This is a genomic window from Enterobacter sp. UPMP2052, from assembly GCF_053709675.1.
The window spans coordinates 1,952,667-2,010,119 of the sequence record NZ_JBSKJR010000001.1 but is presented as its reverse complement, the minus strand read 5'-3'; the positions used below and the strand labels follow the sequence as shown (position 1 = coordinate 2,010,119).

Sequence of the window (57,453 nt, the reverse complement as noted above, 5' to 3'; positions counted from 1 at the left end):
AAATGGCCTGGCCTGTATTACGCCAATTTCAGCGTTGCAGCGTCCTGGTCAGAAAATTGTTATCCGTCCTCTGCCAGGCCTGCCGGTCGTGCGCGATTTGGTGGTAGACATGGGGCAATTCTATGCACAATATGAGAAGATTAAGCCTTACTTGTTGAATAATGGGCAAAATCCTCCTGCTCGTGAGCACTTACAGTCACCCGAGCAGCGTGAAAAACTCGATGGATTGTATGAGTGTATTCTCTGTGCATGTTGCTCAACGTCGTGCCCATCGTTCTGGTGGAACCCGGACAAATTTATCGGCCCGGCCGGTCTGCTGGCTGCCTATCGCTTCCTGATCGATAGCCGCGACACCGAAACCGATAACCGTCTGGAAGGATTAAGTGACGCTTTCAGCGTATTCCGCTGCCATAGCATCATGAACTGCGTCAGTGTGTGTCCTAAGGGGCTGAACCCGACGCGCGCCATCGGCCATATTAAGTCGATGCTGCTGCAGCGCAGTGCGTAAGAAGTAATAAGAGGGGGCGCTGTTCCCCTCACCCTAACCCTCTCCCCAAGGGAGAGGGAATAGATTGCAGGAAATCTTTAAAAACTGCCGACGACATTCCCCCTCTCCTGTGGGAGAGGGTCGGGGTGAGGGGAAACCCTTAAGACAGTTTCTAAAGGTTCCTTCGCGGGCCAGAAAGAGCTCGCAGGTGAACCCCGGCACGTACGTGTTGTACGTGGTAGTTTCTACGGCGAAAGTAAGCATAAAATGCTTAAGGGATCACGATGCAGAACGGCGCAATGAAAGCCTGGCTGGACTCTTCTTACCTCTCTGGTGCAAACCAGAGCTGGATAGAACAGCTCTATGAAGACTTCTTAACCGATCCTGACTCAGTGGACGCAAACTGGCGTTCCATGTTCCAGCAGTTGCCTGGTACAGGGGTCAAACCGGATCAATTCCATTCCAAAACACGTGATTATTTCCGTCGTCTGGCGAAGGATGCCTCACGTTACTCTTCTGCGATTTCCGACCCTGACACCAATGCGAAGCAGGTTAAAGTCCTGCAGCTTATTAACGCTTATCGCTTCCGTGGTCACCAGCATGCGAATCTCGATCCGCTGGGACTGTGGCAGCAAGAACGTGTGGCGGATCTCGATCCGGCCTTCCACGATCTGACCGAGGCCGATTTCCAGGAAACCTTTAACGTAGGTTCGTTTGCCATCGGCAAAGACACGATGAAGCTGGGCGAGTTGATTGACGCGCTCAAGCAGACTTACTGCGGCTCCATCGGCGCGGAATATATGCACATTACCTCCACCGAAGAGAAGCGCTGGATCCAGCAGCGTATCGAATCCGTGGCGGGGCACGCCACCTTCTCTCATGAAGAGAAAAAGCGCTTCCTGGGTGAGTTGACCGCAGCAGAAGGGCTTGAGCGCTATCTGGGCGCGAAATTCCCGGGCGCAAAACGCTTCTCGCTGGAAGGCGGCGATGCGTTAGTCCCGATGCTCAAAGAGCTGATCCGCCATGCGGGCAAGAGCGGCACCCGTGAAGTGGTGCTGGGCATGGCGCACCGTGGTCGTCTGAACGTGCTGGTCAACGTGCTGGGCAAAAAGCCTCAGGACCTGTTCGACGAATTCGCGGGTAAACACAAAGAACATCTCGGCACCGGTGACGTGAAGTACCACATGGGCTTCTCGTCAGATATCGAAACCGAAGGCGGTCAGGTTCACCTGGCGCTGGCGTTTAACCCGTCGCACCTCGAAATCGTAAGCCCGGTCGTCATTGGTTCGGTGCGCGCGCGTCTGGATCGTCTTGACGAGCCGAGCAGCAATAAAGTGCTGCCGATTACCATTCACGGTGATGCGGCGATTACCGGTCAGGGCGTGGTTCAGGAGACCCTGAACATGTCCAAAGCGCGGGGTTACGAAGTGGGCGGTACCGTTCGCATCGTGATCAACAACCAGGTGGGCTTCACTACCTCTAACCCGCTGGACGCGCGTTCTACGCCGTACTGTACCGACATCGGTAAGATGGTGCAGGCGCCAATCTTCCACGTCAACGCGGACGATCCGGAAGCAGTGGCCTTCGTCACCCGTCTGGCGCTGGACTACCGTAATACCTTCAAACGCGACGTGCTGATCGACCTGTTCTGCTACCGCCGTCACGGCCACAACGAAGCTGACGAGCCAAGCGCAACCCAGCCGTTGATGTACCAGAAAATCAAAAAACACCCGACGCCGCGCAAAATCTATGCCGACCGGCTTGAAGCCGAAAAAGTGGCGACGCTGGAAGATGCGACCGAGCTGGTCAATCTTTACCGTGACGCGCTGGATGCAGGTGAATGCGTTGTGAAAGAGCTGCGTCCGATGAACATGCACTCCTTTACCTGGTCGCCGTACCTCAACCACGAGTGGGATGAGAGCTACCCGAACAAGGTCGAGATGAAGCGCCTGCAGGAGCTGGCTAAACGCATTAGCACCGTGCCTGACGCTATCGAGATGCAGTCTCGCGTGGCAAAAATCTATGGCGATCGCCAGTCCATGGCGGCAGGTGAGAAGCTGTTCGATTGGGGCGGGGCGGAAACGCTGGCCTATGCCACGCTGGTTGACGAAGGTATCCCTGTTCGCCTCTCCGGTGAGGATGCGGGTCGCGGTACCTTCTTCCACCGTCATGCGGTTGTGCATAATCAGACCAACGGTTCAACCTATACCCCGCTGCAGCACGTGCATAACGGTCAGGGCCAGTTCCGGGTCTGGGACTCCGTGCTGTCTGAAGAAGCGGTTCTGGCATTCGAGTACGGTTACGCGACCGCAGAACCTCGCACCCTGACCATCTGGGAAGCGCAGTTCGGTGACTTCGCCAACGGTGCGCAGGTGGTTATCGACCAGTTCATCTCTTCTGGCGAACAGAAGTGGGGCCGTATGTGTGGCCTGGTGATGCTGCTGCCACACGGTTACGAAGGGCAGGGACCGGAGCACTCCTCCGCGCGTCTGGAGCGTTATCTGCAGCTCTGCGCCGAGCAGAACATGCAGGTCTGCGTACCATCGACCCCGGCTCAGGTTTACCACATGCTGCGTCGTCAGGCGCTGCGCGGTATGCGCCGTCCACTGGTGGTGATGTCGCCGAAATCGCTGCTGCGTCATCCGCTGGCGGTGTCCAGCCTCGACGAACTGGCGAACGGAACCTTCCTGCCGGCCATCGGTGAAATTGACGAACTGGATCCGAAGGGCGTGAAGCGCGTTGTGATGTGTTCTGGTAAGGTTTATTACGACCTGCTGGAACAGCGCCGCAAGAACGATCAGAAAGATGTCGCCATCGTGCGTATCGAACAGCTTTATCCGTTCCCGCATCAGGCGATGCAGGAAGTGCTGAAACAGTATGCTCACGTCCATGATTTTGTCTGGTGCCAGGAAGAGCCGCTCAACCAGGGCGCATGGTACTGCAGCCAGCATCATTTCCGTGAAGTGATTCCATTTGGGTCTGCCCTGCGTTACGCAGGTCGCCCGGCCTCCGCCTCTCCGGCGGTAGGGTATATGTCCGTTCACCAGAAGCAGCAACAAGATCTGGTCAATGACGCGCTGAACGTCGATTAATTAAAGGATACATAATGAGTAGCGTAGATATTCTTGTTCCCGACCTGCCTGAATCCGTAGCAGATGCGACTGTTGCCACCTGGCATAAAAAACCGGGCGATAGCGTTAAGCGTGATGAAGTGCTGGTAGAAATCGAAACTGACAAAGTGGTACTGGAAGTACCGGCATCGGCGGATGGCATCCTGGACGCAGTGCTGGAAGATGAAGGTACAACCGTCACCTCTCGCCAGATCCTCGGTCGCCTGCGTGAAGGCAACAGCGCGGGCAAAGAGTCGAGCGCCAAAACGGAAGAGAAAGCCTCTACCCCGGCGCAGCGTCAGCAGGCTTCTCTGGAAGAGCAGTCTAACGACGCGCTCAGCCCGGCGATCCGTCGTCTGCTGGCCGAGCACACTCTCGACGCGTCCGCCATCAAAGGCACCGGCGTGGGTGGTCGACTGACCCGTGAAGACGTTGAGAAGCATCTGGCGAAAGCGCCTTCTGAAGCGAAAGCAGAAGCGAAAGCGCCTGCGGCTGCACCAGCAGCACAGCCTGCGCTGGGTGCCCGTAGCGAAAAACGCGTGCCGATGACCCGCCTGCGTAAGCGTGTGGCCGAGCGTCTGCTGGAAGCGAAAAACTCTACCGCGATGCTGACCACCTTCAACGAAGTGAACATGAAGCCCATCATGGACCTGCGTAAGCAGTACGGTGACGCGTTTGAAAAACGTCACGGTATCCGTCTGGGCTTTATGTCCTTCTACGTGAAGGCGGTGGTTGAAGCGCTGAAACGCTACCCGGAAGTGAATGCCTCCATCGATGGCGACGACGTGGTTTACCACAACTACTTCGACGTCAGCATGGCGGTATCGACCCCGCGTGGTCTGGTCACGCCGGTTCTGCGCGACGTAGACACCCTGGGCATGGCAGACATCGAGAAGAAAATCAAAGAGCTGGCCGTGAAAGGCCGTGACGGCAAGCTGACCGTCGACGACCTGACCGGCGGTAACTTCACCATTACCAACGGCGGCGTATTTGGTTCGCTGATGTCCACGCCAATCATTAACCCGCCACAGAGCGCGATCCTCGGCATGCATGCCATCAAAGATCGTCCTATGGCGGTAGACGGTAAAGTTGAGATCCTGCCGATGATGTACCTGGCACTCTCTTACGATCACCGTCTGATCGACGGCCGCGAGTCCGTGGGCTTCCTGGTCGCCATTAAAGAGCTGCTGGAAGACCCAACGCGTCTGCTGCTGGACGTGTAGTAGTTTTGCATCACCTGCCCTGTAGGCCGGATAAGCGTACCGCCATGCGGCGCTCAGAACGCGCCGGTCTACAGGTTAAAAGATAACGATTACCCTGAAGGATGGATAGAACACATGAACTTACATGAATATCAGGCCAAACAGCTGTTTGCCCGGTATGGCTTACCGGCTCCGGTGGGTTATGCCTGTACTACTCCGCGTGAAGCAGAAGAAGCCGCTTCCAAAATTGGCGCTGGCCCGTGGGTAGTTAAATGTCAGGTTCACGCTGGTGGCCGTGGTAAAGCGGGCGGTGTGAAGGTTGTTAAGAGCAAAGAAGAGATCCGCGCGTTCGCTGAACACTGGCTGGGCAAGCGTCTGGTGACGTACCAAACGGATGCCAACGGCCAGCCGGTAAACCAGATCCTGGTTGAAGCTGCGACCGATATCGCAAAAGAGCTGTACCTGGGCGCGGTTGTTGACCGTAGCTCCCGTCGCGTGGTGTTCATGGCGTCTACTGAAGGCGGCGTGGAAATCGAAAAAGTGGCGGAAGAGACCCCGCACCTGATCCACAAAGTGGCTATCGATCCGCTGGCAGGCCCTATGCCTTACCAGGGACGTGAGCTGGCGTTCAAACTGGGTCTGGAAGGCAAGCTGGTCCAGCAGTTCACCAAGATCTTCATGGGTCTGGCGAATATCTTCCTTGAGCGCGACCTGGCGCTGATCGAAATCAACCCGCTGGTGATCACCACGCAGGGCGACCTGATCTGCCTCGACGGCAAGCTGGGTGCAGACGGCAACGCGCTGTTCCGCCAGGCCGATCTGCGCGAAATGCGCGACCAGTCTCAGGAAGATCCGCGTGAAGCGCAGGCTGCACAGTGGGAACTGAACTACGTGGCGCTGGATGGCAACATCGGCTGCATGGTTAACGGTGCGGGCCTGGCAATGGGCACCATGGACATCGTTAAGCTGCACGGTGGCGAACCGGCAAACTTCCTCGACGTGGGCGGTGGCGCAACCAAAGAGCGCGTGACCGAAGCGTTCAAAATCATCCTCTCTGACGACAACGTGAAGGCCGTTCTGGTGAACATCTTCGGCGGTATCGTTCGCTGCGACCTGATTGCCGACGGCATTATCGGTGCGGTGGAAGAAGTGGGTGTTAACGTGCCAGTGGTTGTGCGTCTGGAAGGTAACAACGCTGAACTCGGCGCGAAAAAACTGGCTGACAGCGGCCTGAATATTATTGCAGCGAAAAGTCTGACGGATGCAGCTCAGCAGGTTGTTGCCGCAGTGGAGGGGAAATAATGTCAGTTTTAATTAATAAAGATACCAAGGTTATCTGCCAGGGCTTCACCGGTAGCCAGGGGACTTTCCACTCCGAACAGGCGATTGCCTACGGTACGCAGATGGTTGGCGGCGTGACGCCAGGTAAAGGCGGCACCACGCACCTGGGCCTGCCGGTATTTAATACCGTGCGTGAAGCGGTAGAAGCGACGGGCGCGACAGCGACCGTGATCTACGTTCCGGCACCGTTCTGCAAAGACTCCATCCTGGAAGCGATCGACGCGGGTATCAAGCTGATTATCACCATCACCGAAGGTATCCCGACGCTGGATATGCTGACCGTGAAGGTCAAGCTGGATGAAGCGGGCGTGCGTATGATTGGCCCGAACTGCCCAGGCGTCATCACCCCGGGTGAATGCAAAATCGGCATCATGCCAGGCCACATTCATAAGCCGGGCAAAGTGGGCATCGTTTCCCGCTCTGGTACCCTGACTTATGAAGCCGTTAAGCAGACCACCGACTACGGTTTCGGCCAGTCCACCTGTGTGGGCATCGGCGGTGACCCGATCCCTGGCTCTAACTTCATCGACATCCTGAAGCTGTTCCAGGAAGATCCGCAGACCGAAGCGATCGTGATGATCGGCGAGATCGGCGGAAGCGCGGAAGAAGAAGCGGCTGCTTACATTAAAGAAAACGTGACCAAACCGGTTGTGGGCTATATCGCAGGCGTGACTGCGCCGAAAGGCAAGCGTATGGGTCACGCAGGGGCGATTATCGCCGGCGGTAAAGGGACCGCAGACGAGAAATTCGCAGCACTGGAAGCCGCAGGCGTGAAGACCGTTCGCAGCCTGGCGGATATCGGTGAAGCACTGAAATCCATCATTAAGTAAATCCTCTCTGCTCTCTGAATGGGGAGCTTGATATAACAAAATGTCCGTTTCGACATGGTTGGCCGCTGAAAAGCGGCCTTTTTTTTACATTACAACGCTGACGCCAGCAAAAAACGTCAGCTCGGGCTGATAATCGCCTTTATGCGCCACCGTCCACTGCGGCTCAAGGAACGCGCTCACCACTTTTGATCCCACGCTCCAGGCTCGCCCTCCGCCAAGCCCCACGGGAATGGCGTAGTCATCGGTCTCCATGTTCCAGGTCCAGATCCCCGACGTACGCAGATACCAGCCTTCCGGCATTTTGAGGACCATGATCGGCTGAAACGTACCGGTTTGGACGTCGTCGCGATCGCTGTCGCCCGCCACGCTCGTTTGCCACTGGACAAGCGTGCCCGCCATCCACCCGGGCGTCGATTTGATGGCAATGGCCGAGAGGCCCGCCTGCCACTTGCCGGTGCCGGTTTCGTCGTGCGCAGCGGAGTTGGCGGTTAACAGAGGGCCGATCCCCAGCTTAATGCCGTCCTGCTTGAGCAGAAAAATGTCAAACAGGTTGATATCGCCGAGTCCCGTTGCGTAGCCGCCACCGGGCTGCGGTCGTGTGGCAAGCGGCACCGTCATGCGTAAAATCTGCGGTACCGGCACCAGATCGTTCGCTGCAACGGGCGTGGTCATCCGGAAAAGGGTGTCGTTGGTATGACGGTCGCTGCCGTAAAGCTCAGGCGTGTAGTAGTCCTGTAACGCCACGGAGGTGGAAAGGTGCAGCGGATTAGTGGCCTTTTCTATCGCGTCATCGGTGGCGGCACCGCTTGATAGCGGTATAAGAAGCGCGACGAGGCAAGGAAAGAAATAGCGCATCGTCTTCTCCTTACCAGAGATACTGGAGTCTGAATGTCCAGGTAGCGACATCCGGCGACCCTTCACGCCGATCGACGGTATCGGTATACGCCACCATGCCGCCAAAATGCGGGCTAAGCATAAAGCCCACCGTTCCGCCAAGCAGAACGTTTTCCTGCTCATCGTCCTGAAGCACGCCGTCTACGCGCGTTTCGCCGCCTTTGGCCCAGCTGCCGTCCAGTGAAAGCCAGAAAGCAGGGGAGAGAGAGTAGCTCCAGTGCCCTTCCAGTGCGTACAGCGGACGCTGTTCAAGCCTGCTATTTTGCTGATACTCCTTGTTATCCGTATAAAAATTGATCCAGCTGTTTAGCTCGATCCAGCTGTGACCAACAGGGGTGCCGAACGCCAGTTCGGGCTTAAAGCCCCAGCGGTTAGCGCCAATATTAATTGTATTATTACGGTCATAATCCCCGGTGGGCAGCGTGAGCCAGAACGCCGCACTGAGGAAGGTCTCCGGCTTCCACTGACGGAACTGTTCTTCACTAAGCGCGGGCGCGCCAAACAAGTTATGGGCGAAAATAACCTGCGTATCGCCGATATTTTCATGCTCCAGCGAGCCGGTGAAATAGCGGGAATTATCCAGCGAGGCGCTCACGCTGGCGTAAGGCTGAATGATCTGGACGGCGGAAATGCGCCCGTCAATGTCAAACGTGCGCGCGTAACGGAATATATAAACGTCCGCATCCACGCTAACGCCATCGACCGGCAGGGCACTGCTGATATCGGTGTTGCTTTTAACGTTATTGTAATAGCCGAAAATAAGGTTTTTATCCTTCGGTAAATTTTGCCAGTCGCGCGCATTATCAGCCTTCGCAACCAGCGGCAATAAAATGAGGAGTAAACCACATAATAAAACAATCAGTGCGACAATCAGACTTTTACTGGAGCTTCGCATAACGCCTCCTTATTTATAAAAAAACCTCCCGCGCAGTAAAGGCGGGAGGTGCCAGAGGTTAAGGGGTCACAATATTAAACATGGAAGGGAATACGTCGATCAGGGAAAACAGTTGTTCACAGGCATCCGGGTTGCCCTTTAATTCAACCGATTTATTTCGCATAGCCTCATTTAGCGAAGTGGCTTTTGTGAGCAGATGCGAGAAATTGACGACATCAGAAGTCAGGGTAAAGGCCGGGTCGTTAAATGGCTTATTTTTGTGATAAACAATAACGCTATTATTTAACGCGATCCCATAGGTTGAACCCTCTGAAACCTGCCAGTTAAAGTGCAGGGTTTTATTGTTGGCTTTCGGTCCATTAAGCGCAACGCCCATATAATCCAGCAGCGCTTCAGGTTCAATGCGCGCCGTCAGTTCGCTGTCGAGCGTACTTGAGACCGGAATAGCCGGAACGCCATCACGCAACTCTTTCGCCCCTGAGAGATACTCATTGCGCCAGATAGCGTTTTCACTCTGGTAAGCAAGCTGGGTGAAGACCTCTGCCTGCAGCGCTTTGGCCTGCTTGTTATCCGGCTCGGCGAAAATGAGGTGATTCAGCAGCTGCGCGGCCCAGCGATACTCGCCGCTGGACATCGCCTGTTTGGCACCCTCAAAGACCTTTTTCGCGCCGCCCATCATGTGGATATAGCGAGGGGCGGATTTCACATCGGGTAGGGGCTGAAGTTTTGCCGGATTGCTGTCATACCAACCCATATAGTAAATGTACATGGCTTTGGCATTGTGGCTGAGTGAGCCGTAATAACCGCGGTTCTTCCAGCTTTTTGCCAGCGAATCAGGCAGCGTCATGTTCTCGGCGACTTCCTCCATATTGTAGCCTTTGTTGATGAGGTTGAGCGCCTGGTCATTGATGTATTTATACATATCGCGCTGAGCCGCGATGTACGATTTCACCCGGGCATTGTTCCATACCGGCCACAGATGCTGACTGACGGCGATCTCCGCTCTATCGCCATATTTATCGAGCACATAATTGAGCGCTTTCCACCAGTTAACCGCGCTGCGGGCCTTCGCGCCGCGCAAGGTGTATAAGTTGTGCATCGTGGCGTTGAAGAGTTCTGAACCATTCAGAACTTTCATTTGCGGGAACCAGAGCATCATCTCTGACGGTGCCTCGGTGCCGGGGGCTAAAATAAACTCCACCTCCACGCCGTCGATAGTGACCCGTTTACCCGATTCGTTAACAATATAGGTGGGGGGGATGAGCGAGTTGCGCCCAATGGCGATGCTTTTACCGATGCCGTCGTCAACGTGCCCCTGTGGGCCCTGCTTCACCATCATGCCGTACATAAACAGCGCCCGCCGGCTCATGGCGTTCCCGGCCAGCAGATTCTCGCTGGAAGCCTCCTCCATAAAACCTTCCGGGGCGAATATTTTCACTTTCCCCGCGTTGACGTCGGCTTCCGACACAACCCCTGTCACACCGCCAAAGTGGTCAAGATGGCTATGTGAGTAAATGACCGCGACCACTGGTTTTTTCGGGCGATGCTGATAATAGAGTTCAAGCGCAGCACGCGCTGAATCCGGTACGACAAGTGGATCGATAATAATAAGCCCGCTGTCGCCCTCGATAATGGTCATGTTGGAGATATCCAGCCCGCGGATCTGGTACATCCGGTCGGTAACCTTAAACAGGCCGGCAATGTTCGTGAGCTGGGCGTGCCGCCACAGCGACGGGTTAACGGTGTCCGGGGATTCGCCTTTTAAAAACGACCAGTTGTCGAGATTAATTACGGTTTTGCCCTGGTCGTTTTTAATCATTTGCGGGGACAGCGAGGCGATAAATCCCCGTTTTGCGTCTTCTATATCCTGTTTATCGTTGAAGTCGAGCTGCTGATATACGGCGGCGTTCATCTCTTTCGTGTAGGCCGAAGCGGGTGGGGCGGTGTCTTCGGCATACAGGTAACCGCTCCCAATCAATCCAGCGACTAATAAAGCCATTTTTCCATATTTCATTTCTCTTTTCCTTTTACGTGGAGATAACACCGCCAAGGATAAGAAATGCAAATGTCGCTGAATGGAAATTATATCGCGAGAGTAGAATGGATTGTCTGGCGAAAAAAGAAAAGAGGCTAAGATATCATCGTGTTGAATATATTACCGCAACGCAGGCGGGGCAGTAAATGTTGGCTTGAAATAATCGGCCTGGTGGAAATAAAATGTGATGGGCTTAGCGTAAAATATATTGTCTGGATGAATGTCTAAACTTTGTTGTTTTACAAAAGGCTACACAAAGAAATAATTTAAGCCGAAAAATATTAAAGCGTTGTGTTGTTATTGCTAACTAACGTCAACGCTCAGGGTGCTAATGCAAACGCTTTGCTACCAATGTGAAATGATAGTCATCGCTATTAAAGATATTTCGGCTGTATTCAAACAGACGTCCGTCCTGTAAAAAGCCGCGGGAAATTTTTTCCAGAACCGGTTTATGCGGATCGATTCCCAGAAGCCTGACGGTCTCCGCGTCGGGGACGATCGGCACGATTTCCTGCTCGCTGCGATCGATCACCATCTTTTTGACCTGCTCGATATAGTGATATTTGGAGTTTTCCATCACCTCCCAGGTCAGATCGGCAAACAGCGCCAGCGGCATCCAGGTTTCTTCGAGATTCACCGGTTTATGTTTGATAAAGCGCACGCGTTTGACGTGCCAGACTTTCTCTTCAGGCATCAGATCCAGTTTCTGGGCCAGCAACGCATCGGCTTTTATCACCTCAAAAATTTTGACGTCGCTGTGCGTGGCAATGTTTCTGTCGGCCAGTTTCTCGTAAAAGCCCGTGAGCTGGTAGATATCGTAATTGACGCGCTCCTCTTTCACATACGAGCCGCTGCCCTGAATGCTTTCGATGATGTGCTCTTCGGTGAGGAGCTTCAGGGCCTGCCGGACCGTAACCCGGCTGACGCCAAAGGTCTGCTGGAGAGCTGACTCCGTCGGTAGCGCATCGCCTGGCTTCAGCTCACCGCTGGCGATTTTTTCACGCAGCGCGTCCGCTATCTGCCGGTACATCGGTTTAGTGCCCATTTTGATTGATCCAATCAATACCTTTTCAAGGAATTATGCCTTCCGGCAAAAAATTGTAAATAATACAACTTAAATACAAATTATCAGGGTTAGTGAAAATGATCACATAAATGTATTGTTAGGTCTGCCACAATCGATCCTCAACAATGACAACATGAGTGTGAGGATCTTTATGGACCTGACGACCCTGACCCATCCCGAGGCAATCTGCGTGCAAAAGCGCTTTGCCAGCCGCGATGAAGCCATACACCAGCTCACGGTGCAGCTGGTGGCGCTGGGCAAGATCACCGATGGCGATGCCTTTTTAGCGGAAGTTTTCCACCGTGAATCGCTTGGCCCCACCGCCCTGGGCGAAGGGCTGGCCGTTCCCCACGGTAAATCGTCCGCGGTGAAAGAGGCCGCTTTTGCCGTCGCAACGTTAAGTGAACCGCTGGAGTGGGAAGGGGTGGACGGCCCTGAACAGGTTGAGCTGGTTTTCCTGCTCGCCATCCCGCCTGCGCAGGCAGGATCCACGCATATACAGCTTTTAACCGAGCTAACCTCCCGCCTCGCGGATGATGCCCTTCGGGAACGGGTGATGGCAGCAAAGACGGCGGTCGCGGTGATTGCCGCCCTCGAAGATGCGCCGCAGGACGATGAGCGCGCCGCGCCGGTGAATGCGCCGACCATCGTGTGCGTAACTGCATGCCCGGCAGGCATCGCGCATACCTACATGGCCGCGGAATATCTGGAAAAAGCAGGGCGTAAGCTCGGCATCAATGTGGTGGTCGAGAAGCAGGGGGCGAACGGCATAGAGGGGCGGATTACCGCTCAGCAACTGCGGGAAGCGCAAGCCTGTATTTTTGCGACGGAAGTGGCGGTCAAGGAGAGCGAACGATTCAACGGCATTCCGGCTATTTCCGTGCCGGTGGCAGAACCGCTGCGCCATGCCGAAGCGTTAATCGAGCGCGCGCTGGCCTTGTCATCTTCGTCTTCTGCGCAGGGTGTCCAGGCAGAAAAAAAGAGCGTTAAGACCGAGCTGAAGCAGGCGCTTCTCAGCGGTATCTCGTTTGCTGTACCTCTGATTGTTGCCGGAGGAACGGTGCTGGCCGTTGCGGTACTGCTGGCACAAATGCTTGGCTTGCAGCATCTGTTCGATCAGGAAAACTCATGGCTGTGGATGTATCGCAAGCTCGGCGGCGGCATGCTCGGGATTTTGATGGTCCCAGTGCTTGCCGCATACACCGCCTTTTCGCTGGCCGATAAACCAGCTCTGGCACCGGGGTTTGCTGCCGGTCTTGCCGCCAACATGATCGGCTCCGGCTTTCTGGGGGCCGTCGCGGGCGGTCTGATCGCCGGCTACCTGATGCGCTGGGTGAAACAGCACATTCGCCTTGGTAACCGCTACAACGGTTTTTTAACCTATTACCTCTATCCGGTCATCGGCGTGCTGGGCGCGGGCAGCCTGATGCTGTTTGTGATTGGCGAGCCGGTGGCGTGGATCAACAACTCGCTGACGGCCTGGCTTAATGGCCTGTCCGGGGCAAATGCCCTGTTGCTGGGCACGCTTCTCGGCTTTATGTGTTCCTTTGATTTAGGCGGCCCGGTCAATAAAGCAGCCTATGCGTTCTGTCTCGGGGCGATGGCTAACGGCGTCTATGGGCCTTACGCCATTTTCGCCTCGGTCAAAATGGTCTCGGCTTTCACCGTGACGGCCTCCACGGTGTTGGCTCCCTCACTTTTTAAACCCTTTGAAATTGAAACCGGTAAATCCACCTGGCTGCTCGGGCTGGCGGGGATTACCGAAGGGGCTATCCCGATGGCGATAGAAGATCCGCTGCGGGTGATTGGCTCGTTTGTTCTGGGCTCAATGGCAACGGGGGCCATCGTCGGGGCGATGGGCGTGGGGTTATCTACGCCGGGAGCGGGCATTTTCTCCCTCTTTTTACTGCACCCTGCCGGACTGGGCGGCGTGATGGCTGCGGCAGGCTGGTTTGGCGCAGCGCTGGTGGGCACCGCTATCTCGACCGTTGTGTTGCTGCTCTGGCGACGCCAGGCAGTGAAAAAGGGTCACTACACCGTTGAAGACGTCACGTCATAACCACGCATAAACAGGAAACGAAGATGAAAGCTGTATCTCGTGTTCACATCACGCCGCACATGCACTGGGACCGTGAGTGGTATTTCACCACGGAAGAGTCACGTATTCTTCTGGTCAATAATATGGAGGAGATCCTGACGCGTCTCGAGCAGGACGATGCCTGGAAATATTACGTCCTCGACGGCCAGACCGCGGTACTGGAAGACTACTTCGCGGTGAAGCCGGAAAACCGCCCTCGTGTAAGGGCGCTGGTACAGGCGGGTAAGCTGATTATCGGTCCGTGGTATACCCAAACGGATACCACCCTCGTCTCTGCCGAGTCGATTGTGCGTAACCTGATGTACGGCATTCGCGACTGCATGGCCTTTGGTGAGCCGATGAAAATTGGCTATCTGCCGGATTCGTTTGGGATGTCAGCGCAACTGCCGCACATTTATAACGGATTTGGTATCACCCGGACCCTGTTCTGGCGAGGGTGCTCGGAACGTCACGGCACCGATAAAACCGAATTTCTCTGGCAGAGCACGGACGGCAGCGAAGTCACGGCGCAGGTGCTGCCGCTGGGCTACGCGATTGGTAAGTACTTACCGGAGGACGAAGCCGGACTGCGAAAACGTCTCGACAGCTACTTCGACGTGCTGGAGAAGGCCTCGGTCACCAAAGAGATTTTACTGCCTAACGGCCACGACCAGATGCCGCTCCAGCAGAATATTTTTGCGGTGATGGATAAACTGCGTGAGATCTACCCGCAGCGTGAATTTGTGATGAGCCGGTTTGAGGAAGTTTTCGATCGCATTGATGCCCATCGTGACCAACTGGCAACCCTGAAGGGTGAGTTTATCGACGGGAAATACATGCGCGTACACCGGACTATCGGCTCCACGCGGATGGACATCAAAATCGCCCATGCCCGGATTGAGAATAAGATCGTTAATATTCTTGAGCCGCTGGCGACGCTCGCCTGGAGTCTGGGATTTGAGTATCACCACGGCTTGCTGGAGAAAATGTGGAAGGAGATCCTCAAAAACCATGCTCATGACAGCATCGGGTGCTGCTGTAGCGATAAGGTCCATCGCGAAATTGTCGCCCGGTTCGCGCTGGCCGAAGACATGGCCGACAACCTGACGCGGTTTTATATGCGTAAAATCGTCGATAACATGCCGCAACGCGATCAGGACAAGCTGGTGATGTTCAATCTGATGCCCTGGCCGCGAGAGGAGGTCATTAACACCACTATCCGCTTGCGCGCCCGTCAGTTCCGTATTGTGGATGATAAAGGCAACGACATCCCTTATTTCCTTCGTAGCGCACGCGAAATCGATCCGGGTCTCATCGACCGGCAAATCGTCCATTACGGCAACTACGACCCGTTTATGGAGTTTGACATCCAGCTCAGCCAGATCCTCCCGTCAATGGGGTATCGCACGTTCTTTATTGAACCCCATGTTGCCGGGAGCGTGCGCCCTGCGCAGAACGCCCCCCAGGCGCTGCTGGAAAATGCGTTCTGGCAGATCGATATCAATGACGACGGGACGCTGCGCCTTCGGGATAAAGAATCCGGGCTGGTTTATGACCGCGCGCTGGAGATCGAAGAGAGTTCCGATGACGGGGATGAGTACGATTACTCTCCCTCTCGTGAAGAGTGGCGACTCACATCGGCGCAGGGCAAGCATGACGTTGAGGTGACGCATGAGGGCTGGCAGAGCAGGGCGGTGATCCGGCATCAACTGTCGGTGCCGGCAAACCTGGCCGAACGCTCGGCACGCCAGCGAAGCGGCTCGCTCACGGCTGAAGTTGAGATCACGCTCAGCCACAACAGCAGGCGGATTGATGTGGCGGTTCGCCTGGATAACCAGGCTGACGATCACCGTGTCCGCGTACTGATCCCCACGCCGTTTACCACGCAAGAGGTGCTGGCTGACACGCAGTTTGGCTCGCTGACCCGCCCTGTGCAGGATGCCGCGATGGCCAACTGGCAGGCGGAGGGATGGAAAGAGGCGCCGCTGCCGGTCTGGAATATGCTGCATTACGCCGTCCTTCAGGCACAGCGTAATGGCATGGCGCTCTTTACCGAGGGGCTACGGGAATTCGAAATCGTGGGTGACGATACCAAAGCCTTCGCCCTGACGCTGCTGCGCGGCGTAGGGGTACTCGGCAAGGAGGATTTACTGCTGCGCCCGGGACGGCCTTCTGGGATCAAGATGCCGGTGCCGGACTCACAGCTGCGGGGCAAACTGGACTGCCGCTTTAGCCTCTTCAGTTTTAGCGGCACACCGGAAAGCGCTGGCGTCGCTCAGCAGGCGAAGGCATGGCTTACGCCGGTGCATTGCTACAATAAAATCCCCTGGGATGCGATGAAACTTAACCGCGCGGCGTTCACCACGCCGGAGGGCTACAGCTTGTTGACCCTGTCGCCCACAGGCTGCGTCCTGAGTGCGCTGAAAAAGGCAGAAGACCGCGAGTCACTTATTCTCCGCCTGTTCAATCCCTCAGAAACCACCTCTTGCGACGTGACGTTATCGATGAATCGGACAATAGCGGCATGTAACGAAACGGACCTGAAAGAGTGTCTACGGGAAGGGGAGGGCAATGCAGACGGGATCACAGGCGCTTTCAGACCGGGTCAGTCACGAACGTTTGACCTTAGCTTAGCCTGACATCACATCCTCCAATAACCAAGGCCGCAGACTGTGCGGCCTTTTGATTTATAAATAGTCACAACGGGGTGTTAATTTTGTGACTAATAAAGGTAAAATTAATGTAATTATCAGGCTTAACAGATCCCGCGTAAAATACTGTGAGGTGGATAACACTCTATGTTTGCCGTCAGATTACAGGTTGCGCTCCGCACTGGTTAAATAAAATCAACTCTGTTTATATTATTATCTGTGATTGATAACTATTATCCTCCCGCAATGCACATATCGTTAACATGGGTTTTACCATTCTCACCACAATTAAACATGTTTAACAATGCCGTCTGTTTTTGATTTAAATCAATGTTTAATCCTTGGAAAAAGACATCAAAAGGCGTTAAATTGTCCGCGATCAAAATGGTCGAAAACCGGTAGATTTGCTATAAATTGATCACCGTCGAAAAACGTAAAAGTGATTCATTAAAAACCTGTTTATTGTAAGGGTTTTGCAGCGTATTATATTTGCGGGATCAATTTGGGTTTTTTATTAACGTATTTGTAACCTTTCATCACTGCTTTTTCCCGTCGAGGAGAAAAAGCAGCGAAGAAGGGGAGCAGATTACTTTGTATTGGGGCATGCGTGTGAATCCGTTTATGACGGGCTTCACTCTCGGAGTCTTCATGCGATGAGCAAGGAGTCATGATGTTAGATATAGTCGAACTGTCGCGCTTACAGTTTGCCTTGACCGCGATGTACCACTTCCTGTTTGTGCCACTGACGCTCGGTATGGCGTTCCTGCTGGCCATTATGGAAACGGTCTACGTCCTCTCCGGCAAACAGATTTATAAAGATATGACCAAGTTCTGGGGCAAGTTGTTTGGTATCAACTTTGCACTGGGCGTGGCAACCGGCCTGACCATGGAGTTCCAGTTCGGGACTAACTGGTCTTACTATTCCCACTATGTAGGGGATATCTTCGGTGCGCCGCTGGCCATTGAAGGTCTGATGGCCTTCTTCCTCGAATCCACCTTTGTAGGTCTGTTCTTCTTCGGTTGGGACCGTCTCGGTAAGGTTCAGCACATGGCTGTGACCTGGCTTGTCGCATTAGGGTCTAACCTGTCTGCACTGTGGATCCTGGTGGCGAACGGCTGGATGCAGAACCCTATCGCCTCTGATTTCAACTTCGAAACCATGCGTATGGAGATGGTCAGCTTCTCTGAGCTGGTCCTGAACCCGGTGGCACAGGTTAAATTTGTTCACACTGTGGCCTCAGGCTACGTGTGCGGCGCGATGTTTGTCCTGGGCATCAGTTCTTACTATATGTTGCGCGGTCGTGACTTTGCCTTCGCAAAACGCTCCTTTGCTATCGCAGCCAGCTTCGGTATGGCGGCGATTCTCTCCGTTATTGTTCTGGGTGATGAATCCGGCTACGAAATGGGCGACGTACAGAAAACCAAACTGGCGGCAATTGAAGCCGAGTGGGAAACGCAACCGGCGCCGGCTGCCTTTACCCTGTTTGGTATTCCTGACCAGGATGCGCAGGAAAACCGCTTCGCGATTCAGATCCCTTATGCACTGGGTATCATTGCTACGCGTTCCGTCGATAAGCAGGTTACCGGCCTGAAAGATCTGATGGAGCAGCATGAAGAGCGTATCCGTAACGGTATGAAAGCCTACTCGCTGCTGGAACAGCTGCGCGGTGGTTCTACCGACCAGAGCGTTCGCGACAGCTTTAACGACGTGAAGAAAGACCTGGGCTACGGTCTGCTGCTGAAACGCTATACCCCGAACGTCTCCGACGCGACGGAAGCGCAGATTCAGATGGCGACCAAAGACTCGATTCCACGCGTTGCGCCACTGTACTTCGCGTTCCGCATCATGGTGGGCTGCGGCATTATCATGCTGCTGATCATCGCGGCCTCCTTCTGGAGCGTGATTCGTAACCGCATCGGTGAGAAAAAATGGCTGCTGCGCACCGCACTGTACGGTATTCCGCTGCCGTGGATTGCCATCGAATCCGGCTGGTTCGTCGCAGAATATGGCCGTCAGCCGTGGGCGATTGGTGAGGTGCTGCCAACTGCGGTAGCGAACTCCTCCCTGACAGCGGGCGACCTGATCTTCTCCATGCTGCTGATCTGTGGTCTGTACACCCTGTTCCTGGTGGCTGAACTGTTCCTGATGTTCAAGTTCGCGCGCCTTGGCCCAAGCAGCCTGAAAACCGGTCGCTATCACTACGAGCAGTCCACTGCGACTACTCAGCCGGCACGCTAAGACAGGAGTCATCAAATGATCGATTATGAAGTATTGCGTTTTATCTGGTGGCTGCTGGTCGGTATTCTGCTGATCGGTTTTGCGGTCACCGACGGGTTCGACATGGGGGTGGGCATGCTCACCCGTTTCCTCGGTCGTAACGACACCGAGCGTCGTATCATGATCAACTCCATCGCCCCGCACTGGGACGGTAACCAGGTGTGGCTGATCACCGCAGGCGGCGCGCTGTTCGCTGCCTGGCCGATGGTCTACGCGGCGGCCTTCTCCGGTTTCTACGTGGCGATGATTTTAGTGCTGGCCTCTTTGTTCTTCCGTCCGGTCGGTTTCGATTACCGCTCCAAGATTGAAGACACCCGCTGGCGCAACATGTGGGACTGGGGCATCTTCATCGGTAGCTTCGTTCCACCGCTGGTGATAGGCGTGGCGTTTGGTAACCTGCTGCAGGGCGTGCCGTTCCACATCGACGAGTACATGCGTCTTTACTACACCGGTAACTTCTTCCAGCTGCTGAATCCGTTTGGTCTGCTGGCGGGCGTGGTCAGCGTGGCGATGATCATTACTCAGGGCGCAACCTATCTGCAGATGCGTACCGTGGGTGAACTGCACCTGCGCTCCCGCGCAACGGCGCAGGTTGCTGCGCTGGTAACGCTGGTTTGCTTCGCACTGGGTGGTGTTTGGGTGGTTTACGGCATCGATGGTTACGTGGTGACCTCGGCTATTAACCATGCCGCACCGTCTAACCCGCTGACCAAAGAAGTGGCGCGTCAGGCAGGAGCATGGCTGGTTAACTTCAACAACATGCCTGCGCTATGGGCTATCCCGGCTCTGGGTGTACTGCTGCCGCTGCTGACCGTGTTGACCTCTCGTCTGGAAAAAGGCGCGCTGGCGTTCGTGTTCTCTTCCCTGACCCTGGCGTGCATTATCCTGACGGCCGGTATCGCGATGTTCCCGTTCGTGATGCCATCCAGCACGATGATGAATGCGAGCCTGACCATGTGGGATGCGACCTCCAGCCAGCTGACGCTGAACCTGATGACGTATGTGGCCTGCGTGTTCGTTCCGATCATCCTCCTCTACACCTCCTGGTGTTACTGGAAAATGTTCGGTCGTATCACCAAAGAGCATATCGAAAGCAACACTCACTCTATGTATTAAGTTAGGAGCTGAATATGTGGTATTTCGCATGGATTTTAGGGACGCTTCTTGCTTGTGCATTTGGTGTCATCACTGCCCTGGCGCTTGAGCACGTCGAAGCGTCAAAAGCAGGTGAAGAGAAGCACTGATGAATATCATTGCGACACTTTACCGTGTCATGGATAAGCGCCCGTTACGGGCGCTTTCTTTAGTGATGGCATTACTGCTGGCAGGCTGCATCTTCTGGGACCCGTCGCGCTTTGCGGCAAAAACCAGCGAGCTGGAGATCTGGCACGGCTTCCTGATGATGTGGGCCGTCTGTACGGGCGTGATCCACGGCGTAGGCTTTCGTCCGAAAGCGCTGCACTGGCAGGGGATCTTCTGCCCGCTCATTGCCGATCTGGTGCTTCTTGCAGGCCTGATTTTCTTCTTCTTCTGAATAAGAAATGTCCGTTAACCTTATGGGCTTACCCGAGCCCATAAAAATTTACTCTCCGTTTACTTTCCCCCATTCCAAACCATCATTCCCGCGCGTATAGTAGCGAAGTTTAAAAGCTCTCTCTATTTGTTGCATTACTGGGATGTAAAGTGAATACAACGCTGTTTCGATGGCCGGTACGTGTCTACTATGAAGACACCGACGCCGGTGGTGTGGTCTACCATGCCAGCTACGTTGCTTTTTATGAACGGGCACGCACAGAGATGCTGCGACATCATCACTTTAGTCAACAGGTGCTGTTGGCTGAGCGAGTTGCCTTCGTGGTACGCAAGATGACGCTTGAGTATTTTGCGCCTGCCAGACTCGACGATATGCTCGAAGTCCAAACTGAAATTACATCTATGCGCGGGACCTCGCTGGTGTTCACGCAGCGGATAGTTAATGCCGACAACACCGTACTGAACTCAGCTGAAGTACTGATTGTCTGTGTTGATCCAACCATAATGAAGCCTCGTGCGCTTCCTAAGTCTATTGTCGCGGAGTTTAAGCAGTGACTGACATGAATATCCTTGATTTGTTCCTGAAGGCTAGCCTTCTGGTTAAACTTATCATGTTGATTTTGATTGGTTTTTCAATCGCATCCTGGGCCATCATTATCCAGAGAACCCGTATCCTCAATGCTGCCAGCCGCGAAGCTGAAGCCTTTGAAGATAAGTTCTGGTCGGGTATCGAACTGTCTCGCCTGTATCAGGAAAGCCAGGGGCGTCGTGATAACCTCGCTGGCTCCGAACAGATTTTTTACAGCGGTTTTAAGGAGTTTGCGCGTTTACATCGTGCTAACAACCATGCGCCGGAAGCGGTCGTTGAAGGGGCGTCGCGTGCGATGCGCATTTCCATGAATCGCGAACTGGAAACGCTGGAAACGCATATTCCGTTCCTCGGTACCGTCGGTTCCATCAGCCCGTATATCGGTCTGTTTGGTACGGTGTGGGGGATCATGCACGCCTTTATCGCCCTGGGCGCGGTGAAGCAGGCGACGTTGCAGATGGTAGCACCGGGTATCGCAGAAGCGCTGATCGCAACCGCGATTGGTCTGTTTGCGGCGATCCCGGCGGTTATGGCGTATAACCGTCTGAACCAGCGCGTGAACAAACTGGAGCTGAACTACGACAACTTTATGGAAGAGTTCACTGCGATTCTGCACCGTCAGGCGTTTACCAGCACCGAGAGCAACAAGGGGTAAACCATGGCCAGATCGCGTGGACGAGGTCGTCGCGAACTCAAGTCCGAAATCAATATCGTTCCACTGCTGGACGTACTGCTGGTACTTCTGCTGATCTTTATGGCAACGGCACCCATCATTACGCAGAGCGTGGAGGTTGATCTGCCGGATGCGACAGAATCGCAAGCGGTGAGCACCAATGACGATCCTCCGGTCATCATTGAGGTTTCCGGAGTAGGGCAGTACAGCGTGGTGGTTGAGAAAGATCGTATGGATCAGTTGCCGCCAGAGCAGGTGATTGCCGAAGCGCAACGGCGTCTGGAGTCAAATCCGAAAACGGTCTTCTTGATCGGAGGCGCTAAGGATGTGCCCTATGATGAAATTATTAAGGCGCTGAACTTGCTACATAGTGCGGGCGTTAAGTCAGTTGGCTTAATGACTCAGCCTATTTGATCATCTGCGTAGTTTTTGGGAACCGATAGTGTCAAAGGCAACCGAACAGAACGACAAGCTTAAACGAGCGATAATCGTCTCCGCCGTGCTGCACGTGATTCTTTTTGCAGCACTGATCTGGAGTTCGTTCGACGAGCATATTGATGCATCAGGCGGCGGTGGGGGATCCTCCATCGACGCCGTTATGGTGGATCCCGGTGCGGTCGTTCAGAACTATAATCGCCAGCAACAGCAGCAGGCGAGTGCGAAACGTGCTGAAGAACAGCGTGAAAAACAGGCGCAACAGCAGGCTGAGGAACTGCGTGAAAAGCAGGCCGCAGAGCAGGAGCGTCTGAAACAGCTGGAGAAAGAGCGTTTGCAGGCGCAGGAAGCGGCGAAAGAGCAGGCGGAACAGCAGAAACAAGCGGAAGCGGCAGCGAAAAAAGCGCAGGAACAGCAGAAGCAGGCGGAAGAGGCTGCAGCCAAAGCGGCCGCAGACGCGAAAGCACAGGCTGATGCTCAGGCGAAACAGGCGGCCGACGCCGCGAAGAAAGCCGCTGCGGATGCTCAGAAAAAAGCGGAAGCAGAAGCTGCGAAGAAAGCCGCTGCCGATGCTCAGAAAAAAGCGGAAGCGGAAGCTGCGAAAAAAGCCGCTGCTGATGCTCAGAAAAAAGCGGAAGCGGATGCTGCGAAGAAAGCCGCTCAGGAAGCCGAGAAAAAAGCGGCGGCTGACGCTGCGAAGAAAGCGGCTGCTGCCGAGAAGGCCGCGGCTGAAAAAGCGGCTGCCGCTGAAAAAGCTGCGGCTGATAAAAAAGCGGCTGCCGAGAAAGCTGCCGCAGATAAAAAAGCTGCAGCCGAAAAAGCCGCTGCCGATAAGAAAGCTGCTGCTGAAAAAGCCGCTGCTAAAAAGGCCGCTGCTGAAAAAGCTGCCGCTGAAGCTGCCACCGCCGACGATATCATTGGCGACCTGAGTTCAGGTAAGAATGCACCGAAAGCGGGCGGCGGGGCGAAAGGGAACGGTCAGCCGTCTAAAGACAGCGGGACTTCCGGCGCCAACGGCGGTGCAACGGGTGCAGATATCAGCGCTTATGCGAAGCAGATTCAGGTGGCGATCCAAAGCCGTCTGTTTGATGCGGGCCTGTATCAGGGCAAACAGTGCGTGCTGCATATCAATCTTGCTCCGGATGGACGGTTGAAAAGCGTCACTTCCGAGGGGGGCGATCCTGCGCTTTGTCAGGCAGCGTTAGCCGCAGCAAGATCGGCGAACATTCCTAAACCGCCGAGTGAGGCTGTTTACGATAAGATAAAAGATGCCAAACTAGACTTTAAGCTGTGATCGTCTTTCCTTTGGGAAGTATGGAAAACCGACTATTGTCATAGCCAGGACCGTGTCGTTTTTATATTTGGGTTTGTTAACATTCTGCTAAATTATCGTGGGTAAGGTTACCCGGATAAGGGAGATATGATGAAGCAGGCATTACGTGTAGCATTTGGTTTTTTAATGCTGTGGGCAGCTGTGCTGCACGCAGAAGTACGTATCGAGATCACCCAGGGGGTGGACTCGGCGCGCCCGATCGGCGTTGTTCCGTTCCAGTGGGCGGGGCCGGGTGCCGCGCCTGAAGATATCGGTGGCATCGTTGCGGCTGACCTGCGTAACAGCGGAAAATTTAACCCGTTAGATCGCTCTCGTCTGCCACAGCAGCCGGGCACCGCGCAGGAAGTACAGCCTGCCGCATGGTCTGCGCTGGGCATTGATGCCGTTGTTGTCGGTCAGGTAACGCCTGCTCCGGACGGTGGCTATAACGTCGCTTACCAGCTGGTGGATACCGGCGGTGCGCCGGGTACCGTTCTGGCTCAGAACACTTACAAAGTGAACAAGCAGTGGCTGCGCTACGCGGGTCACACGGCAAGTGACGAAGTGTTCGAAAAGCTTACCGGGATCAAAGGTGCATTCCGTACGCGTATCGCTTACGTCGTTCAGACCAACGGCGGTCAGTTCCCGTATGAACTGCGCGTCTCTGACTACGATGGCTACAACCAGTTCACCGTTCATCGTTCTCCGCAGCCGCTGATGTCTCCGGCCTGGTCTCCGGACGGCTCTAAACTGGCCTACGTGACCTTCGAAAGCGGTCGTTCAGCGCTGGTGATTCAGACGCTGTCTAACGGTGCTGTACGTCAGGTTGCGTCGTTCCCGCGTCACAACGGTGCACCGGCATTCTCTCCGGACGGCACAAAACTGGCGTTCGCCCTGTCGAAAACCGGCAGCCTGAACCTGTACGTGATGGACATCGGCTCGGGTCAAATTCGCCAGATCACCGATGGTCGCAGCAACAATACCGAACCAACCTGGTTCCCGGACAGCCAGAACCTGGCCTTTACGTCTGACCAGGCCGGTCGTCCACAAGTTTATAAAGTGAATATCAACGGCGGAGCAGCGCAGCGTATTACCTGGGAAGGTTCACAGAACCAGGATGCTGATATCAGTGCCGATGGTAAAACGATGGTAATGGTCAGTACTGCGGGTGGTCAGCAGCACATTGCCAAACAAGATCTGGTTACGGGTGGCGTGCAAGTTCTCTCGTCAACGTTCCTGGATGAAACGCCAAGTCTGGCACCTAACGGCACTATGGTAATCTACAGCTCTTCTCAGGGGATGGGATCTGTGCTGAATCTGGTTTCTACAGATGGGCGTTTCAAAGCGCGTATTCCGGCAACTGATGGACAGGTCAAATCACCTGCCTGGTCGCCGTATCTGTAAATAATAATTAATTGATTACTAAAGGAATCTTAGAAATGCAACTGAACAAAGTGCTGAAGGGGCTGATGATCGCTCTGCCTGTAATGGCAATCGCAGCGTGTTCTTCTAACAAGAACGCAAGCAATGACCAGAGCGGCGAAGGCATGATGGGTGCCGGTACCGGTATGGACGCTAACGGCAATGGCAACATGTCTTCTGAAGAGCAGGCGCGTCTTCAGATGCAGCAGCTGCAGCAGAACAACATCGTTTACTTCGATCTGGATAAATACGACATCCGTTCTGACTTCGCTGCGATGCTGGATGCTCACGCTAACTTCCTGCGTAGCAACCCGTCTTACAAAGTCACCGTAGAAGGTCATGCGGACGAACGTGGTACGCCAGAATACAACATCTCCCTGGGTGAGCGTCGTGCTAACGCCGTTAAAATGTACCTGCAGGGTAAAGGCGTTTCTGCTGACCAGATCTCCATCGTTTCTTACGGTAAAGAAAAACCTGCAGTACTGGGTCATGACGAAGCGGCTTACGCCAAAAACCGTCGTGCCGTACTGGTTTACTAAGAGAATTGCATGAGCAGTAACTTCAGACATCAACTGTTGAGTCTGTCGTTACTGGTTGGAATAGCGGCCCCCTGGGCCGCTTTTGCTCAGGCACCAATCAGTAGTGTCGGCTCAGGCTCGGTAGAAGACCGGGTCACCCAACTTGAGCGTATCTCTAACGCTCACAGCCAGCTTTTAACGCAACTCCAGCAGCAGCTTTCCGATAACCAAAACGATATTGATTCCCTGCGTGGTCAGATCCAGGAAAGTCAGTATCAGCTTAATCAGGTTGTGGAACGTCAGAAGCAAATCCTGCAGCAAATGGATAGCCTGAGCAGCGGCGGTGCAGCAGCACAGCCTGCGACAGGTGACCAGAGCGCTGCTGCCACGACGACGCCTGCTCCGGACGCTTCAGCCTCAACAGGCGCGCCTGTACAGAGCGGTGACGCGAATACGGACTACAACGCGGCCATTGCCCTGGTACAGGACAAATCGCGGCAGGACGACGCTATCGTGGCGTTTCAGAACTTCGTTAAGAAGTACCCTGATTCCACTTACCAGCCAAACGCCAATTACTGGCTGGGACAGTTGAATTACAATAAGGGTAAAAAAGACGATGCGGCGTTTTATTTTGCCTCTGTGGTGAAAAATTACCCGAAATCGCCTAAAGCGCCGGATGCGATGTTTAAAGTCGGCGTAATCATGCAGGACAAAGGCGACACTGCGAAGGCCAAAGCGGTTTATCAGCAGGTGGTTGCAAAATTCCCGGGTACCGAAGGTGCCAAACAGGCGCAAAAACGTCTGAATTCGATGGGATGATTAACGCATGACCAGAAATCGTGTTATTTCTGGTCGTGCAGCATGATTACTAAGCAGTTAAGTGATCTTCATCGAAATTTTTGTTGCGCAGAAATCTTAAACCAGTAATATATGCCGCCGTTGCCACGGGATATCAAACAACGTGAAAGCAGCGCAAAAGTGGGTCGTTAGCTCAGTTGGTAGAGCAGTTGACTTTTAATCAATTGGTCGCAGGTTCGAATCCTGCACGACCCACCACTTAAAGCAGTTCCGGTAGTTCAGAGTGGGTGATTAGCTCAGTTGGTAGAGCATCTCCTTTACACGGAGGGGGTCGGCGGTTCGAGCCCGTCATCACCCACCACTCGGGTCGTTAGCTCAGTTGGTAGAGCAGTTGACTTTTAATCAATTGGTCGCAGGTTCGAATCCTGCACGACCCACCAATTTAATGTCTTACTCAGATATTAAACGTGAAGGATAACGTTGCTTTAGCAACGGCCCGAAGGGCGAGGCGAAGCCGAGTCATCCTGCACGACCCACCAATCTTTTGATTGGTACCGAGTAAAATCTTCGAAGTCAGTACCCGAATGGGTCGTTAGCTCAGTTGGTAGAGCAGTTGACTTTTAATCAATTGGTCGCAGGTTCGAATCCTGCACGACCCACCACTTCGAAGACAAAGCAGTAAATCCCGCAAGGGGTCGTTAGCTCAGTTGGTAGAGCAGTTGACTTTTAATCAATTGGTCGCAGGTTCGAATCCTGCACGACCCACCAATGTAAAAAAGCGCCCTAAAGGCGCTTTTTTGCTTTCTGCGATTTGTACGATTCGAACCTGCAGCAGGTTAGCGCCCCCTCAACGCAAAAAATCGCCTTTTTGCTTTCTGCAATTCCCGAAGAGTTATCCCTGTAGGTCGGGTAAGGCGAAGCCGCCACCCGACAAATGCTGCACGCATCTATTTCCGATGACTTTTCTCTGCACATTCGCTATCTTGTTTAGTATATAAAACACATTGCCGCTCATTTTGCTCTCTCCTGCAAAACAAGGGCAATATTGTTAAGCCAGTAAAACGAGAAGCCATAATGAGCGTGATGTTTGATCCAGAAGCCGCAATCTATCCCTTCCCGCCAAAGCCCGCTCCGCTGAGCCGGGACGAAAAACAGTTTTACCGCGAGAAGATCAAAGGTCTTCTTAAAGCGCGCGACGCGGTGATGGTGGCGCATTACTACACCGACCCGGAAATCCAACAGCTGGCGGAAGAGACGGGCGGCTGTATCTCTGATTCCCTGGAAATGGCACGTTTTGGCGCGAAGCATCCTGCTTCTACGCTGCTGGTGGCTGGCGTGCGTTTTATGGGCGAAACGGCAAAAATCTTAAGCCCTGAAAAAACCATCCTGATGCCCACCCTGAATGCCGAATGCTCCCTCGACCTCGGCTGTCCTGTCGATGCGTTCACTGCCTTCTGCGACGCGCATCCGGACCGGACCGTGGTGGTGTACGCCAATACCTCCGCAGCGGTTAAAGCGCGTGCCGACTGGGTCGTGACCTCAAGCATTGCCGTTGAGCTGATTGAACATCTCGACAGCCTCGGTGAGAAGATCATCTGGGCGCCCGATCGCCATCTTGGACACTATGTTCAGAAACAAACCGGCGCGGATATCCTCTGCTGGCAGGGGGCCTGTATTGTTCATGACGAATTCAAAACACAGGCGCTGATGCGCATGAAGGGCCTCTATCCCGAAGCGGCTATTCTGGTGCATCCGGAGTCGCCACAATCCATTGTGGACCTCGCCGATGCCGTCGGTTCAACCAGCCAGCTGATTAACGCTGCGAAAACCCTGCCGCATAAGCAGCTTATAGTGGCGACCGATCGCGGCATCTTCTACAAAATGCAGCAGGCCGTGCCTGACAAGGAGCTGCTCGAAGCTCCAACCGCCGGGGAAGGAGCGACCTGCCGCAGCTGCGCCCATTGTCCATGGATGGCGATGAACGGCCTGAAGGCCATTGCCGAAGGGCTGGAAAACGGGGGAGCAGCGCATGAAATCCACGTCGACCCCGCGTTGCGTCAGGGCGCGTTAATTCCGCTTAACCGCATGCTGGATTTTGCGGCTACACTACGAACTTAATTCATTACGTCTCGGGGAAAAGATGGATTTTTTTAGCACACAGAACATCCTGGTTCACATACCGATTGGTGCGGGTGGCTATGACCTGTCATGGATTGAAGCCGTTGGCACGCTGGCGGGGCTGCTTTGCATCTGGCTGGCAAGCCTTGAGAAGATTGTTAACTACGCTTTTGGGCTAATAAACGTCACGCTCTTTGCGATTATTTTCTTCCAGATCCAGCTTTATGCCAGCCTGCTTTTACAGCTGTTCTTTTTCGTGGCGAATATTTACGGCTGGTACGCCTGGTCGCGTCAGAACAGCCAACAGGAGGCGGAGCTGCAAATCCGCTGGCTACCCTTGCCAAAAGCGATTGCCTGGCTTGTGGCCTGCGTAGTGGCGATTGGTTTAATGACTATCTATATCAACCCGGTATTCGCCTTCCTGACCCGTGTAGCGGTTTCCGCAATGTCTGGCCTCGGGTTGAACGTCACCATGCCAGCGCTTCAGCCGGATGCCTTCCCGTTCTGGGATTCGTGCATGATGGTCTTGTCGATTTCAGCCATGGTCCTGATGACCCGCAAATATGTTGAAAACTGGCTCCTGTGGGTCATTATCAACGTAATAAGCGTGGTGATCTTTGCGTTGCAGGGTGTCTACGCGATGTCGCTGGAGTATCTGCTCCTGACCTTCATCGCGCTGAACGGCAGCCGGATGTGGATCAAGAGCGCGCGCGAGCGAGGCTCCCGCGCGCTGTCACATTAATGGTGATGATGGTGTGAATGGCCAGGCTGCGCCTCATTCAGGTCGCAGTCTGGTCCGCTACACGGCTGATACTCCATCTGAATGGTGGCGTGCGCGATGTCGTAATGATGCTCCAGAAAGTGCTGAATACGTCCTAGCAAAGCATCATGGTCATGAGGGGGGATCACCTGAACATGCAGCGTCATGATCGGTTTCTCGCCCACCAGCCAGACGTGAACATGGTGAACGTTACGTACTTCGGGTATTGAGCGGCTCAGATTGCGTTTAAGCTCGCCGATGTCCAGCGATGTCGGCGCGCCTTCCAGCAGCTCGTTCACGCTCTCTTTCAACAGTTGCCAGGCGCTGCGCAGGACCAGGCATGACACCAGAACGGAAAGTATCGGGTCGATTGGCGTCCACCCTGTGCCCATGATAATCAGCGCTGCCACGATGGCACCCACAGAGCCAAGCAAATCGCCCAGCACGTGCAGCGCCGCGGCGCGTACGTTAAGGTTCTTTTCGCTGCTGCCCCGATGCAAAATCCAGAATGCCAGAAGATTCGCCAGCAAACCGGCAATCGCGATGACCATCATAGTCGCGCCCGCGACGGGCTGCGGGTGTCTGAAGCGCTGGAACGCCTCCCAGACAATCAGGATGGTAATCACCACCAGCGCAATGGCATTCACAAACGCAGCAAGGGTGGTCAGCCTGAGCCAGCCAAACGTATGGCGCGCGTTGGCAGGGCGGCGGGCAAACTGAACGGCCAGCAGGGCAAAGAGCAGAGCGGCAGCGTCGGTGAGCATATGCCCGGCATCGGCCAGCAGCGCCAGGGAACCGGAAACCAGCCCGCCAATAACTTCAATGACCATAAACGTCGCGGTGACGCCAAAAGCCAGCAGCAGCCGTTTAGCGTTATCGTCACCGGCGGTATGGGAATGGGAGTGCGCCATGGGATCGTTCCTGATACGTTGGGATAAGTAAGCGTCGATTTTTTAATATTTTGCACAAAAAAGAAAGGAGAGCCGAAGCTCTCCTTTCATATTTGCGTTTAATCAATGTTACTGAGTTGTTCCGTCAGTTTTGGTGTTAGCGTCGCTACCCACTTTGTCATTCGGGTCTGGACATTTGCCGTCTTTACACATTGAGTTTTTATGCACTTCATCTTTGGTCATGCCGTCGTGAGACATGGTGCCGTTTTGATGCTGCATGGTACCGTCGGTCGTGCCGGTAGTATTGGTGTTCGTGTTGCCGGTGTTGATATTGCTGTTATCAACGTTGTTAGGGGCGATATTTTGCTTAGCGTCCGGGGCAACCTGGCCTGCCGCGGCGGCTGCGTTTGCATCACCGTTGCTGTCAGATGAGCCCGTCTCGGCCGCAAGGGCGCTGGCGCTAGCCATTGAGAGAGTAGCCGTCAGGAAAAGTGTAGCCAGTTTCGTCATTTTCATGATGTTGCTCCTGTTTTTGGTCGTTATGCTGAATAACATTTCCAACTTGTGCATCACGTTGTGTGGCGAAAGATTCCACTAACCGAACTTATGGCGATATGGAATCGCGTTTAAGCAAACAAATTTAGTTGTTACAGTTAAAAAGTTTAGGTCAGATCTCATTTTTCGCTATTTTGTGGCGTTTTTTTGGCTCATTCCAGGAATTATCTGCCTGAAGTGTAAAAGCCCGTTTACACTTCCCGGTCGACGAGATAGATTGAAAGGATTGCATTCCTTACAAAAGATATGGCAGAGCTGGAAAAGAGATGAACTATCAGAACGACGATTTACGCATTAAAGAGATCAATGAGTTATTACCGCCTGTAGCACTCCTTGAAAAATTCCCCGCTACGGAGAATGCCGCCAACACGGTGTCCCATGCGCGCAAAGCGATCCACAAGATCCTGAAAGGTAATGACGATCGTCTGTTAGTGGTGATTGGTCCGTGCTCTATTCACGATCCAGCAGCCGCCAAAGAGTATGCCGCACGTTTGAAAACTCTGCGTGAAGAGCTTAAGGACGAGCTGGAAATCGTCATGCGCGTCTACTTTGAAAAACCGCGCACCACCGTGGGCTGGAAAGGGCTGATTAACGATCCGCATATGGACAACAGCTTCCAGATTAACGACGGCCTTCGCATTGCCCGTAAGCTGCTGCTGGAGATTAACGACAGCGGTCTGCCCGCTGCCGGCGAATTCCTCGATATGATTACGCCACAATACCTGGCGGACCTGATGAGCTGGGGCGCAATTGGCGCGCGTACCACCGAATCTCAGGTTCACCGCGAGCTGGCCTCTGGCCTCTCTTGCCCGGTTGGGTTTAAAAACGGCACCGACGGCACCATCAAAGTGGCTATCGACGCCATCAACGCAGCGGGTGCGCCACACTGTTTCCTGTCAGTGACCAAATGGGGCCACTCCGCCATCGTGAACACCAGCGGTAACGGTGACTGCCATATTATTCTGCGCGGCGGTAAAGAGCCGAACTACAGTGCAAAACACGTGGCAGAGGTGAAAGCCGGTCTGGAAAAAGCCGGCCTGGCACCGCAGGTAATGATCGATTTCAGCCACGCCAACTCCAGCAAGCAGTTTAAAAAGCAGATGGACGTCGGGGCCGACGTTTGTCAGCAGATTGCCAACGGTGAACACGCGGTGATTGGGGTGATGATTGAGAGCCATCTGGTCGAAGGTAATCAGAACCTGGAAGGCAGCGAGCCGCTGGTTTACGGTAAGAGCGTAACGGATGCCTGCATTGGCTGGGAAGACACCGACGCGCTTCTGCGCCGGCTGGCGAATGCGGTAAAAGCCCGCCGCGGCTGAGCCATTCAGGGCAAATAAAAAAGCGTGGATGGCTCCACGCTTTTTTTATGGCTTGCGAAACTTACTTCGCTTTACCCTGGTTCGCTACGGCCGCCGCTTTTGCCGCGATCTCATCAGCGTTGCCCAGATAGTAGTGTTTAACAGGTTTGAAGTTTTCATCGAATTCATACACCAGCGGTACGCCCGTTGGGATATTCAGTTCGAGGATCTCGTCTTCACCCATATCGTCCAGGTATTTCACCAGCGCACGCAGGGAGTTACCGTGAGCGGCGATGATCACGCGCTCGCCGCTTTTCAGGCGTGGCAGGATGGTTTCGTTCCAGTAAGGCACAACGCGATCGATGGTCAGCGCCAGGCTTTCAGTCTGCGGCAGTTCTGCATCGGTCAGTTTTGCGTAGCGTGGGTCATGGCCCGGGTAGCGCTCGTCATCTTTGCTCAGCTCTGGTGGCGTGACCGCGAAACCGCGACGCCACTGTTTAACCTGCTCGTCACCGTATTTTTCAGCGGTTTCCGCTTTGTTCAAGCCCTGCAGCGCACCGTAGTGACGTTCGTTCAGTTTCCAGGATTTCTCAACCGGCAGCCAGGCCTGATCCAGTTCGTCCAGCACGTTCCACAGGGTATGGATGGCACGTTTCAGCACAGAGGTGTAAGCAAAATCAAAGCTGAAGCCTTCTTCCTTCAGCAGTTTACCAGCTGCTTTTGCTTCGCTTACGCCTTTCTCGGACAGATCAACGTCGTACCAACCGGTGAAGCGGTTTTCGTTGTTCCACTGGCTTTCGCCGTGGCGTACCAGGACCAGCTTAGTTATAGCCATCTCTTACTCCTCATAAGCTTTATTGAATGATAACAATTCTCATTATATTGCTGTGGCCGTGCCAGCAGCAACGCTTAACCCTAACCATAGCGAAAATAGTCTCCGAGTGTAAGATGCTTGTGAATTCTGGGTTATGATTTTGTCTGCGATCGGCGCTATTTTCAGCATTGTGGCGTAAAAAAACCCTCCGTCAGGAGGGTTGAGTATCAGTGCGGGATAAAATGATAAACCGTCACGCTGACGTACTCTTCACCCGGACGCAGCACGCAGTCTGGCTGCGGCCATTCCGGCTGGTTAGGGCTGTCGGGCAAGTATTCACTTTCCAGCGCCACGCCCTGCCAGTTACGGTATTCATCCCCCTCGCGCGCCGCAGTACCGTTGAGGTAATTGCCCGAATAAAACTGCAGGGCCGGAGCGGTGGTGTAGACCGTCATCTGCAGTTTCTCATCGGTTGACCACAGCTGTGCGGCAGGCTGGCGCAGATCGCCTTTCGCCTGGAGCAGGAAGGCGTGGTCGTAGCCATTCACCTTACGCTGGTCGTCATCGCTCAGGAAATCCTGGCCGATGGGCTTAGCCGTGCGGAAATCGAAGCTGTTGCCGCTTACGGCTTTCAGCCCCTGATACGGGATGCCCATCTCATCTACCGGCAGGTATTCATCAGCCAGTATCTGCAGCTTGTGCTGGCGCACGTCGCTGGTGTTGCCATCCAGGTTGAAGTAGGCATGGTTGGTGAGATTCACCGGACAAGGTTGATCCACCGTCGCGCGATACTCAATGGCAATGCGGTTATCGTCGGTCAGGGTAAAGCGTGCCGAGGCAGAGAGCGCGCCCGGGAAACCCTGGTCGCCATCGGGCGAATCCAGCGAAAACAATACTTCCCCGTCGTTCTGCTGGACGATTTTCCAGCGGCGTTTATCGAAGCCTTCCGGCCCACCGTGCAGCTGATTGTCACCCTGGCTTGGCAGGAGGGCATACCCGACGCCGTCGAGTTCGAAGCGGCTCTGCGCAATGCGGTTGGCATAACGGCCCAGCGACGCGCCAAGATAGGCCGTCTGGGTAACATACTGTTCCGGTGATGCGCAGCCGAGCAGGGTTTCGCGCACGCTGCCGTCCGGCATCGGCACGCGGGCGGAGAGCAGGGTAGCGCCCCAGTCCATCAGCGTCACCACCATCCCTGCTTCATTGCGCAGGGTTAACAGGCGATACGGCAGTCCATCCGGTGCGAGGTTTGGCGTCTCTTTTAGCACTGTCCGGCTCCTTGTGAGGCTTTACAGATATAGAACGTCTCTTTGATGCCCGTTTTGGCTTCGTACTGCTTCGCCACGGCGTCCTGGACCACTGGCACCAGGTCTTCAGGGATTAGCGCCACGATACAGCCACCAAAACCGCCACCGGTCATGCGCACGCCACCGTTATCGCCGATAGCCGCTTTAACAATCTCGACCAGGGTGTCGATCTGCGGAACGGTGATTTCAAAATCATCGCGCATGGAGGCGTGAGATTCAGCCATCAGCTCACCCATGCGTTTGAGGTCACCTTTTTCGAGCGCGCAGGCGGCTTCAACGGTACGCGCGTTTTCCGTCAGGACGTGACGCACGCGTTTTGCCACGGTCGGGTCCAACTCGTGCGCCACCTTATTGAACTCGTCGAGTGTGACATCGCGCAGCGCGGGCTGCTGGAAGAAGCGGGCCCCGGTTTCGCACTGCTCGCGGCGGGTGTTGTACTCGCTGCCCACCAGCGTGCGTTTGAAATTACTGTTAATAATCACCACCGCGGCGCCCTTCGGCAGCGGTACGGCTTTGGTGCCGAGAGAGCGGCAGTCAATCAGCAGGGCATGCTCTTTTTTGCCCAGCGCGGAGATAAGCTGATCCATAATGCCGCAGTTACAGCCCACAAACTGGTTTTCTGCTTCCTGGCCGTTCAGGGCAATTTGCGCCCCGTCCAGCGGCAGATGGTAAAGCTGCTGGAACACGGTACCGACCGCCACTTCCAGCGAGGCCGACGAGCTTAAACCCGCCCCTTGCGGAACGTTGCCGCTGATGACTAAATCTGCGCCGCCAAAATTTTTGTTACGCTGTTGCAGATGCTTCACCACACCGCGCACATAGTTCGACCACTGCTGTGTGTCGTGGGTCACGACAGGGGCATCGAGAGAAAACTCGTCGATCTCATTGTCGTAGTCTGCCGCGATCACGCGCACGGTGCGGTCGTCGCGCGTGGCGCAGCTGATCACCGTCTGGTAGTCGATGGCACAGGGCAGAACAAAACCGTCGTTATAATCGGTATGCTCCCCGATAAGGTTCACGCGCCCGGGGGCCTGGATAACGTGGGTGGCAGGGTAGCCAAATTTTTCAGCAAACAGGGACTGTGTTTTATCTTTCAGACTCATTTATTCGACTCCTGATTCGCGGTAGTGGACATCGCTCACGGCACGCAGACGCTCTGCCGCTTGTTCTGCCGTCAGGTCGCGCTGGGTTTCCGCCAGCATTTCGTAGCCCACCATAAATTTACGCACCGTCGCGGAACGCAGCAGCGGCGGATAGAAATGGGCATGCAGCTGCCAGTGTGCATTCTCTTCACCGTTGAACGGTGCCCCGTGCCAGCCCATGGAGTACGGGAAGGAGCACTGGAAGAGATTGTCGTAACGGCTGGTCAGCTTCTTCAGCGCCAGCGCAAGGTCATCGCGCTGGGCATCGCTGAGATCGGTGATGCGCTGAACGTGCGCTTTTGGCAGCAGCAGCGTTTCAAACGGCCACGCCGCCCAGTAGGGCACTACCGCCAGCCAGTGTTCGGTTTCGACCACGGTACGGCTGCCGTCGGCCAGCTCGCGCTGGGTATAGTCCACCAGCATCGGCGAGCCGTTTTCGGCAAAATAGGCTTTTTGCAGGCGATCTTCGCGCTCGGCTTCATTCGGCAGGAAGCTGTTCGCCCAGACCTGGCCGTGCGGATGCGGGTTGGAGCAGCCCATGGCCGCGCCTTTATTTTCAAACACCTGCACCCACGGGTAGGTTTGGCCCAGCTCTGCCGTCTGCGCTTGCCAGGTGCTGACCACCTCTTTAAGTGCCTCAACGCTCAGCTCCGGCAGCGTTTTGCTGTGATCCGGCGAGAAACAGATCACGCGGCTGGTTCCACGGGCGCTTTCGCAGCGCATCAGCGGATCGTGGCTTTCCGGTGCATCCGGCGTGTCGGTCATCAGCGCGGCAAAATCGTTGGTAAAGACGAAGGTGCCTGTATAGTCCGGGTTTTTGTCACCGGTCACGCGCGTATTGCCCGGACAGAGGAAACAGTCCGGATCGTGCTGGGGCAGCGTCTGTTTTGCAGGCGTCTCTTGCGCCCCCTGCCAGGGGCGCTTGGCGCGATGCGGAGAGACCAAAATCCATTGCCCGCTGAGCGGGTTAAAACGACGATGCGGGTGATCGACGGGGTTGAATTGCGTCATGACAAATCCTTAGTCCGGATAGCCTTGCGGGTGGCGTGACTGCCAGTGCCAGGTATCTTGTGCCATTTCATCGAGCGTGCGGGTGACACGCCAGTTAAGCTCTTTATCGGCTTTGGTGGCATCCGCCCAGTAAGCGGGAAGGTCGCCGTCGCGGCGTGGGGCAAAGTGGTAATTCACCGGCTTCCCGCAGGCTTTGCTGAAGGCATTCACCACGTCGAGCACGCTGCTGCCGACCCCGGCACCGAGGTTATAAATATGCACGCCCGCTTTGCCAGCCAGCTGCTGCATGGCCGCCACGTGGCCGTCGGCCAGGTCCATCACGTGGATATAGTCGCGCACGCCGGTACCGTCTTCGGTTGGATAGTCGTTGCCAAAAATGGCCAGCGATTCGCGACGGCCAACGGCAACCTGGGCGATGTACGGCATCAGGTTATTGGGAATACCCTGCGGATCTTCGCCCATATCGCCTGATGGATGCGCGCCGACCGGGTTGAAATAGCGCAGCAACGCAATGCTCCACTCCGGCTGTGCTTTCTGTAAATCAGTCAGGATCTGCTCGACCATCAGCTTGCTTTTGCCATACGGGCTTTGCGGCGTGCCGGTCGGGAAGCTTTCAACGTAAGGGATTTTGGGCTGATCGCCGTAGACGGTCGCGGATGAGCTGAAGATGAAGTTTTTAACGTTCGCCGCGCGCATCGCCGAGATTAACCGCAGCGTGCCGTTGACGTTGTTGTCGTAATACTCCAGCGGTTTTGCCACCGATTCGCCAACCGCTTTCAGGCCAGCGAAGTGGATCACGGTTTCAATCGCGTGATCGTGAAGGATCTCGGTCATCAAGGCTTCGTTGCGGATGTCGCCTTCCACGAAAGTGGGCTGTTTACCGCCAAGACGTTCAATCACAGGCAGCACGCTGCGCTTACTATTGCACAGGTTGTCGAGGATGATGACATCATGACCGTTTTGCAGCAGCTGCACGCAGGTATGACTTCCTATGTAACCGCTACCACCTGTTACCAGAACTCGCATATTTCGCTCCATTGGGCTTATGGTATGAATTAACCATAGCATAACAGAGACGACAAAAGTGTGACATGGGATAAAATAGTGGAATCGCTTACACTGGTTTTCACGCGCCTGTTCGGGGGGCCAGAGGGCATTATAGATCAAAGAGATAGATTTAGTGCTGCAGGTAGTCTGAAAAGAGGAGGGCACCGCCCTCCGGGGTCAGTCGATCTTGCTGAGAAGGTAACGGTAGCACTCGCCGTCTGGCACAAATTCCAGCCGATGGGTGATGCAGGCGGGGGCGTCTTCCGCATGGTGGGAGACAAACAGCAGCTGCGTCTCGCCTTCGCTAATCAGCACATCCACAAAGCGGCGGATCAGCTGGCGGTTGAGCGGGTCCAGCCCCTGCAACGGCTCGTCGAGGATCAGCAGCGTCGGGTGTTTTACCAGCGCGCGAACGATCAGCGCCAGCCGTTGCTGGCCCCACGAGAGGCTGTGAAAAGGGGCATCCGCCACGCGGTTATCCATCCCCAGAATATCCAGCCACTGCTGCGCCAGCTTGTGCTGTTTATCCGACACCGCCTGATAAATGCCGATGGAGTCAAAAAAGCCCGAGAGGATCACGTTGCGCACCGTCGTGCTGACGCGATAATCCAGATGCAGGCTGCTGCTGACGTAGCCAATATGCTTTTTGATATCCCAGATGGTTTCGCCGCTGCCGCGACGGCGGCCAAACAGCGTAAGATCATTACTGTAGCCCTGCGGATGATCGCCGGTAATCAGGCTTAACAGCGTGGATTTCCCCGCGCCGTTAGGGCCGACAATCTGCCAGTGCTCACCGGGGTTTACCGTCCAGCTCAGATGATTAAGGATAGGGCGATCGTCGTACGACACCACTCCGTCGCGCAGTACAATGCGCGGCTGGTGGGGGTCCAAATCGTGGCGCGCCGAAAGGGTATCCGGTTCCGGAAGCGCAATACCGTCCAGTTTCTCGCTGTGGGCCAGCTGAGCAATCAGCGCCTGTTTGAGCAGGGCGGATTTCTCACCGGTTTCGGTCAGGTTACAGTCGGCCAGCACGCCTGCGTTTTGCACAAAGTCCGGGATCTCATCAAAGCGGTTTAGCACCAGCACGAGCGTGTAACCCTGCTGATTGAGCCTCTCCAGCAGGGTCGCCAGCTGGGCGCGGGACTGCACGTCCAGCCCGTCAAACGGCTCGTCGAGGATCAGCAGGTCCGGCTCGCTCATCAGCGCCTGGCACAACAGCGTTTTGCGCGTCTCGCCGGTAGAAAGGTATTTAAAGCGGCGCCCGAGAAGGGCGGTGATGCCAAACTGCTCCGCCAGGTGCCTGCAGCGCGCGTCGTCTTTGACCGCATCCTGAATGATCTCCCCCGTGGTGCGGCCAGTATCTTCTTCTCCGGGGCTAAGCAGATCGGTGTTGTTGCGCTGCCACTCATCGCTGACCAGCTTTTGCAATTGTTCGAACGAGAGGCGCGTCAGGCGGGTAAAGGTACAGCGGCGTTCACCGTTGAGCTGGGTAAGCTCTCCTGCCAGCGCGCGGGCAAGGGCCGATTTTCCGCTGCCGTTTGTGCCGACAAACGCCCAGCTCTCACCGGCACGCAGCGTTAAATCAGGAAGCGACAGCGTTCGGGTATCGCTAAGACGAAACGTGCCTTGCGAAATATGCAATGATGACATGATTTATCCCATTTTTTGCAGCAATATATGTCAGGGATACCCACTGTCGGCACGATTGTCAATGCGCTTAGCATAATGTGGCGATAATCACCCGGTCCGCGTTGAAATATGCGGTGACTTCAGCACCTTCCTCCAGATTTGCCGCGTCGTGCAGGGGGACCGTGGCGCAAAGCATCTGCCCGTCGGGCAACGTCATCAGCACTTCGCACTGCTCCGCGCCGCGTTCAATATGTCTAATGGTGCCCTGCAGTTGGTTATCCGCCTCTTTAGCCTGCTCCGGCTGGCGGGTCATGCTCACCCAGGGGGCTTTGAGTAACACCAGCACCTCTTTGCCTTCTTCCAGCCCCAGGCGCTGGCCGCTTTGCGCGGTGATGGCGGCCTTAAGGCGGGTGGTGCCGTCGGCAAGCAGGATCTCAATATGCTGCTGAACCTGCGAATTATCACGCGCCGTGACCGTGCCGAACCACTGATTGCGGGCGCTGGTTTGCAGCGAAAAGCGCGAAATAGCTCCCAGCAGGCTGTCCAGCGGAACGTTGTCGTCATCGCTCAGCACGTCAAACGCTTTCTGCTGGATTTGGGCCAGCAGATCGTAAAGCTGGATCAGGCGTTGCCCGTAGCGGGTAAGCACCGCGCCGCCACCGCCTTTTCCGCCCGTCGCCCGGTCAACCAGCGTTTGCTCGCTCAGGGTGTTCATCTCGTTGATAGCGTCCCAGGCGCTTTTGTAGCTGATGCCTGCGTTTTTCGCCCCCTGGCTAATTGAACCAGTCTGTTCTATTTGTTTAAGCAGGGCGATGCGTCGCGGATCGGCGAAAAGCTTCTGCTGAAGACGGAGAGTGAGGAGAATTTCGGCCTGCATAACAATGTCCTGGCAAAAAGGGTATTGTGACCCAAATGGCGCAGCGCGCAAAGCGCACCGCACAAAAGGGGATGTTTTTCTTACCGTTCAGGGTAGAATAAAGCGATTCACACAATCTGGAGAAAACCATGTTAGAGTTGTTGAAGAGTCTGGTATTCGCCGTGATCATGGTACCAGTAGTGATGGCTATCATCCTCGGTGCCATCTACGGCCTGGGTGAAGTGTTCAACGTCTTTTCGAACATCGGTCACAGAGACCAGCCTAAAAAGCAGCAATAATTCCCCTCAGAACGCCCGGCCAGCCCGGGCGTTTTGCTCTCAAGTTTTTCCCCTTTCCGCCGATAGTTATTTCTGCAGTAGCCGGGTTTACTCATTAATCGGTACGATTTAACGCTAGGATATCCCTGCGGTTATCGTTATATTTATACGTATATAACGAAATGCACAGGAGCTACAAATGGCAGGTACATGGGTACGCCTTTTCGCAGGGGCAACGCTGACGCTTTCTCTGGCCGGACACGCGCTGGCTGACGAGGGTAAAATCACGGTTTTTGCGGCTGCATCGCTCACCAATGCTATGCAGGATATCGCGACCGCGTATAAAAAAGAGAAAAACGTTGATGTGGTCTCCTCGTTTGCCTCGTCGTCCACGCTTGCCCGCCAGATAGAAGCGGGTGCGCCTGCGGATCTGTTTATCTCCGCCGACCAGAAGTGGATGGATTATGCGGTAGAGAAAAAATCCGTTGATACCGCCACCCGCGAAACGCTGCTGGGTAATAGCCTGGTGGTAGTGGCACCGAAAGACAGCGCGCAGGGCGACATTAACATCAGCAAAGAGACCCCGTGGATACGCCTGCTGAACGGCGGTCGACTGGCCGTTGGCGATCCGGCGCATGTCCCGGCCGGGATTTATGCTAAAGAGGCGCTGCAGAAGCTGGGCGCGTGGGCGTCACTGTCGCCGAAACTGGCCCCGGCTGAAGATGTCCGCGGCGCGCTGGCGCTGGTTGAGCGCAACGAAGCGCCACTGGGCATCGTCTACGGCTCTGATGCCGTCGCCAGCAAAGGGGTAAAAGTCGTTGGCACCTTCCCGGAAGACTCGCACAAGAAAGTAGAATACCCTGTTGCGATTGTTGACGGGCACAAAAATGCGGCGGTAACGGCCTTTTATGATTATCTGAAGGGGCCGGAAGCGTCAGCCATCTTTAAACGTTACGGATTTACGACTCACGAATGATGTTGACCGATCCTGAATGGCAGGCCGTGCTGCTGAGCCTTAAAGTCTCCTCCCTGGCAGTTGTACTGAGTTTACCCTTCGGGATCTTCTTTGCCTGGCTACTGGTTCGCTGCCGGTTCCCAGGCAAAGCCCTGCTCGACAGCGTGCTTCATCTCCCGCTTGTTTTACCGCCCGTGGTCGTTGGCTATTTGCTACTGATCTCGATGGGGCGACGCGGATTTATCGGCGAACGGCTGTACGACTGGTTCGGCCTGACGTTTGCCTTCAGCTGGCGCGGTGCCGTGCTGGCGGCAGCGGTGATGTCATTCCCGCTGATGGTCAGGGCCATTCGCCTGGCGCTGGAAGGCGTTGATATCAAACTGGAACAGGCTGCCCGCACCCTGGGCGCAGGGCGCTGGCGGGTCTTTTTCACCATCACGCTGCCGCTTACCCTGCCGGGCATTATCGTTGGCACCGTGCTGGCCTTCGCGCGATCGCTGGGCGAATTTGGTGCCACCATTACCTTTGTCTCTAACATTCCTGGCGAGACGCGGACCCTCCCGTCGGCGATGTACACCCTCATTCAAACCCCTGGCGGGGAAGGCGCGGCGGCGCGGCTGTGTATTATCGCCATTGTGCTGGCGCTGGCGTCGCTGCTGGTGTCTGAGTGGCTGGCGCGCCTTAGCCGTGAGCGGATGGGGAAATAATTATGCTGGAACTTCATTTTACCCAGACGCTGGGAAGCCACTGCCTCACGCTCAACGAAACGCTGCCCGCGAGCGGCATCACCGCCATTTTTGGCGTGTCGGGCGCCGGGAAAACCTCGCTCATCAATGCCATTAGCGGCCTGACGCGCCCGCAGTCCGGGCGCATCGTGCTGAATAACCGCGTCTTAAATGACGTGGAAAACAAGATTTACCTGGCACCCGAAAAGCGGCGGATCGGCTACGTGTTCCAGGACGCGCGGTTGTTCCCGCACTACAGCGTGCGCGGTAATCTGCGCTACGGCATGGCGAAAAGCATGTCGGGGCAGTTTGATAAGCTGGTGGCGCTGCTGGGGATTGAACCGCTTCTCGACCGGCTGCCGTCGGCGCTTTCAGGCGGGGAGAAACAGCGCGTGGCGATTGGGCGTGCATTGCTGACCGCGCCGGAGCTGCTGCTGCTCGACGAGCCGCTGGCTTCGCTGGACATTCCGCGCAAACGTGAACTGCTGCCGTATCTCCAGCGTCTGGCGCGCGAAATCAATATTCCGATGCTGTACGTCAGCCATTCGCTGGATGAGATCCTGCATCTGGCAGATAACGTGCTGGTGCTGGAAAACGGCAGCGTCAAGGCGTTTGGCAATCTGGAGGCGGTCTGGGGCAGCAGCGTGATGCACCCGTGGCTACCCAAAGAGCAGCAGAGCAGCATTCTCAAGGTCAACGTGCTTGAGCATCATCCGCACTATGCCATGACCGCGCTCGCGCTGGGTGACCAGCATCTTTGGGTCAACAGGATCGATAAACCGTTGCAGTCTGCGCTGCGTATTCGTATTCAGGCCTCGGACGTCTCGTTAGTGCTGCAGCCGCCGCTACAAACCAGCATCCGCAATATTTTGCGTGCGAAGGTGGCAGAGTGTTTAGACGATAACGGGCAGGTCGAGGTGAAGCTCGAGGTGGGCAGCAAGACGCTCTGGGCACGCATCAGTCCGTGGGCCAGGGATGAACTCGGCATCAAACCCGGCCTGTGGCTCTACGCGCAAATCAAGAGCGTCTCGATCACCACCTGATTACAGCAGGTGGGTATAAATATACTGCGCGATGCTGTCGACGGTGTTGTCCCCAATCACCACGTTAGCACGCGCTTTTACCGCGTCATCGGCATTGCCCATTGCCACGCCCGTACCGGCAGCTTCCAGCATGCTGATGTCGTTGTAGTTGTCGCCAAAGGCAATCACGTCCTGCATTGACCCGCCCTGAGATTCGACGTACTGCGTCAGGCGCTTGCCTTTGCTGTTGCCTTTACGCGCAATGTCCACCTGGTCATGCCAGGACCACTCGCACTCCAGCCCCAGGGTCTGCTCTACGCGGCTGGCGAAGGCGTTCAGTTTGCCGGTGTCTTCATCCGTCAGGGCAAATTTCCAGATTGCGTTAACCTCCTGAGCCGCCTGACGCAGAGAAGAGACCTGCGTAAAGACCGGGCGCTGCGCTTCCGGCAGCGACAAAGCCCACTTGCTGGTGCGGATCACGTGGCCGGTTGCGCGCGCGTACATCATGGACTCGTCCACGTACATCAGGCCGTGTACGTCGTGCTCATCCAGCAGGTCAATGAGTTGCAGCGCGCGATCGACAGGAAGCGGATCGGATTCCAGGACCTTTTTTGCCTGATAATCATACAAATAAGTGCCATTACAACAAATTGCAGGTGTATCTAAGCCCAGTGCCTGATAAAAAGGATGGATGGCAACGTGATGTCGACCCGTTACGATCAGGAGTTGATAACCCACTTCCTGCGCGCGCTTGAGCGCGTCGACAGAAGAGGGGAGCAGGGTTTTCTGAGGAGTAAGCAGTGTTCCGTCTAAATCCAGTGCAATCACACGCGAGGTCATTTGTTCTTCCGGGTTAATGTTGAATTTAAGGTCTCAGGGGATGGTACACCGAGAGCAGATCGCTGCAAAATTCCGGACTACAATTCAGCATTCGCCGTTAAAAATAATCACTTTCACGCGCAGTGAGGAAAGGAGTATTCATGAAACAAACCGTTTATACCGCCAGTCCTGAAAGTCAGCAGATCCACGTCTGGAGTTTGAATGCCGAAGGTTCGCTCACGTTGGTGCAGGTTGTTGATGTCCCGGGACAGGTCCAGCCGATGGTGGTCAGCCCGGATAAACGTTTTCTCTACGTTGGCGTGCGCCCGGAGTTTCGCGTGCTGGCGTACCGCATTTCACCAGATGACGGCGCCCTGACCTATACCGCCGAAGCACCGCTGCCGGGAAGCCCTACACACATCTCAACCGATCGCAAAGGCAACTTTATCTTCAGCGGTTCGTATAACGCCGGCTGCGTAAGCGTGACGCGTCTTGAGGACGGCATTCCGGTTGAAACGGTGGACGTGGTGGAAGGGCTCGAAGGTTGCCACTCGGCCAATATCTCGCCGGACAACCGCACCCTGTGGGTGCCTGCGCTGAAGCAGGATCGCATCTGCCTGTTTACCCTGAGCGACGATGGTCACCTGGTGGCGCAAACCCCCGCCGAGGTCACCACCGTTGAGGGTGCGGGCCCGCGTCACATGGTCTTCCACCCGAACCAGCAGTATGCGTATGTGGTGAATGAGCTGAACAGCTCCGTGGACGTGTGGGAACTGAGCGATCCGAACGGCCAGATTGAGTGCGTGCAGACGCTGGATATGATGCCGTCTGACTTCGCCGATACCCGCTGGGCGGCGGACATACACATCACTCCGGACGGACGCCATCTGTATACCTGCGACCGTACCTCAAGCCTGATCACCGTGTTCAGCGTCTCCGAAGACGGCAGCATCCTTTCTCTTGAAGGCTTCCAGCCAACGGAAACCCAGCCGCGCGGCTTTAATGTCGATCACAGCGGTCGGTTCCTGATTGCTGCAGGGCAGAAATCGCACCATATTGCGGTGTATGAAATCAAAGGCGTGCAGGGACTGCTGGAAGAAAAAGGGCGCTATGCCGTCGGCCAGGGGCCAATGTGGGTGGTTGTTAACGCGCACTGACGGGCATAAAACAAAAAACCTCGCAAATGCGAGGTTTTTTTATGTCTGGAATCAGACTTATTGCTTCGGCTCTGCAACCACTTTGCTACCCAAACCGCGGTTGTTGTATTCCCACATGCGGTTGAAGTTTGCGTCGTTCAGGTTGCGCTGCACGTTGCCTTTATCATCCACGGTACCGGTATTGCCGGAGAAGGGACGCTTAGAGATGGCGGCATCGGCCCAGGGTTTCGCCACGTTGAAACCTTCGCCGATCACGCTGTCGCGGATCACGACCTGGCCGTTGGTGGCCGCGTCGACATCCAGAGAGCGGCCCAGCTGTGCCACGCCGTCACCGGAGGCGTTGAAACGACTGTTTACCGCCAGGAAACCGTAGAACAGGTTGGACTGTGTCGCCGGCGCAAATACGTAGCCTTCCTGCTGGGTACGGGAGTTCACCACGCGGAAGTCGGTGTTATCGAAGACCACCGCACCGCGACCGGACACCAGATCCACATCGCCTTCAACGTAGCTATTGGTCACCAGCGTGCGCGTCAGACGGTTATTCTGCAGGGTGTTCTGCACGCCGCTGTTGGTCACGAAGAAGGTGTTCTGACGGCCCAGAATATTCACGTTGTTGATCTGCACCTTGTCGCCATCGCTGCGCAGCGCCACGGCCTGATGGTTGCCCGCATCCACGCTGTCGCCCAGTGTGTTCTGAATGGTCAGGTTTTGCAGCTGCAGACCGTTGTTCTGAGACCAGACAACGGCGGAGCACATCACGCCCACGGTTGCGGTGCGTTTGCTCTGGCAGTTATCAAACATGTACCACGCAGGTTTACCCGGCATGTATTTTCCGGCAGGGTTCACGAGGTGGCGCCAGGTGGTGGTGTCGATTTCAGAATCAATCGCCAGACCAATTTTCACATCAATGGCTTTTTCGCCCAGACCATACAGCGTCACGCTGCCTGGCGCGGCGGGTACGTAAACGGTACCTTCGTATTCACCCGGCATGATCGCGATATACTGACGCGACGCGCTGTGTTTGGTGATCGCCGCATCGACTGCAGCCTGAATGGAGGTGTGCGTCACGCCCTGCGCACCTGCCGGGCCGACCACGAAATCGGGCTGCTTAGGCAGATTAATGGAAGACGGAGTCCAGGGGGCGGCATTCGGATCCATTGCCGTGAAGTAGCGCGCCTGGCTGAAGTTTTTCGCTTCATCAGCAGAGAGGATTGGGCGGGAGGCGGTTCCCGGCGCAACCTGCTCAGAAGGCTGTTGGTCCGGTGGTGTTGAGCTGCATGCGGATAACGTCACGCCAAATGCGAGTGCCAGCGCCAGACGGGAAATCCTGGAAATGTTCAAGGTAAAGCTCCTGGGTATGCAAGTCTTAACGGGATAGACGAAATAGCCTGCTTTTTTATACTAAGTTGAGCGAAACGGGAAGATAAAAACGGTAAAAGTTGCATTTTTCCGCCGGGCGAGGCGGGTAAGTCGTCACAAATAGATAACATTTTCCCCGAAGTCGGTTGACAGTCGCCGCCAGATGAAAATAAATGTCTATACAACCCATGACAAGCGGAAGCCCCATGCAGCAGATTCATCCTGACGATGTGATTTGGCGTAATGCGCGCCTGGCAACAATGGATCCTGACCATCCCGCCCCCTATGGCCTTACCGACAACAGCGCGCTGGTGGTTCGCGAAGACACGCTCCTGGCGGTCATTCCTGATGAGGATGTTCCTGCCGACCACCCTGGCTGTATCGATCTTGAAGGGCGTCTCGTAACGCCCGGCCTGATCGACTGCCACACCCATCTGGTGTTTGGCGGCGACCGCGCGGCGGAGTGGGAGCAGCGCCTGAACGGCGTGGCATACCAGACGATTGCCGCCCAGGGCGGGGGAATAAACGCCACCGTCACGGCCACACGCGGCAACTCGCAGGAAACCTTACTGCAGCTGGCCCAACAGCGCTTGCAGCGTTTGATGCGCGAAGGCGTAACAACTCTTGAAATCAAGTCAGGATATGGACTCAACGCCGACGCCGAAGAGAAGATGCTGCGGGTGGCGCGCCAGCTTGCCCGTGACAATCCGGTTGAGATCGGGTCGACGCTGCTGGCCGCCCACGCGGTGCCGGCGGAGTTTCGCGGCGATCCGGACGCTTACCTGACGCTGGTCTGCGAGCACATCATGCCCGACCTGTGGCAAAAAGGGCTGTTCGAAGCGGTTGATGTGTTCTGTGAGAACGTCGGGTTTACGCCCGCGCAGACCGAGCGCCTGTTTCAGGCGGCCACGGCGCTGGGCATTCCGGTGAAAGGGCATGTCGAGCAGCTCTCGAACCTGGGGGGCGCGGCGCTGGTCAGCCGCTATCACGGGCTCTCCGCCGATCATATTGAGTATCTGGATGAAGAGGGTGTGCAGGCGATGGCGCACAGCGGCACGGTGGCGGTGCTTCTGCCCGGTGCATTCTATTTTCTCCAGGAGCGCCAGCGCCCGCCGGTTGAACAGCTGCGACAGCAGGGCGTCCCGATGGCCGTCGCGACAGATTACAACCCCGGCACCAGCCCCTTTGCCAGCCTGCATCTGGCGATGAATATGGCCTGCGTTCAGTTTTGCCTGACCCCGGAAGAAGCCTGGGCCGGTGTCACCCGTCATGCGGCGCGGGCGCTTGGGCGCGGAGAAACCCACGGGCAGCTTAAAGCCGGTTACGTGGCCGATTTCATCATCTGGGACGCGCGGCATCCGGTGGAGATGGTGTACGAACCGGGGCGCAACCCGCTGTATCAACGCGTATTTCGGGGGAAAGCATCATGACGCTGTGGCAGCCCGCACAAGGGCAGGTCTGGCAGGGGCGCGACGACAGCGCCGAGGCCAGCAACGCAAAACGTATTTTCCAGACCATCGATCTGAGTGAGCCGTTTACGCCGCAGGCGTCAGGTATCGCGTTGATTGGCTTTGAATGCGATGAGGGTGTCAAACGCAACCGCGGCAGGCCCGGGGCGGCGCAGGCTCCTGATGTGCTGCGTGCGGCGCTGGCCAATATGGCCAGCCATGCCGGGCATGAACGCCTTGCGGATGCGGGCAACCTTCAGGTTGAAGGCGAGGCGCTTGAAGCCGCTCAGCGGACGTTAAGCGATGTGGTAACCTTATGCCAGCAATCCGGCATGCGCACGCTGGTGTTCGGCGGTGGACACGAAACCGCGTGGGCGCACGGGCGCGGCGTGCTGGATGCGTTCCCGGACGAGCGCGTGGCGATCGTCAATCTGGACGCGCATCTTGACCTGCGCAACGCCGAGCGCGCCACCTCCGGCACGCCGTTTCGACAGCTTGCAGGCTACTGCGCCGCGCAGTCGCGGGAATTTCAGTACGCCTGTCTGGGGGTAAGCCGTGCGGCAAACACCCAGGCGCTGTGGGATGAGGCGGAACGGCTCAAGGTCACGCTGGTGGAAGATCTCTGTTTTCAGCGCGATGCGTTATCCTCGCTGGAAAAGGTGCTGGCTCAGGCCGATCGGGTCTATCTCACGATTGATCTGGACGTGCTGCCTGCCGCCGAAATGCCCGCCGTCTCGGCGCCCGCGGCGTTAGGGGTCTCCGCGCGGGATCTGATGCCCGTCATCGAACGGATCTGCCGCAGCGGAAAACTGGCGGCGGCGGACCTGGTTGAATTTAACCCGCACTACGATCGTGATGGGCAGGGCGCGCGGCTTGCCGCCCGACTGGCCTGGCAAATTGCTCACTGGTGGGCATAACACTATAAGGAATCACCATGTTTTCACGCTCATCGCAAGAACCACCCAGCCCTCCTGCCCCGTTTTATGAAAAGGTGAAGCAGGCGATCAGCGAAAAAATCGCCACGGGGGTGTGGCAGCCGCACGACCGCATTCCGTCCGAGGCCGAGCTGGTGGCGCAGTTTGGCTTTAGCCGGATGACCATCAACCGGGCGCTACGCGAGCTTACCGACGAAGGGCTGCTGGTGCGTCTGCAGGGAGTCGGTACCTTTGTCGCCGAACCCAAAGGGCAGTCCGCCCTGTTTGAAATCCGCAGCATTGCGGACGAAATCGCCGCGCGTAACCACCAGCACCGCTGCGACGTGCTGGTACTGGAAGCGACACAGGCCAGCGCGGAGCAGGCCGTGGAGCTGAACGTTAAGGAAGGTTCGCGGATTTTTCACTCGGTGATGGTGCATTACGAAAATGACGTTCCGGTGCAAATCGAGGACCGCTGCGTCAACGCCGAGCGCGTGCCGGAGTACCTGGAGCAGGATTACACCCAAACCACGCCGCATGCCTATCTGTCACGCGTGGCGCCCTTAACCGAGGGAGAGCACATCGTCGAGGCCGTTCGCGCCACGCCGCAAGAGTGCGAGCTGCTGCGGATTAAAGAGCAGGATCCGTGCCTGCTTATCCGGCGTCGCACCTGGTCCTCCTCGCAGATTGTGTCCCAGGCGAAGCTGCTGTTCCCGGGAAATCGCTATCGGCTGCAGGGCCACTTTATGTCATAAGCAAAAAGCGTGATAGCTAACGCAATATAACAAAATTGTATCTTTTTTGTTAAATCCAGCCTTGTGTGAACTTGTCTATACAAGTATATCTGAATACATCATTTGTCCTGTATGAGGAGCACACAATGTCGTCAGATAAATATCGCCAGCAGGATGTCCGCGCCCCGCGCGGCACCACGCTAACTGCCAAAAGCTGGCTCACCGAAGCCCCGCTGCGCATGTTGATGAATAACCTCGATCCCGAGGTGGCGGAAAATCCCCACGAGCTGGTGGTGTATGGCGGTATTGGCCGCGCCGCGCGTAACTGGGAATGCTATGACGCCATTGTGAATTCCCTGACCCATCTGGAAAGCGACGAAACCCTGCTGGTGCAGTCCGGCAAGCCGGTTGGCGTCTTTAAAACCCATAAAAACGCGCCGCGCGTGCTGATCGCCAACTCCAACCTGGTACCGCACTGGGCCAACTGGGAGCACTTTAACGAGCTGGACGCCAGAGGGCTGGCAATGTACGGCCAGATGACGGCGGGAAGCTGGATCTACATCGGCAGCCAGGGAATTGTGCAGGGCACCTACGAAACCTTCGTTGAAGCCGGTCGCCAGCACTATAACGGTTCCCTGAAGGGCCGCTGGGTTCTGACCGCCGGGCTGGGCGGCATGGGCGGCGCGCAGCCGCTGGCTGCAACCCTCGCTGGCGCATGCTCGCTCAATATTGAATGCCAGCAGAGCCGTATCGATTTCCGTCTGCGCACCCGCTACGTGGACGAGCAGGCGAACGATCTGGATGACGCGCTGGCACGTATCCAGAAATATACCGCCGAGGGCAAAGCGGTTTCGATTGCCTTGTGCGCTAATGCGGCGGATATCCTCCCTGAACTGGTGGCGCGCGGTGTGCGTCCCGATCTGGTCACCGACCAGACCAGCGCGCACGATCCGCTGCACGGCTATCTGCCGAAAGGCTGGTGCTGGGAAGAGTATCAGCAGAAAGCTGAATCCGACCCGGAAGGCACGGCGCTGGCCGCCAAACGCTCGATGGCTGAACACGTCTCTGCCATGCTCGCGTTCAGTGAGCGCGGTATCCCGACCTTCGACTACGGCAACAACATCCGCCAGATGGCTAAAGAGATGGGCGTGGCAAACGCCTTTGACTTCCCGGGCTTTGTCCCTGCCTATATCCGCCCACTGTTCTGTCGCGGCATCGGGCCGTTCCGCTGGGTGGCACTCTCCGGGGACCCGGAAGACATCTATAAAACCGATGCCAAAGTGAAAGCGATCGTGGCCGACGATGAGCATCTGCATCGCTGGCTGGACATGGCGCGCGAGCGTATCAACTTCCAGGGCCTGCCGGCGCGCATCTGCTGGGTGGGGCTGGAATGGCGGCAAAAACTCGGTCTGGCGTTCAATGAAATGGTGCGCAGTGGGGAAGTCTCCGCGCCGATTGTCATTGGTCGTGACCATCTGGATTCTGGCTCTGTTGCCAGCCCAAACCGGGAAACCGAAGCCATGCGCGACGGGTCTGATGCGGTCTCCGACTGGCCGCTGCTCAACGCCTTACTGAATACCGCCAGCGGCGCCACCTGGGTCTCTTTACACCACGGCGGCGGCGTGGGGATGGGCTTCTCCCAGCACTCGGGCATGGTCATCGTCTGTGACGGAACGGATGAAGCCGCCGCGCGTATCGCACGCGTCCTGCACAACGACCCGGCAACCGGCGTGATGCGTCATGCGGATGCGGGTTACGAGATTGCGATTGACTGTGCCAGAGAGCAGGGGCTCAACCTGCCGATGGTCCCTGCCACACAAGGAAAGCATCAATGAACGCCTTAACACTCACTCCCGGCTCGCTGACGCTGAAGCAGCTGCGTCACGTCTGGCGTCAACCGGTGACCCTTTCGCTTGATGAAAATGCCCACGCGGCAATTAACGACAGCGTGGCCTGCGTCGAGGCCATTGTGGCCGAAGGGCGCACCGCCTACGGTATCAATACCGGTTTTGGCCTGCTGGCCCAGACCCGTATCGCAACGCATGACCTTGAAAATTTACAGCGCTCGCTGGTGCTTTCCCATGCGGCAGGCGTCGGCCAGCCGCTGGACGATAATATTGTCCGCCTGATGATGGTGCTCAAAATCAACAGCCTGGCACGCGGGTTTTCCGGCATTCGTCTGAGCGTGATCCAGGCCCTGATGGCGCTGGTGAATGCCAATGTTTATCCGTGGATCCCGGCGAAAGGCTCGGTTGGCGCCTCCGGCGATCTCGCCCCGCTGGCGCATATGTCGCTGCTGCTGCTGGGCGAAGGGAAGGCGCGCTGGCAGGGGGAGTGGCTTCCCGCCAAAGAGGCGCTGCAAAAAGCCGGATTAACGCCGATTACGCTGGCGGCCAAAGAGGGGCTGGCGCTGCTCAACGGCACGCAGGCCTCCACGGCCTTTGCGCTGCGCGGCCTGTTTGAAGCGGAAGACCTGTTCGCCTCTGCGGTGGTCTGCGGCGCGCTGACCACCGAAGCGGTGCTCGGCTCTCGTCGTCCGTTTGATGCGCGTATTCATGACGTGCGCGGACAGCGCGGGCAGATTGATACGGCGGCGATGTACCGCCATCTGCTGACCGACTCCAGCGACATCGCGGAATCTCACCACAACTGCGACAAGGTGCAAGACCCGTACTCGCTGCGCTGCCAGCCGCAGGTGATGGGCGCCTGCCTGACGCAGCTGCGCCAGGCGGCAGAGGTGCTGCTGGTCGAAGCCAACGCCGTGTCGGATAACCCGCTGGTGTTTGCCGAAGAAAATGAGGTGATTTCCGGCGGCAACTTCCATGCCGAACCCGTGGCGATGGCGGCGGATAATATTGCGCTGGCGATTGCCGAAATCGGTGCCCTCTCCGAACGGCGTGTTGCGCTGATGATGGACAAACACATGTCCCAGCTGCCGCCGTTCCTGGTGCGTAACGGCGGGGTAAACTCGGGCTTTATGATCGCCCAGGTCACCGCCGCGGCGCTGGCAAGCGAGAATAAAGCGCTGTCGCATCCACACAGCGTGGACAGCCTGCCAACATCAGCCAATCAGGAAGACCATGTTTCGATGGCCCCCGCCGCCGGACGCCGCCTGTGGGAGATGGCGTCCAACACCCGCGGCGTGCTGGCGGTTGAGTGGCTGGCGGCATGTCAGGGGATCGATCTGCGCGAAGGGCTGAAATCCAGCCCGCTGCTGGAGCAGGCGCGGCACGAATTACGCGAGCATGTCACGCATTACGACGACGATCGCTTCTTTGCGCCGGACATTGATAAGGCGATGGCGCTGCTGGAAGAGGGCAGGCTGGTGGGGTTGGTGCCTTCGGTGTTGTGATTATTTGCCCGGTGGCGCTGCGCTTACCGGGCCTACATCTGTGCCACGTAGGCCGGGTAAGGCGTAGCCGCCACCCGGTTTTTTTACGAATACATCGCCGTGATCGACGCACTGCCCAGCGTATGGAAATGCACGTTAAAGCCCACCATCGCACCGCTCGCACCTTCATCCACCTCAATGCGATCCACGTCGAGGGCATGCACCGTAAAGATGTAGCGATGCGTCTCCCCTTTTGGCGGAGCCGCGCCGCCGTAACCCGCTTTGCCAAAGTCGGTACGCGTCTGAATAGCGCCCTCTGGCAGGGCGACCAGATCAGAGCCGGAACCTTGCGGCAGCACGCGGGTTTCTGCAGGCAGGTTAGCCACAATCCAGTGCCACCAGCCGGAGCCGGTTGGGGCGTCCGGGTCGTAGCAGGTGACGACAAAGCTTTTGGTTCCCGCAGGCACATCATCCCAGGCCAGATGCGGGGAGATATTATCCCCCTGATAGCCCATGCCGTTGAAAACGTGACGTTCCGGCAGTTTCTCGCCGTCGCGCAAATCTTTACTGATGATTTTCATACGGTTTACCCTCGTTAATCGCTCGTTCACGAAGTGTAACCCATAGGGTTAAATCGTGAAATGCGTGGGAATGTTAACAGCGGTAACGACCGCGGCAGTTAATTTACGTAGCTGATCCTGGGTAATGATATACGGCGGCATCAGGTAGATCAGCTTGCCGAACGGTCGTACCCAGACGCCGTGCTCAACGAAGAAGCGCTGGAGCGCCGCCATGTTCACCGGGTGCGTGGTCTCAATCACGCCAATCGCCCCGATCACCCGCACGTCGGCGACAAACTCCGAATCCGAAGCGATGCGCAGTTCCTGCTTAAGCTGCGCCTCGATTGCCGCCACCTGCGTTTGCCACTCGCCGCTCTCCAGCATCGCGAGGCTTTCGCTTGCCACCGCACAGGCCAGTGGATTGCCCATAAACGTGGGGCCGTGCATAAAGCATCCCGCTTCGCCATCGCTGATGGTGTCCGCGACGTGGCGGGTGGCAAGCGTCGCGGACAGCGTCATGGTCCCGCCGGTTAAGGCTTTGCCCAGGCACAGAATGTCCGGCGTGATCCCCGCGTGGTCACAGGCGAACAGTTTGCCGGTGCGACCAAAGCCGGTGGCAATTTCATCCGCGATCAGCAGAATGCCCTCGCGATCGCACATCTTACGAATGCGCTTGAGCCACTCCGGGTGATAGATGCGCATTCCGCCCGCGCCCTGCACAATCGGCTCCAGAATAACCGCGGCGATCTCATGGCGGTGCGCTGCCATCAGACGCGCAAAACCCACCATGTCCGCCTCGTCCCACTCGCCGTCGAAACGGCTTTGCGGCGCGGGGGCAAACAGGTTTTCCGGCAGGTAGCCCTTCCACAGGCTGTGCATGGAGTTATCCGGATCGCAGACCGACATCGCCCCAAAGGTATCGCCGTGATAGCCGTTACGGAAGGTCAGGAAGCGCTGGCGCGGTTCGCCCTTCGCATGCCAGTACTGCAACGCCATCTTCATCGCCACTTCTACGGACACGGAGCCAGTATCGGCGAGGAAAACGCACTCCAGCGCGTCGGGGGTCATCGCCACCAGACGACGGCAGACATCCACCGCCGGCTGATGGGTAATGCCGCCAAACATGACGTGCGACATGCGGTCAATCTGCGTTTTCATCGCCGCGTTCAGGCGCGGATGGTTATATCCATGGATCGTCGCCCACCAGGAGGACATACCGTCGACCAGCACGTCGCCGCTGGCGAGATGCAGCTCGCATCCGTGAGCAGACGCAACCGGGTAAACGGGCAGGGGGCGGGTCGTGGAGGTGTAAGGGTGCCAGATATGCTGCTTGTCGAAGTCGAGATCGTCCTGGGTCATAATTGACTTGTAAACCATTTTGAAAAGAATTAGGTTTACAAGTATAAACCGAACCGACAATTAACAAAACCCTTTGGAGACGCTAAATGGCTCACCATCCACGCTGGACGATGTCGCAAGTCACTGAGTTATTCAACAAACCTTTCCTGGAGCTGATGTTCGAAGCGCAGCAGATACACCGTCAACACTTCGACCCACGCCATGTGCAGGTCAGCACGCTGCTGTCGATCAAGACCGGCGCATGCCCGGAAGACTGCAAATATTGCCCGCAGAGCGCCCGCTACAAAACCGGTCTCGAAACCGAGCGCCTGATGGAGGTAGAGCAGGTGCTCGACTCGGCGCGTAAGGCCAAAAATGCAGGCTCCACCCGCTTCTGCATGGGCGCGGCATGGAAGAACCCGCACGACCGCGATATGCCCTATCTTGAGCAGATGGTGAAAGGGGTGAAGGAGATGGGGCTGGAAGCCTGTATGACGCTGGGCACGCTGAACGACGAGCAGGCACAGCGCCTGTCTGCGGCCGGGCTGGACTACTACAACCACAACCTCGACACCTCGCCGGAGTTTTACGGCAACATCATCACCACGCGCACCTATCAGGAGCGACTGGATACCCTGGACAAGGTGCGTGATGCAGGCATCAAAGTGTGCTCGGGCGGGATCGTGGGGCTGGGGGAGACGGTGAAAGATCGTGCCGGCCTGCTGCTCCAGCTTGCTAACCTGCCGACACCGCCGGAAAGCGTGCCGATCAACATGCTGGTGAAGGTGAAAGGGACGCCGCTGGCGGATAACGACGACGTGGACGCCTTTGATTTTATTCGCACCATCGCCGTTGCGCGCATCATGATGCCGACCTCGTACGTGCGCCTCTCGGCGGGACGCGAGCAGATGAACGAGCAGACGCAGGCGATGTGCTTTATGGCCGGTGCCAACTCCATTTTCTACGGCTGCAAGCTGCTGACCACGCCAAACCCGGAAGAGGACAAAGACGTCCAGCTGTTCCGCAAGCTCGGCCTGAGATCGCATCAGACCGAGGTGCTGAAGGGAGATAACGAACAGCAGCAGATGCTGGAGCGGCAGATTTTCAACGCCGACACGGAACAGTTTTACAACGCGGCCTCAGTATGACCTGGCAGGCACGTATCCAGTCCGCGCTCGACGAGCGTCGGGCGGCGGAGGCGTTGCGCGTGCGCTGCGTGGTGGAGAACGGCGCAGGCCGTTTTCTCACGCGTGATAACCAACGCTTTTGCAATTTTTCCAGCAATGATTATCTCGGCCTCAGCCAGCACCCACACGTTATCCGTGCGTGGCAACGCGGGGCGGAGCGATACGGTGTGGGCAGCGGCGGTTCGGGCCACGTCAGCGGCTACACCACGGCGCATCAGACTCTGGAAGCGGAGCTGGCCGACTGGCTGGGCTACCCGCGTGCGCTGCTGTTTATCTCTGGCTTTGCCGCGAATCAGGCAGTGATTGCGGCAATGACGGGCAAAGAGGACCGGATTGTCGCCGACCGCCTAAGCCACGCCTCGCTGCTGGAGGCGGCGGGGTTAAGCCCGGCGCAGCTGCGACGCTTTACGCATAACGACGTCGGGCACCTCCACGCCCTGCTTCAGAAACCCTGCGCCGGCCAGCAGCTGGTGGTCACGGAAGGGGTGTTTAGCATGGACGGTGACAGCGCACCGCTGCGCGCCCTGCATGACGCGGCCCGGAAGCATAACGCCTGGCTACTGGTCGACGATGCCCACGGCATCGCGGTAATGGGCGATGAGGGGCGCGGAAGCGCAGATCAACAGCGCGTCAGGCCGGAACTGCTGATCGTGACGTTTGGCAAAGGCTTCGGCGTGAGCGGGGCGGCGGTGCTGTGCAGCGATCCGGTGGCGGATTATCTCTTACAGTTTGCCCGGCACCTGATCTACAGCACCAGCATGCCTCCGGCACAGGCTGTAGCGTTATCGGCATCGCTGTCGGTGATCCGGTGCGCGGAAGGGGCGGAGCGCAGGCAGCGTCTGGCTGAACATATTGCGCGTTTTCGCCGGGGTTTAGGCTCGCTTCCCTACAGGATAGCCGAGTCTCAAAGCGCCATTCAGCCGGTGATCGTGGGGGAAAACAGCCGGGCTCTGAGCCTGGCGCAGACGCTGCGCGATCGCGGAATGTGGGTCACCGCCATTCGGCCTCCCACCGTTCCGCCGGGCACCGCGCGGTTGCGCTTAACCCTCACGGCGGCCCACGAGTCGCAGGATATCGACGCACTGCTGGAGGCGCTCGATGACGCCAGTCAATAAGCAGGCCATCGCCGCCGCGTTTGGCCGGGCGGCGCAAAGCTACTCGCAGCACGATGAACTGCAGCGCCAGAGCGCACAAGGGCTGCTGGCCGCGCTGGGAGGCGGTCAATTTGCGCAGGTCCTGGATGCGGGATGCGGGCCGGGCGCGAACAGCCGCTACTGGCGGCAGGCGGGAAGCACGGTGACAGCGCTCGATCTTTCGGAGCAGATGCTCAACGAGGCGCGCCAGCAGCAGTCGGCTGACCGCTATCTGGTTGCCGATATTGAAGCCATCGCGCTGCCTGACGGGCAATTCGACCTGGTCTGGAGCCATCTGGCGGTGCAGTGGTGTAGCAGCCTGCCGCACGCGCTGGGGGAGCTTTATCGCGTGGCGAAACCAGGCGGCAAGGTGGCGTTTACCACCCTGCTCGACAGTTCTCTGCCGGAGCTTAATCAGGCCTGGAAAGCCGTGGACGATCGTCCGCACGCGAACCGCTTCCTGTCGCACGACGAGGTGCTGAGGGCGCTGGCAGGCTGGCGTTACCGAAGCAGGGTACAAACGGTCACGCTGGACTTCCGCGATGCCCTCAGCGCCATGCGCTCACTCAAGGGCATTGGCGCAACGCACCTGCACGCCGGGCGCGAGCAAAAACCGCTCACGCGCGGTCAGTTGCAGCGTCTGGGGCTGGCGTGGCCGCAGCAGCGGGGCGCGTTTCCGCTCTCTTATCAACTTTTTCATGGGATTATCGAACGTGACTGAACGCTATTTTGTGACCGGTACGGATACGGAAGTGGGCAAAACGGTTGCCAGCGCGGCACTGCTGCAGGCTGCCCGTCGGCTGGGGAAAAAGACCGCGGGGTTTAAGCCCGTGGCCTCTGGCAGCGAGATGACGCCGGAAGGCCTGCGTAACACCGACGCGCTGGCACTCCAGCGTAACAGCAGTATCGACCTGGCCTAT

At 56.5% G+C, this 57,453-nt stretch carries 52 protein-coding genes and 5 tRNA genes (2 of these 57 running past the window's edge); 40 read left to right on the top strand and 17 right to left on the bottom strand.

The features are described from left to right. From ACWKX3_RS09310 to sucD, 5 genes are all read left to right on the top strand, one after another. A protein-coding gene (locus tag ACWKX3_RS09310) for a succinate dehydrogenase iron-sulfur subunit (RefSeq protein WP_058610547.1) crosses the window boundary here: on the top strand, positions 1–508 show its 3' portion. Its footprint begins 209 nt before the window's first position; only the last 508 of its 717 coding nucleotides appear in the window; the start codon falls outside the window, past its left edge; its stop codon occupies positions 506–508. Between the two features lie 263 nt (positions 509–771). Continuing rightward, positions 772–3,579, top strand: a complete 2,808-nt coding sequence (gene sucA, locus ACWKX3_RS09305) for a 2-oxoglutarate dehydrogenase E1 component (protein WP_006177195.1) — start codon at positions 772–774, stop codon at positions 3,577–3,579. A gap of 14 nt (positions 3,580–3,593) precedes the next feature. After that, positions 3,594–4,820 carry a 2-oxoglutarate dehydrogenase complex dihydrolipoyllysine-residue succinyltransferase gene (gene odhB / locus ACWKX3_RS09300; protein ID WP_006177196.1) on the top strand — a complete coding sequence of 409 codons (1,227 nt, stop codon included), beginning with the start codon at positions 3,594–3,596 and terminating at the stop codon, positions 4,818–4,820. 114 nt (positions 4,821–4,934) lie between these two features. Then, complete coding sequence (gene sucC, locus ACWKX3_RS09295) at positions 4,935–6,101, top strand: ADP-forming succinate--CoA ligase subunit beta (protein WP_058610549.1); 1,167 nt, start codon at positions 4,935–4,937, stop codon at positions 6,099–6,101. Next, the gene (sucD, locus tag ACWKX3_RS09290) at positions 6,101–6,970 is read left to right on the top strand and encodes a succinate--CoA ligase subunit alpha (RefSeq protein WP_006177198.1); all 870 of its coding nucleotides are present in this window, start codon (positions 6,101–6,103) and stop codon (positions 6,968–6,970) included. The genes sucC and sucD overlap by 1 nt, the downstream gene beginning before the upstream one ends. An 84-nt stretch (positions 6,971–7,054) precedes the next feature. Here the strand turns inward: sucD and ACWKX3_RS09285 are convergent, their stop codons facing one another. The 4 genes from ACWKX3_RS09285 to ACWKX3_RS09270 form a co-directional block, all read right to left on the bottom strand. Next, complete coding sequence (locus ACWKX3_RS09285) at positions 7,055–7,825, bottom strand: hypothetical protein (RefSeq protein WP_202561853.1); 771 nt, start codon at positions 7,823–7,825, stop codon at positions 7,055–7,057. Between the two features lie 10 nt (positions 7,826–7,835). Next, on the bottom strand, positions 7,836–8,759 hold the full coding sequence (locus ACWKX3_RS09280; protein ID WP_006177200.1) for a transporter: 924 nt from the start codon (positions 8,757–8,759) through the stop codon (positions 7,836–7,838). A 58-nt stretch (positions 8,760–8,817) separates the two neighbouring features. Beyond that, positions 8,818–10,773 carry an alkyl/aryl-sulfatase gene (locus tag ACWKX3_RS09275; RefSeq protein WP_454541628.1) on the bottom strand — a complete coding sequence of 652 codons (1,956 nt, stop codon included), beginning with the start codon at positions 10,771–10,773 and terminating at the stop codon, positions 8,818–8,820. Positions 10,774–11,122: 349 nt separating this feature from the next. Next, on the bottom strand, positions 11,123–11,839 hold the full coding sequence (locus tag ACWKX3_RS09270) for a GntR family transcriptional regulator (RefSeq protein WP_101738038.1): 717 nt from the start codon (positions 11,837–11,839) through the stop codon (positions 11,123–11,125). A gap of 172 nt (positions 11,840–12,011) precedes the next feature. Here ACWKX3_RS09270 and mngA point away from each other — a divergent pair, with 172 nt between their 5' ends. The 20 genes from mngA (at position 12,012) to pnuC (ending at position 29,006) form a co-directional block, all read left to right on the top strand. Then, positions 12,012–13,919 carry a PTS 2-O-a-mannosyl-D-glycerate transporter subunit IIABC gene (gene mngA / locus ACWKX3_RS09265; protein WP_448890936.1) on the top strand — a complete coding sequence of 636 codons (1,908 nt, stop codon included), beginning with the start codon at positions 12,012–12,014 and terminating at the stop codon, positions 13,917–13,919. Between the two features lie 23 nt (positions 13,920–13,942). Further along, the gene (mngB, locus tag ACWKX3_RS09260; protein WP_454541627.1) at positions 13,943–16,576 is read left to right on the top strand and encodes a mannosylglycerate hydrolase; all 2,634 of its coding nucleotides are present in this window, start codon (positions 13,943–13,945) and stop codon (positions 16,574–16,576) included. A gap of 682 nt (positions 16,577–17,258) precedes the next feature. Continuing rightward, positions 17,259–18,827 (top strand): cytochrome ubiquinol oxidase subunit I, encoded by a 1,569-nt coding sequence (gene cydA, locus ACWKX3_RS09255; protein ID WP_042321014.1) that lies wholly within the window; start codon positions 17,259–17,261, stop codon positions 18,825–18,827. A gap of 15 nt (positions 18,828–18,842) precedes the next feature. Then, positions 18,843–19,982, top strand: coding sequence for a cytochrome d ubiquinol oxidase subunit II (gene cydB, locus ACWKX3_RS09250; RefSeq protein WP_006177207.1), 1,140 nt, complete (start codon positions 18,843–18,845; stop codon positions 19,980–19,982). A gap of 14 nt (positions 19,983–19,996) precedes the next feature. After that, positions 19,997–20,110 (top strand): cytochrome bd-I oxidase subunit CydX, encoded by a 114-nt coding sequence (gene cydX, locus ACWKX3_RS09245; protein WP_006177208.1) that lies wholly within the window; start codon positions 19,997–19,999, stop codon positions 20,108–20,110. Next, the gene (ybgE, locus tag ACWKX3_RS09240; protein WP_006177209.1) at positions 20,110–20,400 is read left to right on the top strand and encodes a cyd operon protein YbgE; all 291 of its coding nucleotides are present in this window, start codon (positions 20,110–20,112) and stop codon (positions 20,398–20,400) included. The genes cydX and ybgE overlap by 1 nt, the downstream gene beginning before the upstream one ends. A 149-nt stretch (positions 20,401–20,549) precedes the next feature. Beyond that, positions 20,550–20,954: a tol-pal system-associated acyl-CoA thioesterase gene (gene ybgC, locus ACWKX3_RS09235; RefSeq protein WP_042321018.1), complete on the top strand. Its 405-nt coding sequence runs from the start codon at positions 20,550–20,552 to the stop codon at positions 20,952–20,954. Then, entirely contained in the window at positions 20,951–21,643 is a 693-nt protein-coding gene (gene tolQ / locus ACWKX3_RS09230) for a Tol-Pal system protein TolQ (protein ID WP_072208909.1), read from the top strand. The genes ybgC and tolQ overlap by 4 nt, the downstream gene beginning before the upstream one ends. 3 nt (positions 21,644–21,646) lie before the next feature. Continuing rightward, positions 21,647–22,075 carry a colicin uptake protein TolR gene (tolR, locus tag ACWKX3_RS09225; protein WP_003858589.1) on the top strand — a complete coding sequence of 143 codons (429 nt, stop codon included), beginning with the start codon at positions 21,647–21,649 and terminating at the stop codon, positions 22,073–22,075. 28 nt (positions 22,076–22,103) lie between these two features. Next, positions 22,104–23,390, top strand: coding sequence for a cell envelope integrity protein TolA (tolA, locus tag ACWKX3_RS09220; protein WP_137271795.1), 1,287 nt, complete (start codon positions 22,104–22,106; stop codon positions 23,388–23,390). Positions 23,391–23,519: 129 nt separating this feature from the next. Continuing rightward, positions 23,520–24,812 carry a Tol-Pal system beta propeller repeat protein TolB gene (gene tolB / locus ACWKX3_RS09215; RefSeq protein WP_042321022.1) on the top strand — a complete coding sequence of 431 codons (1,293 nt, stop codon included), beginning with the start codon at positions 23,520–23,522 and terminating at the stop codon, positions 24,810–24,812. A gap of 35 nt (positions 24,813–24,847) precedes the next feature. Further along, complete coding sequence (gene pal, locus ACWKX3_RS09210; RefSeq protein ID WP_006177214.1) at positions 24,848–25,369, top strand: peptidoglycan-associated lipoprotein Pal; 522 nt, start codon at positions 24,848–24,850, stop codon at positions 25,367–25,369. Positions 25,370–25,378: 9 nt separating this feature from the next. Beyond that, positions 25,379–26,167, top strand: a complete 789-nt coding sequence (gene cpoB / locus ACWKX3_RS09205; RefSeq protein WP_006177215.1) for a cell division protein CpoB — start codon at positions 25,379–25,381, stop codon at positions 26,165–26,167. Positions 26,168–26,328: 161 nt separating this feature from the next. After that, positions 26,329–26,404: transfer RNA gene (locus ACWKX3_RS09200), tRNA-Lys, on the top strand. Between the two features lie 27 nt (positions 26,405–26,431). Next, a tRNA-Val gene (locus ACWKX3_RS09195) sits at positions 26,432–26,507 on the top strand. Positions 26,508–26,510: 3 nt separating this feature from the next. Then, positions 26,511–26,586 (top strand) — tRNA-Lys (locus ACWKX3_RS09190). A gap of 146 nt (positions 26,587–26,732) precedes the next feature. Continuing rightward, positions 26,733–26,808, top strand: a tRNA-Lys gene (locus ACWKX3_RS09185). A 30-nt stretch (positions 26,809–26,838) separates the two neighbouring features. Further along, positions 26,839–26,914 (top strand) — tRNA-Lys (locus ACWKX3_RS09180). Between the two features lie 306 nt (positions 26,915–27,220). Then, the gene (nadA, locus tag ACWKX3_RS09175; protein WP_088207663.1) at positions 27,221–28,264 is read left to right on the top strand and encodes a quinolinate synthase NadA; all 1,044 of its coding nucleotides are present in this window, start codon (positions 27,221–27,223) and stop codon (positions 28,262–28,264) included. 22 nt (positions 28,265–28,286) lie between these two features. Beyond that, positions 28,287–29,006, top strand: coding sequence for a nicotinamide riboside transporter PnuC (gene pnuC, locus ACWKX3_RS09170; protein ID WP_454541626.1), 720 nt, complete (start codon positions 28,287–28,289; stop codon positions 29,004–29,006). Here the strand turns inward: pnuC and zitB are convergent. Beyond that, positions 29,003–29,935 (bottom strand): CDF family zinc transporter ZitB, encoded by a 933-nt coding sequence (zitB, locus tag ACWKX3_RS09165; protein WP_006177219.1) that lies wholly within the window; start codon positions 29,933–29,935, stop codon positions 29,003–29,005. The genes pnuC and zitB overlap by 4 nt on opposite strands. Before the next feature lie 108 nt (positions 29,936–30,043). Continuing rightward, positions 30,044–30,430, bottom strand: a complete 387-nt coding sequence (locus ACWKX3_RS09160; RefSeq protein ID WP_042321027.1) for a protein YbgS — start codon at positions 30,428–30,430, stop codon at positions 30,044–30,046. A gap of 305 nt (positions 30,431–30,735) precedes the next feature. Between ACWKX3_RS09160 and aroG the strand changes: the two genes are divergently transcribed. Beyond that, positions 30,736–31,788 (top strand): 3-deoxy-7-phosphoheptulonate synthase AroG, encoded by a 1,053-nt coding sequence (gene aroG, locus ACWKX3_RS09155; RefSeq protein ID WP_454541625.1) that lies wholly within the window; start codon positions 30,736–30,738, stop codon positions 31,786–31,788. A 61-nt stretch (positions 31,789–31,849) separates the two neighbouring features. Here aroG and gpmA read toward each other — a convergent pair whose 3' ends face one another. The 7 genes from gpmA to modE form a co-directional block, all read right to left on the bottom strand. Continuing rightward, positions 31,850–32,602 (bottom strand): 2,3-diphosphoglycerate-dependent phosphoglycerate mutase, encoded by a 753-nt coding sequence (gpmA, locus tag ACWKX3_RS09150; RefSeq protein ID WP_006177223.1) that lies wholly within the window; start codon positions 32,600–32,602, stop codon positions 31,850–31,852. Positions 32,603–32,808: 206 nt separating this feature from the next. After that, positions 32,809–33,849, bottom strand: a complete 1,041-nt coding sequence (gene galM, locus ACWKX3_RS09145) for a galactose-1-epimerase (RefSeq protein ID WP_454541624.1) — start codon at positions 33,847–33,849, stop codon at positions 32,809–32,811. Beyond that, the gene (galK, locus tag ACWKX3_RS09140) at positions 33,843–34,991 is read right to left on the bottom strand and encodes a galactokinase (RefSeq protein ID WP_006177226.1); all 1,149 of its coding nucleotides are present in this window, start codon (positions 34,989–34,991) and stop codon (positions 33,843–33,845) included. Before galK ends, galM begins: the two co-directional genes overlap by 7 nt. Beyond that, positions 34,992–36,041: a galactose-1-phosphate uridylyltransferase gene (gene galT, locus ACWKX3_RS09135; RefSeq protein ID WP_088207655.1), complete on the bottom strand. Its 1,050-nt coding sequence runs from the start codon at positions 36,039–36,041 to the stop codon at positions 34,992–34,994. 9 nt (positions 36,042–36,050) lie between these two features. Next, positions 36,051–37,067, bottom strand: coding sequence for a UDP-glucose 4-epimerase GalE (gene galE / locus ACWKX3_RS09130; RefSeq protein ID WP_042321030.1), 1,017 nt, complete (start codon positions 37,065–37,067; stop codon positions 36,051–36,053). A gap of 198 nt (positions 37,068–37,265) precedes the next feature. After that, positions 37,266–38,738, bottom strand: a complete 1,473-nt coding sequence (modF, locus tag ACWKX3_RS09125; RefSeq protein WP_337284789.1) for a molybdate ABC transporter ATP-binding protein ModF — start codon at positions 38,736–38,738, stop codon at positions 37,266–37,268. Positions 38,739–38,805: 67 nt separating this feature from the next. Continuing rightward, positions 38,806–39,594, bottom strand: coding sequence for a molybdenum-dependent transcriptional regulator (modE, locus tag ACWKX3_RS09120; protein ID WP_454541623.1), 789 nt, complete (start codon positions 39,592–39,594; stop codon positions 38,806–38,808). A gap of 128 nt (positions 39,595–39,722) precedes the next feature. On the opposite strand from modE, the gene ACWKX3_RS09115 reads away from it, so the two are divergent. The 4 genes from ACWKX3_RS09115 to modC all read left to right on the top strand — a co-directional run bounded on the left by ACWKX3_RS09115 (position 39,723) and on the right by modC (position 42,574). Continuing rightward, positions 39,723–39,872 carry an AcrZ family multidrug efflux pump-associated protein gene (locus ACWKX3_RS09115; protein ID WP_042321036.1) on the top strand — a complete coding sequence of 50 codons (150 nt, stop codon included), beginning with the start codon at positions 39,723–39,725 and terminating at the stop codon, positions 39,870–39,872. Between the two features lie 178 nt (positions 39,873–40,050). Continuing rightward, entirely contained in the window at positions 40,051–40,827 is a 777-nt protein-coding gene (gene modA / locus ACWKX3_RS09110; RefSeq protein WP_088207652.1) for a molybdate ABC transporter substrate-binding protein, read from the top strand. Further along, on the top strand, positions 40,824–41,513 hold the full coding sequence (modB, locus tag ACWKX3_RS09105) for a molybdate ABC transporter permease subunit (protein ID WP_006177237.1): 690 nt from the start codon (positions 40,824–40,826) through the stop codon (positions 41,511–41,513). Before modA ends, modB begins: the two co-directional genes overlap by 4 nt. A gap of 2 nt (positions 41,514–41,515) precedes the next feature. Next, positions 41,516–42,574 (top strand): molybdenum ABC transporter ATP-binding protein ModC, encoded by a 1,059-nt coding sequence (gene modC, locus ACWKX3_RS09100; protein WP_088207651.1) that lies wholly within the window; start codon positions 41,516–41,518, stop codon positions 42,572–42,574. Here the strand turns inward: modC and ACWKX3_RS09095 are convergent, their stop codons facing one another. After that, positions 42,575–43,393, bottom strand: a complete 819-nt coding sequence (locus tag ACWKX3_RS09095) for a pyridoxal phosphatase (protein ID WP_454541622.1) — start codon at positions 43,391–43,393, stop codon at positions 42,575–42,577. A gap of 140 nt (positions 43,394–43,533) precedes the next feature. Here ACWKX3_RS09095 and pgl point away from each other — a divergent pair, with 140 nt between their 5' ends. Then, on the top strand, positions 43,534–44,529 hold the full coding sequence (gene pgl, locus ACWKX3_RS09090; protein ID WP_006177240.1) for a 6-phosphogluconolactonase: 996 nt from the start codon (positions 43,534–43,536) through the stop codon (positions 44,527–44,529). A gap of 57 nt (positions 44,530–44,586) precedes the next feature. Here the strand turns inward: pgl and ACWKX3_RS09085 are convergent, their stop codons facing one another. Next, a complete protein-coding gene (locus ACWKX3_RS09085) occupies positions 44,587–45,870 on the bottom strand; it encodes a putative acyl-CoA thioester hydrolase (protein WP_006177241.1) in 1,284 nt (427 codons plus the stop codon). A gap of 224 nt (positions 45,871–46,094) precedes the next feature. Between ACWKX3_RS09085 and hutI the strand changes: the two genes are divergently transcribed. From hutI to hutH, 5 genes are all read left to right on the top strand, one after another. After that, a complete protein-coding gene (hutI, locus tag ACWKX3_RS09080) occupies positions 46,095–47,318 on the top strand; it encodes an imidazolonepropionase (RefSeq protein WP_454541621.1) in 1,224 nt (407 codons plus the stop codon). Beyond that, on the top strand, positions 47,315–48,253 hold the full coding sequence (gene hutG / locus ACWKX3_RS09075) for a formimidoylglutamase (RefSeq protein WP_404599480.1): 939 nt from the start codon (positions 47,315–47,317) through the stop codon (positions 48,251–48,253). The genes hutI and hutG overlap by 4 nt, the downstream gene beginning before the upstream one ends. Positions 48,254–48,270: 17 nt before the next feature. Next, complete coding sequence (locus ACWKX3_RS09070) at positions 48,271–49,005, top strand: histidine utilization repressor (RefSeq protein WP_454541620.1); 735 nt, start codon at positions 48,271–48,273, stop codon at positions 49,003–49,005. 125 nt (positions 49,006–49,130) lie between these two features. Continuing rightward, positions 49,131–50,819 (top strand): urocanate hydratase, encoded by a 1,689-nt coding sequence (hutU, locus tag ACWKX3_RS09065; RefSeq protein WP_454541619.1) that lies wholly within the window; start codon positions 49,131–49,133, stop codon positions 50,817–50,819. Further along, positions 50,816–52,336 (top strand): histidine ammonia-lyase, encoded by a 1,521-nt coding sequence (gene hutH, locus ACWKX3_RS09060; protein ID WP_202561874.1) that lies wholly within the window; start codon positions 50,816–50,818, stop codon positions 52,334–52,336. Before hutU ends, hutH begins: the two co-directional genes overlap by 4 nt. 83 nt (positions 52,337–52,419) lie before the next feature. On the opposite strand, the gene ACWKX3_RS09055 is transcribed toward hutH, so the two are convergent. Together ACWKX3_RS09055 and bioA are read right to left on the bottom strand one after the other, a co-directional pair. Continuing rightward, complete coding sequence (locus ACWKX3_RS09055) at positions 52,420–52,896, bottom strand: kinase inhibitor (protein WP_058610573.1); 477 nt, start codon at positions 52,894–52,896, stop codon at positions 52,420–52,422. 48 nt (positions 52,897–52,944) lie between these two features. Next, a complete protein-coding gene (bioA, locus tag ACWKX3_RS09050; RefSeq protein WP_220711236.1) occupies positions 52,945–54,252 on the bottom strand; it encodes an adenosylmethionine--8-amino-7-oxononanoate transaminase in 1,308 nt (435 codons plus the stop codon). Between the two features lie 68 nt (positions 54,253–54,320). On the opposite strand from bioA, the gene bioB reads away from it, so the two are divergent. The 4 genes in view from bioB to bioD are tightly spaced (each overlapping or abutting the next) and all read left to right on the top strand, a layout consistent with a single transcriptional unit that may run on beyond the window. Further along, a complete protein-coding gene (gene bioB, locus ACWKX3_RS09045; protein WP_454541618.1) occupies positions 54,321–55,361 on the top strand; it encodes a biotin synthase BioB in 1,041 nt (346 codons plus the stop codon). Beyond that, complete coding sequence (bioF, locus tag ACWKX3_RS09040; protein ID WP_454541617.1) at positions 55,358–56,515, top strand: 8-amino-7-oxononanoate synthase; 1,158 nt, start codon at positions 55,358–55,360, stop codon at positions 56,513–56,515. The genes bioB and bioF overlap by 4 nt, the downstream gene beginning before the upstream one ends. Then, positions 56,499–57,254, top strand: coding sequence for a malonyl-ACP O-methyltransferase BioC (gene bioC, locus ACWKX3_RS09035; RefSeq protein WP_006177256.1), 756 nt, complete (start codon positions 56,499–56,501; stop codon positions 57,252–57,254). Before bioF ends, bioC begins: the two co-directional genes overlap by 17 nt. Next, positions 57,247–57,453: the 5' portion of a dethiobiotin synthase gene (bioD, locus tag ACWKX3_RS09030; RefSeq protein WP_454541616.1), read on the top strand. It continues 483 nt past the right edge of the window; only the first 207 of its 690 coding nucleotides appear in the window; the start codon lies at positions 57,247–57,249; its stop codon lies beyond the right edge, outside the window. The genes bioC and bioD overlap by 8 nt, the downstream gene beginning before the upstream one ends.

Coding starts and splice junctions, on each gene's coding strand:
- galK (WP_006177226.1), bottom strand. CDS start 34,991: ATGAGTCTGAAAGATAAAACACAGTCCCTGTTTGCTGAAAAATTTGGC.
- mngA (WP_448890936.1), top strand. CDS start 12,012: ATGGACCTGACGACCCTGACCCATCCCGAGGCAATCTGCGTGCAAAAG.
- tolR (WP_003858589.1), top strand. CDS start 21,647: ATGGCCAGATCGCGTGGACGAGGTCGTCGCGAACTCAAGTCCGAAATC.
- ACWKX3_RS09115 (WP_042321036.1), top strand. CDS start 39,723: ATGTTAGAGTTGTTGAAGAGTCTGGTATTCGCCGTGATCATGGTACCA.
- tolB (WP_042321022.1), top strand. CDS start 23,520: ATGAAGCAGGCATTACGTGTAGCATTTGGTTTTTTAATGCTGTGGGCA.
- ACWKX3_RS09095 (WP_454541622.1), bottom strand. CDS start 43,393: ATGACCTCGCGTGTGATTGCACTGGATTTAGACGGAACACTGCTTACT.
- cydA (WP_042321014.1), top strand. CDS start 17,259: ATGTTAGATATAGTCGAACTGTCGCGCTTACAGTTTGCCTTGACCGCG.
- ACWKX3_RS09055 (WP_058610573.1), bottom strand. CDS start 52,896: ATGAAAATCATCAGTAAAGATTTGCGCGACGGCGAGAAACTGCCGGAA.
- modE (WP_454541623.1), bottom strand. CDS start 39,594: ATGCAGGCCGAAATTCTCCTCACTCTCCGTCTTCAGCAGAAGCTTTTC.
- ACWKX3_RS09160 (WP_042321027.1), bottom strand. CDS start 30,430: ATGAAAATGACGAAACTGGCTACACTTTTCCTGACGGCTACTCTCTCA.
- zitB (WP_006177219.1), bottom strand. CDS start 29,935: ATGGCGCACTCCCATTCCCATACCGCCGGTGACGATAACGCTAAACGG.
- pal (WP_006177214.1), top strand. CDS start 24,848: ATGCAACTGAACAAAGTGCTGAAGGGGCTGATGATCGCTCTGCCTGTA.
- gpmA (WP_006177223.1), bottom strand. CDS start 32,602: ATGGCTATAACTAAGCTGGTCCTGGTACGCCACGGCGAAAGCCAGTGG.
- ACWKX3_RS09270 (WP_101738038.1), bottom strand. CDS start 11,839: ATGGGCACTAAACCGATGTACCGGCAGATAGCGGACGCGCTGCGTGAA.
- modC (WP_088207651.1), top strand. CDS start 41,516: ATGCTGGAACTTCATTTTACCCAGACGCTGGGAAGCCACTGCCTCACG.
- ybgE (WP_006177209.1), top strand. CDS start 20,110: ATGAATATCATTGCGACACTTTACCGTGTCATGGATAAGCGCCCGTTA.
- modA (WP_088207652.1), top strand. CDS start 40,051: ATGGCAGGTACATGGGTACGCCTTTTCGCAGGGGCAACGCTGACGCTT.
- bioB (WP_454541618.1), top strand. CDS start 54,321: ATGGCTCACCATCCACGCTGGACGATGTCGCAAGTCACTGAGTTATTC.
- ACWKX3_RS09285 (WP_202561853.1), bottom strand. CDS start 7,825: ATGCGCTATTTCTTTCCTTGCCTCGTCGCGCTTCTTATACCGCTATCA.
- modF (WP_337284789.1), bottom strand. CDS start 38,738: ATGTCATCATTGCATATTTCGCAAGGCACGTTTCGTCTTAGCGATACC.
- sucA (WP_006177195.1), top strand. CDS start 772: ATGCAGAACGGCGCAATGAAAGCCTGGCTGGACTCTTCTTACCTCTCT.
- bioC (WP_006177256.1), top strand. CDS start 56,499: ATGACGCCAGTCAATAAGCAGGCCATCGCCGCCGCGTTTGGCCGGGCG.
- bioA (WP_220711236.1), bottom strand. CDS start 54,252: ATGGTTTACAAGTCAATTATGACCCAGGACGATCTCGACTTCGACAAG.
- ACWKX3_RS09275 (WP_454541628.1), bottom strand. CDS start 10,773: ATGAAATATGGAAAAATGGCTTTATTAGTCGCTGGATTGATTGGGAGC.
- hutU (WP_454541619.1), top strand. CDS start 49,131: ATGTCGTCAGATAAATATCGCCAGCAGGATGTCCGCGCCCCGCGCGGC.
- pnuC (WP_454541626.1), top strand. CDS start 28,287: ATGGATTTTTTTAGCACACAGAACATCCTGGTTCACATACCGATTGGT.
- mngB (WP_454541627.1), top strand. CDS start 13,943: ATGAAAGCTGTATCTCGTGTTCACATCACGCCGCACATGCACTGGGAC.
- cpoB (WP_006177215.1), top strand. CDS start 25,379: ATGAGCAGTAACTTCAGACATCAACTGTTGAGTCTGTCGTTACTGGTT.
- nadA (WP_088207663.1), top strand. CDS start 27,221: ATGAGCGTGATGTTTGATCCAGAAGCCGCAATCTATCCCTTCCCGCCA.
- sucD (WP_006177198.1), top strand. CDS start 6,101: ATGTCAGTTTTAATTAATAAAGATACCAAGGTTATCTGCCAGGGCTTC.
- pgl (WP_006177240.1), top strand. CDS start 43,534: ATGAAACAAACCGTTTATACCGCCAGTCCTGAAAGTCAGCAGATCCAC.
- galT (WP_088207655.1), bottom strand. CDS start 36,041: ATGACGCAATTCAACCCCGTCGATCACCCGCATCGTCGTTTTAACCCG.
- hutH (WP_202561874.1), top strand. CDS start 50,816: ATGAACGCCTTAACACTCACTCCCGGCTCGCTGACGCTGAAGCAGCTG.
- ACWKX3_RS09280 (WP_006177200.1), bottom strand. CDS start 8,759: ATGCGAAGCTCCAGTAAAAGTCTGATTGTCGCACTGATTGTTTTATTA.
- cydX (WP_006177208.1), top strand. CDS start 19,997: ATGTGGTATTTCGCATGGATTTTAGGGACGCTTCTTGCTTGTGCATTT.
- hutI (WP_454541621.1), top strand. CDS start 46,095: ATGCAGCAGATTCATCCTGACGATGTGATTTGGCGTAATGCGCGCCTG.
- modB (WP_006177237.1), top strand. CDS start 40,824: ATGATGTTGACCGATCCTGAATGGCAGGCCGTGCTGCTGAGCCTTAAA.
- ACWKX3_RS09070 (WP_454541620.1), top strand. CDS start 48,271: ATGTTTTCACGCTCATCGCAAGAACCACCCAGCCCTCCTGCCCCGTTT.
- sucC (WP_058610549.1), top strand. CDS start 4,935: ATGAACTTACATGAATATCAGGCCAAACAGCTGTTTGCCCGGTATGGC.
- odhB (WP_006177196.1), top strand. CDS start 3,594: ATGAGTAGCGTAGATATTCTTGTTCCCGACCTGCCTGAATCCGTAGCA.
- cydB (WP_006177207.1), top strand. CDS start 18,843: ATGATCGATTATGAAGTATTGCGTTTTATCTGGTGGCTGCTGGTCGGT.
- galE (WP_042321030.1), bottom strand. CDS start 37,067: ATGCGAGTTCTGGTAACAGGTGGTAGCGGTTACATAGGAAGTCATACC.
- hutG (WP_404599480.1), top strand. CDS start 47,315: ATGACGCTGTGGCAGCCCGCACAAGGGCAGGTCTGGCAGGGGCGCGAC.
- aroG (WP_454541625.1), top strand. CDS start 30,736: ATGAACTATCAGAACGACGATTTACGCATTAAAGAGATCAATGAGTTA.
- bioF (WP_454541617.1), top strand. CDS start 55,358: ATGACCTGGCAGGCACGTATCCAGTCCGCGCTCGACGAGCGTCGGGCG.